This window comes from Frigoribacterium sp. Leaf186 (genome assembly GCF_001423905.1).
Classification (GTDB): Bacteria; Actinomycetota; Actinomycetes; order Actinomycetales; family Microbacteriaceae; genus Frigoribacterium.
Genome location: NZ_LMPQ01000001.1, coordinates 443,093 through 488,594 on the forward strand (window position 1 = coordinate 443,093; position 45,502 = coordinate 488,594).

Consider the following 45,502-nt stretch of genomic DNA (forward strand, 5'->3'; position numbering starts at 1 on the left):
GCCCGCAGGTGGGCGTCGGCAAGCGCCTCTTCGTCTACTCGTGGACCGACGACGACGGCGAGCTCTGGCGGGGCGTGGCCATCAACCCGACGCTCTGGCAGAGCCCCCTGTCGATCGAGCCCCTCGACGACGAGTCCGAGTCCGAGGGGTGCCTGTCGGTGCCCGGCGAGAGGTTCCCGCTGCGACGGGCCGACGGCGTCGTGCTGCGCGCCACCGACCTCGACGGCCACGAGGTCGAGATCGAGGCGTGGGGCTGGCTCGCCCGCGTCTTCCAGCACGAGTACGACCACCTCGACGGCGTGCTCTACGCCGACCGGCTCGAGCACCCCTTCCACAAGGCGGCGGCCAAGGCCGTCCGCAAGAAGGGCTGGGGTCAGCCGGGCGGCACCTGGCTGCCGGGCGTCGACCACCTCGAGGACTGACGGCCCCCGAGCCGACCCCGAGACGACGGAGGCGCGTCCTGCGAACCGCAGGACGCGCCTCCGTCGTTCTCATCCCCGCTGCGGGCCGCACGGCACCGACGGCAGGAAAGAGAAAAGGCCCAGAGGGTGGAGCCTCTGGGCCTTCGCTCCCCGAGTTGGACTCGAACCAACAACCTGCCGGTTAACAGCCGGCTGCTCTGCCAATTGAGCTATCGAGGAATGGCAACCGCCTCGGACCTTCGTCCGTGACAGCGGAGACAACTCTAGCAAAGATCTGAGGGCCCGACGGACCACGGTGGCGACCCGGCGCGTCGGACCGTCGTGGGCCGGGCCTCAGTACCCGACGTGCGGGTCGACGACGCCGACGAACTCGCCTCCGTCGACGAAGGCGCGCACGTTGTGGCGGATGCGTTCGGCGAGCAGGGGCGCCGTCATCTCGGGGGTGTCCGCCTGGTGCGGGGTCACGATGACGCGCGGTTCGTCGAACAGCGGGTGGCCGTCGGGCAGCGGCTCGGGCGTGGTGACGTCGACGCCGGCACCCCAGAGCCGTTCGGCCCGGACGGCGTCGACGAGGGCGTCGGTGTCGACCAGGCTGCCGCGGGCGACGTTGACCAGCACGGCCGTCGGGCGGAGCAGCGCGAGCCGACGCGCGTCGACGAGACGGGCGGTGCCGGGCGTCGCGGCCGCAGCGAGCACGACGACGTCGGCGCCCGGTAACACCTCGTCGAGGTGGTCGACGGCGACCGTCCGATCGGCACCCGCGACGGGGTCGGCCGATCGTCGGACGATCGTGACCCGCACGTCGAAGGGTGCGAGCAGGCGCATCAGCTCGACCGCGATGCCCCCGGCGCCGACGATGACGACGTGGGCCCCGTAGAGCGAGCGGCCCTGCTGCTCGGTCGCCCACGACGTCGCCCGGACGCGCTGCGGGACGACCCGCAGCAGCGACAGCACGAGCATCAGCGCGTGCTCGGCCACGGGCTCGGCGAACGCCCCCTTGGCACTGGTCCAGAGGGGCAGGGCCCGGTCGGCCCGTGCGGCGATCACCTCGGCGAAGGCGTCGACGCCGGCGTAGGGCAGCTGCACCCACTCGATGCCGGGGTGGTCGTCCAGGGCGCGGGCGAGGCCCGCAGGGTCGCGGTACGAGAGCCAGACCAGGCCACGCGTGTCGGGGCCCAGCGGCACGACCTCGGCTCCCCCGGCACGGACCGCCTCGACGAAGACCGGGGTCTCGCGAGGGGCCACCGAGACGGGGCCGGGGGTCGGGCGTCGCCCGGGCGTGAGGACGGGGCCCGCGGTGACGACCGCGCGGTGGCCGCGCGCGCCTCCCGGGCCGGCCGGCTGAGCGGCGTCCCCGGCGCCGCCGGCGTCGGTCGACCCGGCGGTCACGGTGCCTCGGGGCCCGTGCGGTCGGCGCGGCCGTCGGCGTGGGCGTCCGCGTCGGCGGCCCGTCGGGACGCCTCGCGCTCCTCCGGCCGGATGATGTCGATCGGGGTCGTCTGCGAGAGCACCTTGACGTAGGGGTCGATGCCGGTGCGCAGCACGTCGTCGATGTCGCCGAGACCCACCAGGCGACCGCCGCGCATGACGGCGACGCGGTCGGTGATGGCGCGGGCCTCGGCCACGGACGACGTCACGACGAGTGCCGAGAACTGACGCCCCTCGTGCAGGTTCTTGATCACGTCGAGCACGGCCTGGCGCACCAGCACGTCGACCCCTCGCGCGGGCTCGTCGGCGATGAGCAGCGGGGGCTCGAGGACGAGGCTGCGGGCGAGCGCGACGCGCTGGCGTTGGCCCGAGCTGAGCTCCCAGGTCTGCTTGAGCATCGTGCCGAGCGGCAGGTGGACGCCGTCGACCAGCGTCGCGACGATGCGCCCGGCCTCGGTGCGGTCGAACTTCCGGTCGCGCAGGTAGATCGGCTCGGCGATGGCCTCGCCGACGGTGAGGTCGGGGCTGAGGCGTTCGCCGTCGTCCTGGGCCAGGTAGCCGACCATGGTCGAGAGCCGGTCGCGTCGTCGGGCCGACAGCTTGCCGACGTCCTGCCCGAACACGCGGGCCGTGCCCCCGACCAGGCGGGGCCGCCCCTCGTCGACGCGCCCGGTGCCGGTGAGCCCGGCCAGGGCCATCGCGAGCGTGGACTTGCCCGACCCGCTCTCGCCGAGGACGGCGACGATCTCGCCCGGCTCGACCCGCAGGGTCACGCCGTCGACGGCCCGCACGGCCGGGTGACCCGCCCGCGCGGGGTAGAGCAGCGAGAGGTCGTCGGTGGCGATCGGCTGGTCGAGGTCGAGCTCGCGGGAGGCCACCGTCAGGCCGCCCCACCAACGTGGGGGGCGTCACCGGCCGGGCGGGCCTCGTCCGCCGCCGCCTCGCGGTCCAGCCGGGCCAGCTGCTCTCGCCGCGACGCCTGCTCGATCGGGTCGGGGACCGGCAGGGACGCGAGCAGCCGCTGCGTGTACGGGTGCTCGGGAGCGCCGAGCACCTGGTCGTTCGGACCGCTCTCGATCAGGTCGCCGTGGAACAGCACGCCGATGCGGTCGGCCAGCATGTTGACGACCGCGAGGTCGTGGCTGATGAACAGGGCCGCGAAGCCCAGCTGCGACTGGAGCTCGGTGAACAGCTCGAGCACGCGGGCCTGGACCGACACGTCGAGCGCGCTGGTGGGCTCGTCGGCGATCAGCAGCGTCGGGTCGAGGGCGAGCGAGCGGGCGAGGCTCGCCCGCTGACGCTGGCCGCCGCTCAACTCGTGCGGGTAGCGGTCCGCGAACGACTTCGGCAGCTGGACCGCCTCGAGCAGCTCGTCGACGCGGGGGCGGGCGGCCCGGGCGTCCTTGGCCCGGCCGTGCACGATGAGCGGCTCGGCGACGCACTCGGCGATCGTGAGCAGCGGGTTGAAGCTCGACGCGGGGTCCTGGAAGACGAAGCCGATGTCGGCGCGCTTCGGCTTGAAGTCCCGCTCGTGCACGCCGTTCATCTCGATGCCCAGCACCTCGAGCGAGCCGCCCGTGACCTTGGTCAGCCCGGCGATGGCCCGCCCGATGGTGGTCTTGCCCGAACCGCTCTCGCCGACCAGCCCGAGCACCTCGCCGCGGGCGATCGTGAAGTCGACGCCCTTGACGGCCCGGAACCCGCCGCGACCGAGGCGCCCCGGGTACTCGATCTCGAGACCGCGGGCGCGCACGACGACCTCGCTGTCGGCCGGTTGTGCCTGCTGGGTGTGACCGCGGGCCTCGAGCTTCGGCACCGAACCGAGCAGCCGCTTCGTGTAGTCGTCCTGCGGGTTCGCGAAGAGCTCGACGGCCGGGGCCTGCTCGACCACCTTGCCGAGGTACATCACGGCGACCCGGTCGGCGAGGTCGGCGACGACGCCCATGTTGTGCGTGATCAGCACGATGGCCGTGCCGAACTCGTCGCGGCAGCGGCGCAGCAGGTCGAGGATCTCGGCCTGCACCGTCACGTCGAGGGCCGTGGTCGGTTCGTCGGCCACGATCACCGACGGGTCGAGCACGAGCGCCATGGCGATCACCACGCGCTGCTTCTGCCCGCCCGAGAACTGGTGCGGGTAGTAGTCGACGCGGGTCTCGGGGTCGGGGATGCCCACGCGACGCAGGATGTCGATCGCCTTGACCCGCGCCTCCTTGCGTCCGACCTTGCCGTGGGCCCGCAGGCCCTCGGCGATCTGCCAGCCGACCGTGTAGACGGGGTTGAGCGCTGTCGAGGGCTCTTGGAAGACCATGGCGACGTCGGTGCCGCGCAGTTCGCGCACCTTCTTCGCACCGACCTCGAGCACGTTCTGCCCCGAGAGCAGCACGGCTCCCGTCGCGACGGCGGTCTCGGGCAGCAGGCCGAGGATCGTCTTCGCGGTCACCGTCTTGCCGCTGCCGGACTCGCCGACGATCGCCAGCACCTCGCCGGCACGGACGTCGAGGGTCACGCCCTGGACGGCGGCCACGTCACCGCCGTCGGTCGCGAAGGTCACCTCGAGGTCGGTGATGCCGACGGCGACGGGGCGCTCGTCGCGAGGGGTGGCCGCTCGGCCCGTCGTGGTCGTGTCGGCGCTCATGCGGTCACCTCGTCGTTCGTCGTGGTCGGTGCCTGCTCGGTGGCGCGGGGGGCCCCCGTCTTGCGCTTCGCGCGACGGCGGGTCCGGAGGCGCGGGTCGGCCAGGTCGTTCATGCTCTCGCCCATCAGCGTGATGCCGAGCACCATGAGCACGATCGCCGCACCCGGGAAGACGCCGGTCCACCAGATGCCGCTCGCCGTGTCGGAGAGGGCCCGGTTGAGGTCGTAGCCCCACTCGGCCGCCGCGGTCGGGCCGATGCCGAAGCCGAGGAACCCCAGGGCCGCCAGGGTGAGGATCGCCTCGGACGCATTGAGCGTCAGGATGAGCGGCAGGCTGCGGGTCGCGTTGCGCAGGACGTGCTTGAACATGATGCGACCGGTGCTGCTGCCGTTGACCTTCGCGGACTCGACGAAGGCCTCGGCCTTCAGCCGGGTGGCCTCGGCCCGCACGACCCGGAAGTACTGCGGCACGTAGACCACGGTGATCGAGATGCCGGCCGAGACGATGCCGCCCCAGAGGCTCGACTGGCCGCCGCTGATGACGATCGAGACGACGATGGCGAGCAGCAGCGACGGGAACGCGTAGACGGCGTCGGCGATGACGACGAGCACGCGGTCGAGCCAGCCGCCGAGGTAGCCCGAGATCAGGCCGAGGGTGACGCCGATGGTGATCGAGAGCACGACGGCCACGATGACGACGGCCACCGCGGTGCGGGTGCCCCACATGACGCGGCTGAACACGTCGTAGCCGCCGACCGTGGTGCCCCACAGGTGCTCGGCCGACGGGGGCGCCTGGCGCGGGAAGGCCTCGGTGGCACCACGCAGCTGGCCGAAGCCGTAGGGGGCGATGAGCGGGGCGAAGACCGCCAGCAGCACGAAGACCGCGACGATGACGACGCCGGTGAGCAGCATGCCGCGCTGCAGCCCGACCGAGCGACGGATCTGGGCCACGACGGGGAGGCGCCGGAAGAAGGGTTCGCGGCGGTCGGCCGCGACGGTTGCGTCGGTCATGGTCAGTACCTCACCCGGGGGTCGATCAGCGCGGCGATCACGTCGACCACGAAGTTGGTCACGGCGACGATGACGGCGAGCACGGCGACGATGCCCTGCACGGCGACGAAGTCGCGGGCGGACAGGTACTGCTGCAGCTGGAAGCCCAGCCCCCGCCAGCCGAAGGTCGTCTCGGTCAGCACCGAGCCGCCCAGCAGCATTGCGATCTGCAGGCCCATCACGGTGATGATCGGGATGAGTGCCGGCTTGAGTGCGTGGGCCCGCACGAGGCGGAACTCGCTCACGCCACGCGAGCGCGCCGCGTCGACGTACTCGGAGCCGAGGGTGCCGATCACGTTGGTGCGCACCAGTCGCAGGAAGATGCCGGCGGTCAGGACGCCGAGCGCCAGGGCCGGCAGGACCGCGTGCGACAGGACGTCGGTGATGATCGTCGAGTTGCCCGTCCGCAGGGCGTCGACGATGTAGATGCCCGTCGGGTTGTCGATCCGTCCGAGCGCGATGGCCACGCGCGTGCTGGCGCGGCCGCCGAGGGGCAGCCAGCCGAGCCAGACCGAGAAGGTCAGCTTGAGCAGCAGGCCGGCGAAGAAGACCGGGGTCGCGTAGGCGAGGATCGCCAGGACGCGCAGGATGGCGTCGGGCCAGCGGTCGCGCACGTAGGCGGCGAGCATGCCGAGCGGGATGCCCAGCACGAGCGCGACGATCAGCGCGTAGAAGACCAGCTCGATGGTGGCGCTGCCGTACTGCAGCAGGATGTCGCTGATGGCGCGGTTGTCGGTCGCGGTCGTGCCGAAGTCGCCGCGGACGATCTGGCCGAGGTACTCGAGGTACTGCACGATGACCGGTCGGTCGTAACCGGCCGCGGCGAGGCGCTCCTGCAGCTGAGCCTCGGTGAGGCGACCGCCGACGGAGGCGGTGATCGGGTTGCCGACCACGCGCATCAGGAAGAACACGAGCGTGACGAGGATGAACACGGTCGGCACGATGAGGATCGCGCGGACCACGATGTAGCGTCCGAGGCCGCCGCCGCCGGAACCCCGGGACTTCCCGGGGGTCGAGGTGGGCGGCGCCGTGAGGGAGCCGTCGGTGATCAGGGTCACGTCGTTGGGCCTTTCGATGGTGTGGTGCCGGTCGCAGGCCGGAGGGGGCGCCCCGCGGTGTCGCGGGTCGCCCCCTCGGCGTACGGCCGTGGTGCGGAGTCCCCCGGCCCCCGAGCCCGGCCGGCGGACCGGCGGGGCTCAGGGGACGAGGAGGCGCGTCAGCGGCTCAGCGCACCGTAACGGAACTTGAACGACGCGTCGAGCGTGTCGTCCACGCCCTTGACGTCGGACTGCGAGACGACGACCTGCGTGCCCTGCAGCAGCGGCAGCGTGGGCAGGTCGGCTGCGACGGCGTCCTGGATCTGACCGATGACGGCCTCACGCGCCGAGGCGTCCTGCTCGCCGATCTCCTGCGTCAGCAGACCCTGGACGGTCGGGCTGTCGTAGTGGTTGCCGACGAAGTTGTCCGCGCTGAAGAACGGCGTCAGGTAGTTGTCGGCGTCCGAGAAGTCGGGGAACCAACCCAGCTGGTACACGGGGTAGGCGTCCTCGCGGCGCTCGGTGCTGTAGGTGTCCCACAGGGTCGACTGCAGGTTGACGGTGAACAGGCCGCTCGCCTCGAGCTGCGACTTGATCAGCGCGTACTCCTCGTCGCTCGACGCACCGTAGTGGTCGGGGCTGTACTGCAGGTCGATCGACACCGGGGTGCTGACGCCGGCAGCCGACAGGGCCTCGGCGGCCTTGTCGACGTCGGGGCCGCCCTGACCGTCGCCGTACAGGCCCTCGAGGGGCTTGGTCGCACCGGTCAGGCCGTCGGGGACGACCGAGTAGAGCGGCGTGTAGGTGTCGTTGTAGACGTCCTTCGCGAGGGCCTCGCGGTCGACCGTGTCGGCGACCGACTGGCGGACGGCCAGCGCCTTCGCCGCGTCGGCGTCGGGCTGCGTGGCACCGAAGGGCATGGTGTCGAGGTTGAACACCAGGTAACGGATCTCGCCACCGGGGCCGTTGTGCACCGTCAGCGAGTCGTCCTTGGCCAGGTCGGCCAGGTCGGTGGGGCTGAGGCTGCGGTTCGCGACGTCGACGTCGCCGTTCTGGACGGCGAGCTTCAGGTCGGTCTCTTCGGTGTAGTACGTCGCCGTGACCGAGTCGGTCTTCGGGGCGCCGAGGACGCCGTCGTAGGCGTCGTTGGCCTCGTAGGCGATCGTCTCGTTCTGCGAGTAGTCGGTGATCTTGTACTGACCCGAGAAGGCGTCGCCCGAGACGATGTCGTCGGCGTCGGTCAGCGCGGTCGCCGAGAAGACGTCCTCGTCGACGATCGGGCCGGCGGGGCTCGAGAGCACCTGCGGCCAGGTCTGGTCGGCCGACTTCAGCGTGAAGACGACGGTGGTGTCGTCGGGCGCGTCGGTGCTGGCCAGGTTGCCGAGCAGCGACGACGGGCCGTTGGGGTCGGCGATCGCCAGCTGGCGGTCGAAGCTGAACTTGACGTCGCTCGAGGTCAGCGCGTTGCCGTTCGAGAAGGTCAGGCCGTCCTTGAGCGTGACCGTGTACTCGGTCGGGCTCGTGAACTCGGCGGACTCGGCCAGGTCGGGCTCGACGTCGGGGCTGCCGTACGGGGCGTTCGTCAAGAAGCCGAACACCTGGTTCTGGACGGCGAACGAGCCGTTGTCGTACGAGCCGGCCGGGTCGAGCGACGTGATGACGTCGGTCGTGCCGATGCTGAGACCGTCGAGGGCGTCGGTCGCGTCACCACCGGAGGCGCAGCCCGAGAGGACGAGCGCGGTGGCAGCGGCGCCACCGACGACGGCCAGGGCGCGTCGGGCGAGCGTGGAGTCGGATGTCATATCCGGTTACCTCTTTCTCTGTGTGCAAGGGGTCCCGGGCCGTGCTGTGGACGCGGCCGTTTCGGGGAACGTCCATTGGTAACACACACCCGAGCGTGCAACGGGCTCATCGCGCAACTGTTTACAGGCTCGCAACGAACCCTTGCCAACTGGTCAGGTCGTCGAGGAGGGCGCCGGCCATCGATGCGTGGGCGTCCCGACGCGGCCCCCGGGCGTCGCCTCGGGCCCCGTGGCGGACGCGCTGGAGACCCGGCGCCCGGGCCTGGGCCTGGGCACCGGCCTCTACTCTTGCCGGATCGCCCGCCGGTCGGCTTCGACCGCCGCGATGCGGACCTGGATCTCGCGCCACCGCTCGGGCTCGGCCTTGACGTCGGTGCGGAACGACTGGCCCAGCAGCTCGGACTTCTCGCGGATCAGGTCGCGTTCGACGATCGACACCACGATGCCGCGGCAGTACGTCGTGATCTCTCGCCCCTCGCGCTCGGGGATCGGGGCGATCGCGAGTTCTTTCGCCAACGAGTCGAACGGCGACGGCGTCTGACCGAGCACCACGTCGAGCCAGTCCGACGAGTCGAACCGGTCGAGGCTGGCCCCGATCGCGTCACGCACGACCGCCAGCGCGCTGTTCTCGATGCGAGCCCGGGCCGCGCGCTGCATCAGGTCGAAGCCCACCGTCGCGGGGTGCTGCAGCATCGCCATGAGGGCGTCGCGTTCGGTGCGGGTGGTGAGGTCTCCCGGCAACGTCAGCAGGCTCGGGCCCGCCGGTTCGTCGGGCACGGGCGGCAGGCTGGTGATGGACTGTCGGCCGTCGGACACGCTCTTCGGTTGCGACCGCTCGAGCGCGTGCTGGGCCGAGGAGGCGCGGCGGGCGTCGTCGACGCTCGTCGCGACGTCGGCCGGGTCGAGCCCCAGCCAACCCGCCAGCGACCGCACGTAGCCCTGGGTCATCGACCGGTCTCGGATGCCTGCGACGACGGGAGCGGCCGCCCGGAGCGCCGACACGCGCCCCTCGACCGTCTCGAGGTCGTGCCCGTCGATCAGCCGCCGGATCATGAACTCGAACATCGGACGCTTGGTCGAGACGAGTCGCCGCACGGCGTCGTCACCCCGGTTCAGCCGGAGGTCGCAGGGGTCGAGGCCGTCCGGGGCCACCGCGACGAAGGTCTGGGCGGCGAAGCGCTGCTCTTCGGCGAAGGCGCGGGACGCGGCCCGCTGCCCCGCCTCGTCGGGGTCGAAGGTGAACACGACCTCGCCGCCGGTCGACGTGTCGGCCCCGCCGACGTCGCCGAGCATGGGGCGCAGCAGCTTGATGTGGTCGACGCCGAACGACGTGCCGCAGGTCGCCACGGCCGTCGTGACCCCGGCGAGGTGGCAGGCCATGACGTCGGTGTAGCCCTCGACGATGACGACCTGCTTGCCCTTCGAGATGTCGCGTCGAGCCAGGTCGAGCCCGTAGAGCACCTGGGACTTGTGGTAGATCGGCGTCTCGGGGGTGTTGAGGTACTTCGGGCCCTTGTCGTCGTCGAGCAGGCGTCGGGCACCGAAGCCGATGGTCGACCCGGTGACGTCTCGGATCGGCCAGACCAGCCGACCCCGGAACCGGTCGTACGGGCTGCGGTCGCCCTGGCTGAGCAGCCCTGCCGTGACGAGCTCGTCGTCGCGGTAGCCGAGGCCCGTGAGGTGCGAACGGAGGGCGTCGAACGACTTCGGCGCGAAGCCGACGCCGAACCGCTCGGCCGCCGCCGGGTCGAAGCCCCGCTCACCGAGGAACCGCCGCGCCGGCTCGGCGTCGGCGGCGGTCAGCCGACCCACGAAGAACTCGCGCGCCGCCTCGTTCGCCGAGATGAGCCGCGCCCGGTTGCCGTGGTCGCTGGCCTGCCCGCCGTCTTCGTAGTGCAGCTCGAAGCCGATGCGCGCGGCCATGCGCTCGACGGCCTCTTGGAAGGTCGTGTGGTCGGTCTTCATCACGAAGCTGAAGACGTCGCCGTCTTCGCCGCAGCCGAAGCAGTGGTACCGGCCCACCTGGGGCCGCACGTGGAAGCTCGGGCTGCGCTCGTCGTGGAAGGGGCACAGGCCCTTCAGCGAACCGACGCCCGCGCCCTTCAGCGTGACGTGGTCGCCGACGATGTCGGCGATGTTGGTGCGCGACCGGACCTCGTCGATGTCGTTGCGTTTGATCAGGCCGGGCACGTGTCGATTGTAGGTCGCGCCACCGACGACGCCGACCCGAGGAGCCCACCGCGGGAGGACGAGGAGGCGCGGAGGGGCTGGTGGGGACCCGCGCCTCCTCGGCGGCTCGCGCTAGCGACCGGCGGTGAGCCGGTCGTGCCAGGCCGTGGCGCTCTGGTCGGTCAGCGACGCGACCTGGTCGACGACCACGCGTCGCCTGCCGGCGTCGTCGTCGGCCGAGCCCCAGTCGGCGGCGAAGCCGCGGTCGAGCTCGGACGGACCCGCCTGCCACAGGGCGTCGGCGAGGCTGGTCAACACCTCGCGCTGCCGCAGGTAGATCGGCTGCCGGTTGTCGCGGGTCATGACGAACGCGGCGACGATGCCCTTGAGCACGGCGATCTCGCCGATCACGTCGGGCGAGACGACGACCGACGCCCCGAAGCGCATCAGGGCGTCACCCGGGTACGACTCGCGCGTGGCCTGCGTCGCCGACCCCGCGAAGCGGCCGATCAGCTGGCTCGTGAGGTTCTTCAGGCGTGCCTGGGCGAAGCGGCTGCCGTCGTACGACTCGAGCCAGAACGGCGACGCCTGCAACCGGTCGAAGGCCTCGGTCAACTCGTCGCGGCTGAGTTCTCCACCGACCCACTCGTGCATGGCCGTGACGAGCGAGTCGTGGTCGACCCGCGCGCCGAGGCTCGCGACGTCGACGTAGCCGTTGACCACGGCGTCCTCGAAGTCGTGGACCGAGTACGCGATGTCGTCGCTGAGGTCCATCACCTGGGCCTCGACGCAGCGGCGACGACGGGGAGCGCCCCGCCGGAGCCAGTCGAAGGCGGCCGTGTCGTCGTCGTAGAAGCCGAACTTCATGCGTCCGCCGGGGTCGGGGATGCCCTGGGCGGCAGGCCACGGGTACTTGCAGCTCGCGTCGAGGCTGGCGCGGGTCAGGTTCAGTCCGAAGCTGCGACCGGTGGCGTCGACGACCTTGGGCTCGATGCGGGTCAACAGCCGCAGGGTCTGCGCGTTGCCCTCGAAGCCGCCGATGTCCGCCGACCACTCGTTCAGCGCCCGCTCGCCGTTGTGCCCGAAGGGCGGGTGGCCGAGGTCGTGTGCGAGGCAGGCCGTGTCGACGACGTCGGGGTCGAGGCCGAGGCTGGTCGCGAGCTCGCGCCCGACCTGGGCGACCTCGAGCGAGTGCGTCAGGCGGTTGCGCGCGAAGTCGAGACCCGCCGTCGGGCTGAGCACCTGCGTCTTCGCCGCAAGGCGACGCAGCGCGCTCGAGTGCAACAGACGGGCCCGGTCGCGGGCGAAGTCGCTGCGGCGGTTCGAGTGCTGCTCGGGCAACCAGCGTTCGGAGTCGGCGGGGTCGTAGCCGGGGGCGGCACTCGGCAGGGCTTCGGTGGACACCGGGGCCTCTCGGTCAGGAACGGACGGGATCGAGCGGACGGTCGTGCCTAGCCGCCGCTGTGGTGCAGCTCGGCCGCGGCGAGCTCGGCCTTGAACGCCTCGTCGAGGTCGCGGCTCTCGAGCCAGCGGTCGGGCAGTGCGGGCCGCTTCGGGCTGCCGGCACGACCCCGCGGCCCCTCGGCCGCCTCGCCGGGGTACTGCTCGTCGGGGTCCATCGTGGCCAGGAGGTCGTCGATCTGCTGCAGCGAGTCGGCGAGGGCCAGGGCGGCACGCACCTCGCCGCCCACGGGGTAGCCCTTGAAGTACCAGGCGACGTGCTTGCGCATGTCGCGGCAGGCCCGCCCCTCGTCGCCCGACCAGAACTCGACCATCAACTCGGCGTGACGGCGGAAGGCCCGGCCCACCTCGCCGAGGGTCGGCTCGGCCTTGAGGTCTTCGCCGCGGAAGGCCGCGGCCAGGTCGCCGAACAACCACGGTCGACCGAGGCAGCCCCGACCGACCACGACGCCGTCGCAACCGGTCTCGTCGACCATGCGCAGCGCGTCGGCCGCCGACCAGATGTCGCCGTTGCCGAGGACGGGCACGTCGGTGATCGCCTCTTTGAGCGTCGCGATGGCCGACCAGTCGGCCGTGCCCGAGTAGAAGTCGGCGGCCGTCCGGGCGTGCAGGGCGATGCTCGCGACGCCGGCGCCCTGGGCGGCACGGCCGGCCTCGAGGTACGTGAGGTGGTCGGAGTCGATGCCCTTGCGCATCTTGACCGTCACCGGGATGTCACCTGCGGCTCTGACGGCCCCCTCGACGATCTCGCGGAACAGGCCGATCTTCCAGGGCAGGGCCGAACCGCCGCCCTTGCGCGTCACCTTGGGGACGGGGCAGCCGAAGTTCAGGTCGACGTGGTCGGCGCGGTCTTCGGCCACGAGCATGGTGACCGCCTCGGCCACCGTGTTCGGTTCGACGCCGTAGAGCTGGATGCTGCGCGGCGTCTCGGACTCGTGGTGCTGGATCAGGCGCATCGACTCGGGCGTGCGCTCGACCAGCGCCCGGCTCGTGATCATCTCGCTGACGTAGAGGCCGGCGCCGTACTCGCGGCAGAGACGGCGGTAGGCCGTGTTGGTGATGCCCGCCATCGGGGCGAGCACGACCGGCGAGGCCACGTCGATCGGACCGATCGAGAGGCCGCGCGAGGGCAGGGTGGTGGTGGACATCGTTACGATTCTCCCATGAGCGACGGCGGGCTGACGAGTGGTGTGGACGACGCGGTCGCTGGGGGCGACAGTGGGGGCGACGCCGGGCACGACGACGACCGGCCCGAGGGCACCGACCGGGTCCGCGCCGACGCCGCCGGCCGCGGCCTCGCAGTCGAGATCGTGGCCCGGCCCGCGGCCGACTCGCTCGAGGCCGCGGCCGCCCTGCTGGGGCTCGAACCCTCCGACATCGTGAAGAGCCTCGTGGTGAAGCGCCACGACGGGTCGTTCGTGTTCGCGCTCGTCCCGGGCGACCGCCAGATCTCGTGGGCCAAGCTGCGGTCCGTCGTCGGCGTCAACAAGCTCTCGATGCCGAGCGCGGACGTCGCCCTCGAGGCCACGGGGTACGAGCGGGGCACCATCACCCCGATGGGCAGCTCGACGGCGTGGCCGGTCGTCGCGGACTCCCGCGTCACCGGTCGACGCGTCGCCCTCGGCGCGGGCGCACACGGCTTCAGCGCCTTCGTCGAGGCGGACGAGTTGGTCGCGGCGTACGACGCGACGGTGGCCGACATCAGCGACTGACGCCGCGCCTCCCGGGCTCGTCGCCCGCTGTCGCGGCGTCGGGGGCGACCGGGGGGCTCGGCGGGACGCTCGCCGGGCCGACGAGGCAGGCGTCGCCTTCGCAGGCCAGGGCGTCGGCCGCTCCGAGCATGGCCAAGGGGCTGGACGGCAGGGCGGCTCGCGAGCCGGCCGCCGCGCTCATCGAGTCGCCTCGGAGGCGACCTGCTCGAGGGCCTGGACGAACGCCTCGGGTGCCTGGGCACCCGAGATGCCGTACTTTCCGTCGAGGACGAAGAACGGGACGCCCGAGATGCCGAAGGCCTGCGCCTGGGCCTGGTCGGCACGCACGTCGTCGAGGTGACGACCCGACTCGAGCGCCTCACGGGCGGCCGACTCGTCGAGGCCCACGTCGCCGGCGAGCTGCACGAGGTCGTCGACGCGACCCACGTGGCGGCCCTCTTCGAAGTAGGCGCGCAGGAGGCGCTCCTTCAGTTCGACCTGACGGCCGTTCGCCTTGGCGAAGTGCAGCAGCTCGTGCGCCTTCACGGTGTTCGTGTGCCGGAGGTGCTCGAAGTCGTACGCGAGGCCGACCTCGGACGCGATGCCCGCCACGGTGTCGAGCATGCCGCGGACCTGCTCAGCGGGCATGCCCTTGTGCGTCGAGAGGAAGTCCACCTCGTCGCCCTCGAAGTCGACCGGGGTGTCGGGCGACAGCTCGAACGAGTGGTACTCGACCTCGACGGGGCCACCGAAGCGACGCACGGCCTCCTCGAACTTGCGCTTGCCGATGAAGCACCACGGGCAGGCGATGTCGGACCAGATGTCGACCTTCACGGTCGCGGACGGGGTGGTGGGATCTGAGCTCACGGCAGGCCCAACTCGGCCCCGGGCGCGGCCATTCCCGCTCGGCGTCCCGAAGCGTCGGCCACCGCCGGCCCGGCAGCGCGTGCCCGGCAGCGCTGCTCCGCCCCGCCCGCGTGCCAGGCGTTCCCTCACCCGCCACCCCCTGTCGGCTCCGACCGCCCGAGTACCGGGACCTCCCTCATCCGCCACCCCCCGTCGGCTCCGACCTACCGGATGCCGCGGGCCCCCTCACCCGCCACCCCCTGTCGGCAACTCCTGACCCTTGCAACGCCTCGGCACGGCCAGCCGCCAGGCCCTGCGCCCCCGCGGCCCGAGCACGCGCGGGAGTCCGGAGTTGCCGACACGCGACTCCGGCCTCGCGCCTCCCGCCGTCGTGACGAGCGCGTCGATCGCGGCAGATGTCCGGGCCCACCGGTCGCGGACCATCGTCGTCCCGGCCCGGAACGGCACCCGCCCGTCGAGGGCGATGTCCGCGTCCTTCGCACGGTCCTGGTCGAACCGGTTCTCGTGGTGTTCGCGACCGTCGGTCTCGAAGCCCACGATCCCGTCGACGAGCATGTCGAGGATCTTGCCCGTGCCACCCACCGGTACCTGCCGCTCGACGTGGTGGCCGGCTCGGCGCAGCCGCGTCCCGGCTGCCGACTCGAGGATGCTCTCGGCGCCCCCGTCGCTCCAGGCCACCAGCCCGGCGGCGTCGGCTCGTCTCCGACCCAGGACCTCGGCGGCGTCGTCGTCGTCCGTCACGATGCCGACGCGGCGGGCCCAGTCCACCAGGATCACGGCGTCCTCGAGGGACCGGGACTCGACGACGGCTCGGGCGAGGGCGTCCCGGGGGTCGACCGACCAGGTCGTCCCGCGCGCGCCGAGCTCGACCGGGTCCCAGACGACCCGGACCCCGCGACGACGTCTCAGCCGGGACGCGGTCGCAGGCACGGACACCGTGATCGGCGGACGGCGCCACGACCACGCACCGAGCTGGTGCAGGGCAGCGGCCCCGGTGAGGCGGCCACCCACCGCCACGGCCACGAACCGCGGGTCGTGTCGCGGCCAGGTCGAGTACCAGCCGCGGCGGGGTCGGCTCACCGACCGTGAACGGACGGCGACGGTGAGCTGGCGGTCGGTGGCGCCCTGCGCCACCAGGTCGTGCTTGTGCAGCAGTCCCCCGGCGTGCGAGACGAGTTCGGCGATCGTGGTCATGTCGACAGGCTGCCGAGCTCGGCCGGGCCGTCGCGGCTGACCTCGACCCGCCTGGGGACGGTCACACGCCCACGCGCATTGGGGACGAGGACTCGCGCGGCAGGTCACGATTGACGCCTCCGGCAATTCCTGCCTCGTGCCGCATTGACGGCCGACACGCCCACCGGTCGACGTGCACTGCGACAAGAAGCAGGAATTGCCGAAACGGAGAGGGGCCGGAGGCGCGAGCGCGGGTGCGGGGGCAGGCGCGAGTCCGGAGGCGCGAGCGCGGGCGCGGGGGACGGCGGGCGCGGCCCGGAGTCGCGACGGCGGGGGCGGCCCCGGACGGGCCGCACCCGACCGCGGCTACGCGCCGAGCAGCTGCTCGGCCAGGTACGCCCGCAACCCGGCCAGCGGGATGCGCTGCTGGGCCATCGTGTCGCGTTCGCGCACGGTCACGGCGTCGTCGTCGAGCGAGTCGAAGTCGACGGTGACGCAGAACGGCGTGCCGATCTCGTCCTGGCGGCGGTAACGCCGGCCGATGGCCCCGGCGTCGTCGAAGTCGATGTTCCAGTACTTGCGGAGGTCGGCCGCGAGCCCGCGCGCCATGGGCGACAACTGCTCGTTGCGACTCAGCGGCAGCACGGCGACCTTGATCGGCGCGAGACGGCGGTCGAGCTTGAGCACGGTGCGCTTGTCGACGCCCCCCTTGGCGTTGGGCGCCTCGTCCTCGGTGTAGGCGTCGACCAGGAAGGCCATCAGCGAGCGGGTCAGACCGGCCGCGGGCTCGATGACGTACGGAGTCCAGCGTTCGTTCTTGGCCTGGTCGAAGTAGGTGAGGTCTTTGCCTGAGGCGGCAGCGTGGGTCTTGAGGTCGTAGTCGGTGCGGTTCGCGACGCCCTCGAGCTCGCCGAACTCGCCGCCGGCGAACCGGAAGCGGTACTCGATGTCGACGGTGCGCTTCGAGTAGTGCGAGAGCTTCTCGGCGGCGTGTTCGTACAGGCGGAGGTTCTCGGGGTCGATGCCGAGGTCGACGTACCACTGGAACCGCTGGTCGATCCAGTACTGGTGCCACTCTTCGTCGGTGCCGGGTTCGACGAAGAACTCCATCTCCATCTGCTCGAACTCGCGGGTGCGGAAGATGAAGTTGCCGGGCGTGATCTCGTTGCGGAAGCTCTTGCCGATCTGGCCGATGCCGAAGGGCGGCTTGATGCGCGAGGACTGCAGGATGTTGTCGAAGTTGGTGAAGATGCCCTGGGCGGTCTCGGGACGCAGGTAGGCCATGCCCTGCTCGTTGTCGACCGGGCCGAGGAACGTCTTGAGCAGGCCCGAGAAGTTCTGCGGCTCGGTCCACGAGCCGGGCTGGCCCGTGTCGGGGTCGCGGACGTCTGCGAGGCCGTTCTCGGGCGGGTGGCCGTGCTTGGCCTCGTACGCCTCGATCAGGTGGTCGGCCCGGTAGCGCTTGTGGGTGTGCAGCGACTCGACGAGCGGGTCGCTGAAGACCTCGACGTGGCCGGAGGCCTCCCACACCTGACGGGGCAGGATGACCGCGGAGTCCAGGCCGACGACGTCGTCACGACCCTGCACCATGGTCTGCCACCACTGGCGCTTGATGTTCTCCTTGAGAGCCACGCCGAGGGGCCCGTAGTCCCAGGCCGACCGCGAACCGCCGTAGATCTCTCCCGACTGGAAGACGAAGCCTCGGCGCTTGGCCAGGGCGATGACGGAATCGAGACGGTTGGGTGCTGCCACGTGTGATGCTCCGATGAGTTGAGGCCCGAGCTGGGTGCCCGGTCGGTCGAGGTACCCGGCAACTCTAGCGGCGGAGCGTCACCGGCCGAGCGCGGCGGCGACCGCCTCGACGTCGTCCTCGTCGTTCCAGAGGTGGAACGCCACGCGCACCCGACCGGCCCGCCCCGAGACGACCAGTCCGGCGTCGCCGAGGAGGCGCTGGTCGCGTCCGTCGGGGTCGGCCCAGGTCACGATCGCGCGGCCCTGTGCCTCGATCCCGAGCCGCGAGCAGAGCGCGTCGCCCGTCCCGACGGCGTGTGCCCAGGTCTCGTCGGCGTCGAGCCCGGCGAACGCGTCCAGCGCGGGGAGCGCTCCCGCCCAGGCCTGCCAGGCGGGCGAGACGTCGAACGACCGGGCGTCCGGGGCGAGCCGCATCTCCGGGCCGTAGCACGAGCCCCACACGTCGTCCCCGGCGTACCAGCCGGCCTGGGCGGGCAGCATGGCCCCTCGAAGGCGCTCCCCCACGGTGAGGAACGCCACCCCCCGCGGGCAGCACAGCCACTTGTAGGCGTGCGTCACGGTGGCGTCGTACCGCGAGGAGTCGACGGGTCGCACGCCGGCGGCCTGCGTCAGGTCGCACAGCGTCAGGGCCCCGTGCCGGGCGGCCGCCTCGACGACGGCCGCGTCGTCGGCCACCTGGCCCGTCGCCGACTGGACGGCAGACCACGCCACGAGGTGCGTGTCGGGCCCGATCGACGCGGCCAGCTCGTCGAGGGGAACGCTCCGCACCCGGACGCCCCGCGCCTCCTGGACCACGAAGGGGTAGACGATCGAGCTGAAGTCGCCCGTCGGCACGAGCACCTCGGCACCGTCGGGCACCGATGCCGCGACCACGGCCACCATCGACGAGGTCTGGGACGCGATGGCGACGCGACCGACGTCGACCCGGACGAGCCGGGCGAAGGCCGCGCGCGCCTCCTCGACGACGGCGCCGTAGGCCGCCGGCCCGGCCTGCCCGGACGCCCAGTCGTCGAGGTCGGCACGGAGGGCCGCGACCGTGGCCCGCATCGGCAGGCCCATGGTGCAGGCCGCGAGGTAGCCCGGCGCGGGGGCGAAGAGGTCGGCGTACGGCGAGGTCATGCACCCCAGGGTCGAGGCTGGGATGCCGCAGGACAACCACCAGTGTCTGAGGTCACCCATCACGAGCACTTATGCTTCGCGCATGACCACCGACCTCGACCTGGCCTCGCTGCGCGTCGTCCGTGCCGTCGCCGACACGGGCACGATCACGGCCGCCGCCGCCCTGCTCGGCTACAGCCAGCCCGCCGTCAGTCAGCAACTGCGCCGTGCCGAACGCCAGGTGGGCCAGCCACTGGTGCTGCGGGCCGGTCGCGGGGTCGCCCTGACCGAGGCCGGGCAGCGGCTGGCCGCCCACGCCGTCCACGTGCAGGCCGCCCTCGACGCCGCACGTCAAGACCTCGACGACCTCGGCGGCGTCGCCACGGGCCGTGTCACCCTCGCCGGGTTCCCGAGCGCGTCCTCGACGATCGTGCCCGACGTGCTCTCGCGACTCCGCGACCGGCATCCCGGCCTGACGGTCGACTACGTCGAGGCCGAACCCCCGGAGGCGCTGGCACGACTGCGGGACGGCTCGGCGGACGTCGCGGTCACCTTCAGTCACGGGGGTGCCCCCGCGGCGGAACGCGACCTCGACGGGCTGCTGCACCGCGCCTCCTTCGTCGACCGCACGGTGCTCGCCGTGCCGGCCGCGCACCCGTTCGCCCGCGGCGACGCCTTCGCGAGCCTTGCGCACGAGCGATGGATCGGCGGCTGCCCGCGGTGCCGCGGGCACCTGCTCGCGACCTGCGCCGCGGCGGGCTTCGAGCCCGAGATCGTCCTCGAGACCGACAACGCGCTCGCCGTGCTCGGGCTCGTCGCGGCCGGCCTCGGCGTCGCCCTGCTGCCGGGCCTCTCGCTCGTGTCGGCGGCCGTGCCCCCCGGGGTGCGCGTCGTCGAGCTCGACCACGGTCTCGCCCGGATCGTCCACGTCGTCCACGGGCGCGGTGGTGACCGGGTGCCGAGCGTGCGGGCCGTCCTCGACGCCCTCGGGCAGGTCGACGGCGGCGCGCTGGGACTCGTGGCCGCCGGGCCGGAGGTGCCGACCGGGACGCCGGGTTAGGCTGGCCCGACGAACCAGGAGAGGTGCAGGTCGTGCGCAGAAGAGTGTCCGTCGGCATCGCCGTCTCGGTGTTGGCCCTCGTCGGGTTGACTGGGTGCTTCCCGAGCCTCGACGACCTCACGCCGGTCGGCGCGGGCGGGTCCGGCGGATCGGCCGCCACGCCCGGCACCGGGGCCAGCGGCGTCCCGCAGCCCCAGGTCACCGGAGCCCCCGGCACCGGCGGCGGCACGGGATCGCAGCCCGACGCCCTCGCACCCGGCGGCACCCTGCTCGGCCAGGTCAACTACAAAGACCTCACCATCTACGTCTACGGCGTCGGCGAGCTGACCACCACGGCCCCCTCGATCTACGCCCGTCCCGACGGCACCGACCCTTACCCGGCGGGCACCGACGTCGAGGTCACCGCCTACGTGCTGACCAACAACTCGCAGCGTCGGCTCGACCTGACCGACCTCAGCGCCGACTACTCGTCGTACGGCAACGACCTCGCCACCCAGGATGTCTTCGCCGGGCAGGACCTCTTGACCCGGCTGGGTTACGAGACCTCGCTCGACTCGAAGTTCCCCGCCGACAGCGCGACCTGGTACCTGCTGCCCGGCGAGTCGACCGTGTTCGCCAACGCCTGGTTCCACCGCGCGAGCGACGGCCCGTTGACCCTGCAGTTCTTGTGGCCGGCGGAGCGGATCTTCTTGGGCGCGAACATCCAGTTCTGACGGGTCACGGCCACGGCCGCGGGCGGGGTCGAACCCGGGGCGCCGACAGGGTCGGGCCCGGGCCGCGGAGCGGGCCCTCACCCGGGCCCGGTCAGGCCGGGGTAGGCGCGTCCACCGCTCCCCCGAACCGCCGGGTGCGCGAGGCGTAGGTCTCGACCGCCTGCCACAGGTCGGTGCGGGTGAAGTCGGGCCACAACCGGTCGAGGAACACCATCTCGGCGTAGGCGGACTGCCAGAGCATGAAGTTGCTCGTGCGCTGTTCGCCCGAGCTGCGGACGAACAGGTCGACGTCGGGCAGCTCGGGCGCGTACAGGCGCTTCTGGATCAACTTCTCGCTGACGGCCGAGGGCTTGAGCCGGCCTCCGGCGACGTCGTCCGCGATCGAGCGCACGGCGTCGGCGATCTCGGTGCGTCCGCCGTAGTTGACGCACATCGTCAGCGTGAGGACGTCGTTGCCCTTCGTCAGCTCTTCGGCGAACTGCAGTTCGTTGATCACCGACCCCCACAGCCGCGGCTTCCGTCCGGCCCAGCGCACCCGCACGCCCCAGGCGTTCAGCTGGTCGCGTCGGCGGTGCAGCACGTCGCGGTTGAAGCCCATCAAGAAGCGCACCTCGTCGGGCGAGCGCTTCCAGTTCTCGGTCGAGAACGCATAGACGCTGAGGTGCTTCACGCCGATCTGGATCGCCCCGGCGACCACGTCGAGCAGTGACATCTCGCCGGCCTTGTGGCCCTCGACGCGGGTGAGGCCGCGCCCGTTGGCCCACCGGCCGTTGCCGTCCATCACGATCGCCACGTGCTCGGGCACCGCACCCCGCGGCATCACCGGCGGGTGCACGCCCGTCCAGTCCAGCGGGCGGTAGTCGGCGGCGTCACGGTGGGTCTTCTTCACGGTCTCTCTCCTCCGTGCACGCGGTCGACGTGCTGCAGCGATCGCAGTCCCCGTTCGAGGTGCCACTGGGTGTACGCGGCGACGACGCCGCTGGCCTGGTTGCGGGTCGCGTCGGGGGCGTCCTCGGCGTGGCCCCAGTCCCCGGTGAGCAGCGCGCCCAACAGGGCCAGCGCCTCCTGCGTCAACCGCGGAGCGCCGGGAGGCGCGTGCGAGTCGGCCACCACGCCACCGAGCTGGACGACGAAGGCCGAGTGCGGCCCGGGTGCACCCGTCACGGCGCAGTCGCCGAAGCTGGGCGACCAGCCCGCGATGCTGAGCGCTCGCAGCAGGTACGAGTCGAGCGTGAGCTGGGGGGCGTGCTCGTGACGCGCGAGCGAGCGGAGGGCCCCGACGAGCAGGAGGTACTGCTGCAGGCCCGCCTCGGCCTCGGTCAGCTTGTCGGCCGTCTCGACCATGACGCTGCCGGCCGTGTAGCTCTCGTAGTCGGCGGCGATCACCGCACCGTACGAGCCGAGCGACTCGGCCTGCTGCACGATGTCGAGCGACCGGCCCTCGTAGAGCTGCAAGTCGGCGACCATCATCGGCTCGAGTCGCGCCCCGAACTTCGACGCCGTCCGCCGGACGCCCTTCGCCACGGCCCGGATCTTGCCGTGGTTGCGGCTCAGCATCGTGAGGATGCGATCGGCCTCACCCAGCTTGTGGGTGCGCAGCACGACGCATTCATCACGGTAGACGGGCACCGACCAAGCATCGCACGCGTGGTACAAACGTCAGGTGCACGCCACAGCCTTCGCCGTACCCCTGTGGGTGGACCTCCTTGCCGTCGGCATCGGCAGCCTGCAGGGGGCCATGTTCGCCTCCGAGTACAAGGACCGGCGGCTCGACCTGCTCGGCATCGCCATCATCGGCACCGCCACCGGCCTCGGCGGCGGCGTCCTGCGCGACGTGCTGCTGGGTGAGGTCCCCCGCGCCATGACGAGCAACTGGTACCTGCTCGTCGCCGTGGCGGCCGCCATCGTGGGCATGGCCCTGCAACGGGTCTTCACGCGGCTGGCCGGGGTGATCACCGTGCTCGATGCCCTGACGATCGGGCTGCTCGGGGCGATCGGGTCGACCAAGGCGCTCTCGCTCGGGCTGCCCGAGATCCCCGCGGTGTTCGTCGGGGTCATCGCAGCCGTCGGCGGATCGGTGCTGCGCGACCTGCTGATGAACCTGACGATCGCGATGATGCACGTCGGATCGCTCTACGCCGTGGCCGCCGCGGGTGGGACCGTCGTCCTCGTGGTCGCCGTGTCGCTCGGCGCCCCGGTCGCCGTGGCGGCGGTGGCGGGCACCTCGATCACCTTCGCGATCCGCATGCTGGCCGTGCGCTTCGGCTGGACCCTGCCCGAGCAGCGCGCCCTCAGCCGGCTGCCGCGCTGGCGTCGCCCGCGCTGACCCCGAGGCACGACCGAGTCGGGGTGGGACGCCACACGCGCGCAGCCGGTCGGCGACTCCCCCCTGGTGCACCCCCGCACCCCGCCACGCCTCACCGCCGCGCCCGCCCGCGGCAGCGAGCAGGAGTTGCTCGCACCGGCCGGCCGGCGCCTGCACCCGCCGGCAACTCCTCCCTGGTGCGCCCGCGCACGCCGCCACGCCGCACCGCCGGGCCCGCCCACGGCAGCGAGGGGGAATTACCCGCACCCGCACCCGCACCGGCACCGGCACCGGCAACCGCACCGGCGCCGGCACGCGCACGCACAGGAGCAGGTGCAAGCCGCCGCCGCCGGACCGCCCGGTCGACCGAACGACGACGCCCCCGGCACCGACGGCACCGGGGGCGGATCGGTCGTGATCAGACCGAGGCGAGCTCGCGGACGTCGCTCGCCGTGCGGATCGCCCGGTTGACCGCCGAGACGATGGCCTTGAGCGACGCCGTCGAGATGTCGGCGTCGATGCCGACGCCCCAGAGCCGGGTGCCGTCGACGTCGAGCTCGACGTAGGCCGCGGCCTGGGCGTCGCCCGAGGCGCTCAGCGTGTGCTCGACGTAGTCGTAGAGCTTGACCTGGACGCCCTGGTCGGCCAGCACCGCGATGAATGCGGCGATCGGGCCGGTGCCACGGGCCGAGGTCGACTCGACGGTCTCGCCCACCCGCAGGTCGACGTCGAGCGTGGTCTCGCCGCTCATGTCGCTCGACGTGCTCGTGCGTGTCAGTTCGAAGCGACCCCACTTGTCGTCGGCGTCGTCCGCGGGCAGGTACTCGTCCTGGAAGATCGACCAGATGTGGGCGCTCGTCATCTCGCCGCCCTCGCTGTCCGTGCGCGACTGGACGACGCCGCTGAACTCGATCTGCAGCTTGCGGGGCAGGTCGATGGCGTGGTCTGCCTTCAGCAGGTAGGCGACGCCCCCCTTGCCCGACTGCGAGTTGACCCGGATCACGGCCTCGTAGCTGCGACCCAGGTCTTTCGGGTCGACCGGCAGGTAGGGCACGGCCCACTCGAGCTCGTCGACGTCGACGCCGCGGGACGCCGCGGTGGCCGCCATGGCCTCGAAGCCCTTCTTGATGGCGTCCTGGTGCGAGCCCGAGAAGGCCGTGTAGACGAGGTCGCCGGCCCACGGGCTGCGCTCGTGGACGGGCAGCTGGTTGCAGTGCTCGGCGGTGCGCTTGACCATGTCGAGGTCGCTGAAGTCGATCTGCGGGTCGATGCCCTGCGTGAAGAGGTTGATGCCCAGGGCGACCAGGTCGACGTTGCCGGTCCGCTCACCGTTGCCGAAGAGGCAGCCCTCGATCCGGTCGGCGCCCGCCAGGTAGCCCAGCTCGGCCGCGGCGATGCCGGTGCCCCGGTCGTTGTGCGGGTGCAGCGACAGGATGACGCTGTCGCGACGGGCCAGGCGACGGTGCATCCACTCGATCGAGTCCGCGTAGACGTTGGGGGTCGCCATCTCGACGGTGGCCGGCAGGTTGATGATCACGGGACGCTCGGGGGTCGCGTCGAAGGACTCGATCACCTGGTTGCAGATCTCGAGGGCGAAGTCGAGTTCGGTGCCCGTGTAGCTCTCGGGCGAGTACTCGTAGAAGACGGCCGTCTCGGGGATGGTCTTCTCGGCCTCGAGGCACAGTCGCACGCCCTCGAGCGCGATGTCGACGATGCCCTGGCGGTCGGTGCGGAACACCACGTCGCGTTGCAGGACGCTCGTCGAGTTGTACAGGTGGACGATGGCCTGCTTCGCACCGGCGATCGACTCGTAGGTGCGGGCGATGAGGTGCTCGCGCGCCTGGGTCAGCACCTGGATCGTCACGTCGTCGGGGATGGCCCCCTCGTCGATCAGGCTGCGCACGAAGTCGAAGTCGGTCTGCGACGCGCTCGGGAACCCGACCTCGATCTCTTTGTAGCCCATGCCGACCAGCAGGTCGAACATGATGCGCTTGCGCTCGGGGCTCATCGGGTCGATCAGCGCCTGGTTGCCGTCGCGCAGGTCGACGGCGCACCAGCGGGGCGCCTCGGTGATGCGCTTCGACGGCCAGGTGCGGTCGGGCAGGTCGACGGTGATCTGCTCGTGGAACGGCCGGTACTTGTGGATCGGCATGGCCGACGGTTGCTGTGCGTTCTTCATGTCCTGTGGTCTCTCTCGCCCTCGAGGGGCTGCTCTTCGCGGGGGTGTCGGCCGACGACGGACTCCGCGACGAGTGGGGCCTGGGTCAGGACTCGCCGCGGCAGCTAAGGAGGAGCAGGCCGGTGAACACGTGACGAGGCTAGCACCGACCGAGGAGGCGCGGGTCGTCGCCCGCTGGCACCGCGCCTCCTCCGCTCGCCCCGTCGGTCAGACGACGGTGCGGACGAGCCGCACGACGGCGCCGACCGAGAGGTCGGGCAGGTAGGCGCGGCCGAGGGCCGTGCCGATGGCCGGCAGCTGGACGGGGTCGGGGAAGGCCATGACGAGCGGCACGAACTCGGGCTGGAACTTCTTCTTGAACGTCAGCAGCGTCTGGAACCCGTAGGCGGGCTCGAGCACCCGCCCGAGGAAGGTCAGGACGCGCTCGGTCTGCGTCGCCGGGCCGTCCGCCGGGCCGGTGGTGGCGAGTGGCGCCGCCGACAGGCTGAGGAACTCCACGCCCTGCTCTTTCATGGCCAGCGCCGACGAGGCGATGACGAACTCCATCACGCCGTTCATGCTGTCGGGTCGCCGGCGCATGAAGTCGAGCGTCCACCCGACCACCTCGCCGTCACGCCAGGTCGGCAGCCAGCTGGTCACGGCGAGGACGGTGTCGTCCGCGTCGAGCGCGAGCATCAGCGCGACGTCGGGGTCGCGGAGCTCGTCGAGACCGCCGAGCGTGAAGCCCATCTCGGGCAGGTTCTTCTCGGCGACCCAGAGCTCGCTGATCTCGGTGATCTGCCGGGCGACCGCCGGGCGCAGGTCGGCGTGGCGGGTCCACTCGGCGCGGACGCCGTTCTTGGTCGCGCGGTTCAGGCTCGAGCGGACGTCCTGCCACTTCTTGCCGGTCATGCTGAAGGTCGCCGGGTGCAGCACCGTCTCTTCGCCCACGGGCAGGGTCGTCCAGCCCAGGTCGTCGAAGAACGGCGAGAGCTCACCCCTCACGCTGTAGAAGACGGGGGCGAGGCCCTGGTCGTCGCACCAGCGGGCGAACTCGAGGGTGACCTCGCGCAACCGCTCGGGCGGGCAGAGCGGTTCGGCGGTCGTCAACGCGATGCCCGACACCACGCGGTAGGCCACCGCCGACCGACCATCGGCGGTGAACCACCAGCTGTTGCCCGACCACAGCGCCATGTGCGACAGCGTGCCGGGCGCCCCGCGGTGCACGAGCTCGCGGACGCGGGCCCGCTCGGCGTCGGGTCGGAGGTCTCCCGGCCGCACGGCTCCGGCCACGAGCGCCACCAGGACGACGAGCCACCAGAGCGGCCCCGTCCACTCGAACGCCACGCGCACGACGCCGCCGACCGGGACGGGCCCCAGCCCGGCGAGGCCGACGAAGCCGACGGGCACGAAGCGTTCGGGGACGTCGGCCGCGAGGGCCGCCGCGTCGATCGACGGCACGAAGGAGGCGCGACCCACCCACCCGACGACGGCGAACGCCGCCGCGAGCACGGCCCCCGACCCCAGCACGACCGTGGCGACGAGACGCCGCCGTACGCCCGCCCCCACGCCGAAGTGGTGCCGGAGGACGAACAACGAGACGGCCGTGCCCGCCGGCACCGCGACCGCCACGACGGTGAGCAGGACGTGCGCGACGAGGTGGCGACGGGGGTCGCCGTCCGACGTGCCCGTGACGGGCATGACCACGTAGTAGAGCACGGCGAAGAGGGCGAGCAGGCCGTTGACGGCGACGGCCACGTCGAGGGCGACCCGGCGCCCCCGCCGCAGGAACCACGCGGCGACGAGCAGGACCACGAGCGGCAACAGGCTGAGCGCGACGGTCGGGACGGCGTCGATGCTGCCGAGCACCGCGGCGCGGGCGCAGAGGTCGGCCCGCTCGACCTGCCGGTCGAGCGGCGTGTGGAGGGCGATGGCGCAGAGGTCGGCCGGTGACCGCCCGGACAGGACGTCGCCGAACAGCAGGCCGAAGGGTGACAGGGGCCCCACGGGGCTGCGGGCCAGCAGGGTCAGGATCGGCCCGGCCGCCGTGACGGCCACGACCGTCGAGGCGAGTCGACGCACCTCGTGGTGCGAACTGCGCAACCAGCCGCGACGTGCGGGCGGTCCGGCGAGGACGCGACCGAAGCCGAGCCCGACCACGGCACCGACGAGGGCGTAGAGACCCGACGGATGGCCGTCGTACAGCACGAAGGCGAGCAGGGCCGAGAAGCCGAGCAGCCGGATGCGACGACGCCAGAGCGGACCGACGAAGCCGCTGACGGTCATGATCGTGCCGAGCGCCGGGGTGAACGGGTGCAGCGTCGACTCGGCCGCGACCTCGAGGGCCCAGGGCTGGCCCACGGCGCGTCCGACGGCCTGCACGGCCACCCCGACCCCGGTGGCCGCGACCGCCGTCACGACGTAGGCCGCGAGGGCCCGGCGGCTGCCGATGCGGCGCTCGGCGACGCCCACGAGCACGAGGACGGCGACGACGGCCAGGACGAGCTCGCGACGATCCGAGGCGAAGAGCACCGAGCCGAGGGTCAGGGGCCAGAAGCCGCGGTCGTCGAAGGGGTCGAGCCCAGCGCCCACGGCCTCGCGCAGGCGTTCGCCCGGCCCGTGCACGAAGCTGCCCGAGACGACCGCCAGCACGACGAGCAGGGCGGCGAGGACGACGCTGACCGGCTGCGCCCTGACGAACGCGACCGTCGAGCGGACGGCCCCGCCGAGACGATCGCGGGCGGTGGCAGCGTCCACGGCGGTCACGGCTGCTGCACCGAGTCGGCGAGCCCGAGGCGTGGGTAGAGCGCACCGATGCCGTGCGCGAAGCCGTTGGTCGCCGTCGTCCAGTCGTGGGCGCTGCCGGGCGAGACGTAACGGGTCACGGACATGCCGGCCCGCTCGGCCGCGGCGGAGTTCTCGGTCATGATCCGACCATAACGGGTGTCGTTCTGACCCACGGCGAAGAACGCCGTGGTGTCGGCGTAGGGCGCCCCCTCGGCCATGATCGCCTGCGGCTGGGCTGCCTCGTAGGCGGCTTCGCTGCCCGCGAAACCCCCGTCGACGGTCGCCTGACGCGTGCCGATCGAGGGGCCGAGCTCGCCCGAGACGTCGATGAACGAGCCGAACAGGTCGGGCCGCGACGACGCGAACTGGATCGAGCAGGTGCCGCCCTGCGAGAACCCGCCGACGGTCCAGGCCCGGGGGCCGGTCGCGACGTGGAAGTGGCTGGTCACGTAATCGACCACGTCGGTGGTGATGTAGGTGGCGCTGTCGCCGAGCGGGCCGTCGACGCACATCGGGTTGTCGGCGTCGGCACCGAGCTGGTCGGGCACGACGACGATCGGGGCCAGGCCGTGGTTGCGCGCGGCGAAGGCGTCGAGGGTCTCGACGAGGTGCCCGGGGCCCACGACCGACTCGGGGCTGGCCGGCTGCCCCGACATCATCACCATCACCGGCAGGGCCGGGGCGTCGGCCACCAGCGCCGCCGGGGGCAGGTAGACGATCGCGTCGCGGGCCGCGAAGTTCGAGACCGTGCCCGGGATGTGCACGGTGCCGTACCGACCCGTGGTCGGCATGTCGGCCGGCGCGTGCCAGCTCGACCAGAGCGTCGGGTCGAACGCCGTCGAGGTCGAGGTCGAGGTCGCAGGAGGCGCGGTGCCGGCATCCGCCAGGGCCGGCACCGTCTCGCGGCCGAGGGCCTGGGCGAGGTCCTGATAGACCCCACCGTCCCGGTTGACCGCCAGGCCCGTGGCCAGGACGAAGACGACCGCGGCGACCAGGGCCACCGCCTTGCGCCACCACCGCGTGCGGACCAGGCCGACCACGACGAGGCCCAGGCCTGCCCCCAGGGCGGCGATCCAGACCCGGTCGACGAGCGTGGGCGCGACCCCGACGACGTCCTGGACGTCGCCGAACCACCAGGTGGCGAGCAGCGCCGCTCCCCCGCCGACGACGACGCCGAGCCCGACCCCGCGCCACCACGTCCGACGCGTCCGCGGCCGGACGAGCAGCCACGCGACGGCGAGACCGGCCGTCACGTCGACGGGCACCAGCACGGCCGGGGACAGCAGGGGAAGCGACAGCGGGTCGATCATGGGGGCACTCCGTTCCGGCGGCGGTGGCTCGACGGCGACCGCCCGGACGACACTCTGCCCGCACCGACCGCGCGGACACCCGGTCGACAGGGTGCTCTCAGCAGGCTCATCATCGACGTCCAGCGGACAGGCGACCACGGCCGGCTGCGGGGTCGTCCCGTGCCGACGTCGTCGGCTGCCGACCGCGGCGGACGGCGGGCTGCGGACGGGCGCGCGGGCTAGTCGGTCAGACCGTGCTCGTACGCGTACACGACCAACTGCACACGGTCACGGAGCGAGAGCTTCGAGAGCACGCGACTGATGTGGGTCTTGACCGTCGCCTCGCTGAGGAACTCCCTCGACGCGATCTCGGCGTTGCTCAGCCCGCGTGCCGCGAGGTCGAAGATGTCGCGCTCCCGCGTGGTGAGGGTGCCGAACGACTCGGGCACGGCCCGGGCGCGCGAGGCCCGGCCGTCGAAGTGCTCGAACAACTCGCGGGTCGCCGACGCGGCGATCACGGCGTTGCCCGAGTGCACCGTGCGGATCGCGGCGAGCAGGAACTCGGGGTCGGCGTCCTTCAGGACGAAACCGCTCGCGCCTCCTCGGATCGCCCGCGTGGCGGCCTCGTCGAGGTCGAACGTGGTGAGCACGATGATGCGGGGCGGCCGGCGGGAGGCCGCCTCAGCCTGGGCCAGGACGGCGGTGGTCGCGGCGATGCCGTCCATGACCGGCATGCGGATGTCCATCAGGACGACGTCGGGGGCGGTGCGGGCGACCATCGCGACGCCCTCGTCGCCGTTGCTGGCCTCACCCACGAACTGGAGGTCGGCCTGCGACCCGACGAGCATCTTGATGCCGGCCCGGAACAGGGCCTGGTCGTCGACCAGCGCGACTCGGATGGGCGCCGCGGAACGGCCGGGCATGTCGATCATCGGATGCGTACCTCTTGGGTCAGTGCCAGGGTCGGCACGATGGCGTGGACGACGAAGCGTCCGTCGGCGTTCTGGGTGGTGAGCGAACCGCCCGCCAGGGTCGCCCGTTCGCGCATGCCGTCGAGGCCGTGGCCCCCGCGGCGTTCGTCGCCGCTCGTGTCGACGGGACGCGTGGGCGGTCGCACGACGTTCGAGATCAGCAGGTGCAGGGCCTCGTACCGCCAGTCGAAGTGCAGGTCGACGGGTTGGTCGACGGCGCCGTGGCGGAGGACGTTCGTCAGGCTCTCTTGCACGATGCGGAAGACCGCGAGCTGGCGGTTCGTCCCGAGCACCTGGGGTTCGCCCGACACCCGGAGGTCGACGTGCAACCCCGAGCCGCGCATCTGCTCGAGCAGGCGGTCGAGGTCGCCGAGGGCGGGCTGGGGCGCCTCGCCCTGGCTGTGCCGCAACTGGCCGAGCAGCACGCGGACGTCGCCGAGCGCCTCACGTGCCGTCGTGGCGATGGTGGTCAGCGCCCCGTCGACGGAGGTCGGGTCGACCCGCGCGGCGTACCGCGCCCCGTCGGCCTGGGCGATGACGACGGCCAGCGAGTGCGCGACGACGTCGTGCATGTCGCGGGCGATGCGGTTGCGCTCTTGTTCGACGGCGATGTCGCGCTCGGCGCGGGCCGCCTCGCGCTCGGCCCGGGCGGCGTCGTTCTCGGCCCGTGCGGTCTCACGTTCGGCGATGAGGCGCGCCTCGCGGCTGAGCCGCTCCGACCACCGCTGGCGGGCGAGCAGTCCGCCCGCCCAGGGCAGCCCGAGCAGCGCGAGGAACCCCAACAACGTGATGCCCACCTGCAGCAGGAGGCGGACCACGTCGGTCACCGCGTAGATGTCGTAGTCGACCCCGAAGAGGCTCTGCTGCACGTACGACAGGTAGAACGTGCCCAGCAGGGCACCCGCACCGACCGAGACGAGCCCCGTCCACTTCACCCGGTCGCTGCCGTAGGCGGCGGTCGAGTAGAGCACGGCGCAGATCGCGAGGTTCGTGACGCCGGGCGCGGCACCGGTCGCCATCTGGGACGCCGCGACGAGCCAGGCGAGGGTCAGTGCCGACCCCGGCGACAGGCGCCGCAGCGCGAAGGTGACCGTCATCCCCAACACGACGAAGGGGGTCGAGACGACTCCGTCGGACAGGAGCAGCCCGACCACCCCCAGCGCGAACGCCGCCGACAGGTCGACGGCGACCTGGTACGGGGCGAGACGGCGGAAGATCACCCGACAACCGTACGACCTGCCGCGGCCGGCCGGGGCAGGCTGTGGCGGGCGCGCGACCTGGGGACGAGCACGATCATCCGCAGGGACGACGGCCGATCGGGCTTCCCGAGCCGACCCGCCCGCCCGCGTCGGAGGTCAGAAGCCGAGGCGCCCGAGCTGCTTGGGGTCGCGCTGCCAGTCCTTCGCCACCTTCACCCGGATCGACAGGAAGACCTGCTTGCCGACGAGCGGCTCGATCTGCGCCCTGGCCCGCTCGCCGACCTCGCGGAGGCGCTGGCCGCCCCTGCCGATGACGATGGCCTTCTGGCTGTCGCGTTCGACGAAGAGGTTGGCGTAGATCTCGAGGAGGTCCTTGTCGTCACGTTCGACCATGTCGTCGATGGTCACCGCGAGCGAGTGCGGCAACTCGTCTTGCACGCCCTCGAGCGCGGCCTCGCGCACGTACTCGGCCACCCGGTCGGTCAGGCCCTCTTCGGTGACCGCGTCGGACGGGTACAGCGGCTGTGACACCGGCATGAGCTTGATCAGCTCGGCCGTGAGCACGTCGAGCTGCACGTCGCTGACCGCGGACAACGGGATGATGGCCTCCCAGTCGCGGAGGCGGCTGACCGCCAGCAGTTGTTCGGCGACGGCCGGGCGCGACGTCGCGTCGGTCTTGGTGACGATCGCGACCTTCTTGGCCCGCGGGTAGGCGTCGAGCTGCTCGTTGATGAACTTGTCGCCCGGGCCGATCTTCTCGTCGGCGGGCACGCAGAACCCGATCACGTCGACGTCGCCGAGCGTGGTCTGGACGATGTCGTTGAGCCGCTCGCCGAGCAGCGTGCGGGGACGGTGCATGCCCGGGGTGTCGACGAGCACGAGCTGCCCCGTCGCCTGGTGCACGATGCCGCGGATCGCCCGGCGGGTCGTCTGCGGCTTCGACGACGTGATGGCGACCTTCTGGCCGACGAGCGCGTTCGTCAGCGTCGACTTGCCGACGTTGGGCCGACCCACGAACGAGACGAAGCCCGCGCGGTAGGTCGAACCCCGAGGAGGCGCGGCCGAGGGGGTGGGGTCGTCTCCGGTGGTCGACATGGGGGCCTTTCGTTGACGGGGTGGGGCGGGCGGGAGGGACGGGGCGTGCGACCCGGGGTCAGCTGTCGCGCGAGCCCTCGACGAACGCGGCCTGCGCGTCGGCGAGGTCGGCATCACGCTCGACCAGCACGGTCTGCAGGTCGTGACGACGACCCTCGGTGCGGTCGGCGGTGAGGACGAGGCCCGAGACGCGGGCGACGGAGCCCTGCTCGGGCAGGCGCCCGAGGACCTTCGTGAGCAGTCCGCCGACCGAGTCGACGTCGTCGTCGTCGAGTTCGAGGCCGAAGAGGTCGCCGAGCTCGTCGACGGGCAGGCGGGCGCTCACCCGGAAGACCCCGGCCGAGACCTCGCGGTGCGGAGCGACCTCGCGGTCGTACTCGTCGCTGATGTCGCCGACGAGCTCTTCGATCAGGTCTTCGAGGGTCACGAGCCCCGCGATGCCGCCGTACTCGTCGACGACCATGGCCAGGTGGTTCTTGTCGAGCTGCATCTGACGCAGCGCGTCGTCGGCCTTCTTCGACTCGGGCACGAACACGGCCGGGCGGGCCAGGGTCGTGACGGGAGCCGAGTCGTCACCGCTGTGCTCGTGCAGCCGGCGGGCGAGGTCGCGCAGGTACACGATGCCGACGACGTCGTCGGAGTCACGCCCGACGACCGGCACGCGCGACACGCCCCGCCCGAGGAAGAGGCTCATCGCCGACCCGACCGACGCGGTCGCGTCGAGGGTCACCATGTCGGTGCGCGGCACCATGACCTCTCGGACCACGGTGTCGCTGAACTCGAAGATCGAGTGGATGAGCTCGCGGTCGTCCTCTTCGAGGACGTCGAGCTCGGTCGCCTCGTCGACCATGCTGAGCAGCTGCTCCTCGGAGGAGAACGACGCGCTGCGCGGTCGACCCGGGGTGACCCGGTTGCCGATCGCCACGAGGGCGTCGGCCAGCGGCCCCAGGACGACGCGGACGAAGCGCACGAGGCCGGAGGTCAGGCGTGCGAGCCCCCGGGCGTGCGCCCGGCCGACGCTGCGCGGACTCGAACCCACCAGCACGAACGACACGACGGTCATGATGAGGGCGGAGAGCAGCAGGGCCAGCCACCACGGCTCGACCGAGAAGGCGAACGACAGCGACACCAGGACCGCCGCCGAGGTCTCGGCGAGGATGCGGACGAAGTTGACGGCGTTGACGTGTGCCCCGACGTCGGCCGCGATCGCGGTCAACGCCGCGGCGTGACGCGGGTCGTCGTCGGCCTCGTCGAGCAGGTCTTGACGGCTGAGGACGCCCAACGCCGAGTCGGCGGCGGCCAGCAGCCCGCCGAACACGACCAGGAACACCGCCACGACGACGAAGACCGTGACCATCACGGCGTCACCGGCTCGTGTCGGCCGCGGCGAAGGCCGCGAGGATCTCGCGCTGCAGACCGAACATCTCGCGTTCGTCGTCGGGCTCGGCGTGGTCGAACCCGAGGAGGTGCAGGATGCCGTGGCAGGTGAGCAAGAGCATCTCGTCGAGGGGGCTGTGCCCCGCGGTGGCGGCCTGTGCCACGGCGACCTGCGGGCAGACCACGATGTCGCCGAGCAACCCGGCGGGCGTCGGCTCGTCTTCGGTGCCCGGACGCAGTTCGTCCATCGGGAAGCTCAGGACGTCGGTGGGGCCGGGCTCGTCCATCCACTGCACGTGGAGTTGCTCCATCGCCGCTTCGTCCACGAACACCACGGCCAACTCGGCCTCGGGGTGCACGTGCATCTGGTCGAGGGCGAACGTGGCCAGACGCTGGATCGCGGCCTCGTCGACCTCGACGGCGGATTCGTTGGCGACCTCGATGCTCACCGGGTTCCTCTCTCGGGCAGGCGGTCGCGGGGCGCACCGGCCCGACGTTCGGCACGGTCGGTGCCCTCGGAGGTGGCCTGGGCCGCCTCGTGGCGCCGGTGCTGCTGGGCCTGACGCTCGGCGTCGTAGGTCGTGTAGGCGTCGACGATGCGACCGACGAGCGTGTGTCGCACCACGTCGTCGCTGGTGAGCCGGGCGAAGTGGATGTCGTCGATGTCGCCGAGGACGGTCGTCACGAGTTGCAGGCCGCTCGCGCCGGTCGGCAGGTCGACCTGCGTGACGTCACCGGTGACGACCATGCGCGAACCGAACCCGAGACGGGTCAAGAACATCTTCATCTGCTCGGGCGTCGTGTTCTGCGCCTCGTCGAGGACGACGAAGGCGTCGTTCAGCGTGCGTCCACGCATGTACGCCAGCGGAGCGACCTCGACCGTGCCCGCCGCGAGCAGCTTCGGGACGATCTCGGGGTCCATCATCTCGTTGAGCGCGTCGTACAGCGGTCGGAGGTAGGGATCGATCTTGTCGGTCAGCGTCCCCGGCAGGAAGCCGAGCCGCTCACCGGCCTCGACCGCGGGCCGGGTCAGGATGATGCGCTGCACCTCACGCCGCTGGAGGGCCTGGACCGCCTTGGCCATCGCCAGGTAGGTCTTGCCCGTGCCGGCTGGGCCGATGCCGAAGGTGATGGTGTGCTGGTCGATGGCGTCGACGTACTGCTTCTGGCCGGCCGTCTTCGCACGGACGCCCTTGCCCCGGCTCGTGACGATGGGCTGGCCGAAGACCTCGGACGGACTGCCCTGGCCGGAGTCGAGCAGGCGTGCCGACGTCGCGACCTCGGCCGGACCCAGGTCGTGGCCGCCCCGGACCATCGAGACGAGCTCGGCGACGAGCCCCTCGGCACGGTGGACCTCGCCCGAGGGACCCTCGAGCGTGACCTCGTTGCCCCGGACGAGGACGCGCACCCCGGGGTACTGCTTCTCGACCGCACGCAGCAGCCGGTCTTGCGGGCCCAGCAGCTGGACCATGGCGACGCCGTCGACGGTGACGTCGACGCGTCGGACGTCGTCGCCCGACGACGTCGTCGAGGGGCCGGTGGCGTTCGTGTCGCTAGTGGGCAAGGGTGCCTTCCTGGAGGGGTCCGCCGAGCACGTGGGCGTGCACGTGGAACACGGTCTGGCCGGCGGATGCGCCGGTGTTGAAGATCAAACGGAAGTCGTCCCCGGAGTGTTCCCCGAAGACGGCCGGGTCGCCGGCGAGCCGCGAGGCGACGGCGACCATCTCGGCCAGGAGCGCGGGGTCGCCGGCGGCCAGCTCGACGACGTCGCGGTAGGCCTGGGTCGTGGGGACCACCAGCAGGTGCACGGGCGCCTGCGGTGCGATGTCGCGGAACGCCACGACCGTGTCGCTCTCGAACACGATGTCGGCGGGGATCTCGTGCGCGACGATGCGGCTGAAGACGGTGCGCGCGTCGACGGTCTCGTCGGGTGTCTCGGACATGCTGCCCATCGTAGCGACGACCTCCGACAGCGACCCCAGGGCCACCTCGGGCCGAGGGTCGGTCGGATCGTGGATCACCATCGGCCCAGTCGTGCGCTCAGCACCGACAGGGCGGCCGGGCCGGCCGTGGAGGTGCGCAGCACGGCGTCCCCGAGGCGCACGGCGCGAGCACCCGCCTCGGCGAGCAGCAGCAGTTCGGCCGGCGACACGCCGCCCTCGGGGCCGACGACCACGACGACGCGGTCGGGCACCGCGCCTCCTGCGGTCAGGTCGACGGCCGTCAGCGCCTCGTCGGCCGAGGGCTCGAGCACGAGGACGAGATCGCGGGAGGCGCGCGCGGCCAGCTCTTTCGTCGTCGCGAGCCCGGTCACCTCGGGTGCCCACGGGCGGATGGACTGCTTCGTCGCCTCGCGGACGATCGACGACCACCGGGTGAGCCCCTTGGCGATCTTCGGCCCCTCCCACCGGGAGACGCTGCGCGCGGCCGCCCACGGGACGATCTCGTCGACGCCGAGCTCGGTCGCCGCCTGCACGGCGAGCTCGTCACGGTCGCCCTTGGCCAGGGCCTGGGCGAGGACGAGCCGGGTCGACGGCCGCTCGTGGCGGAGCACGCGCGTGGCGAGCAGCACGAGTCGGTCGGGGGCCGCCTCGGTCACCTCGCCGTGCACCACCAGCCCCCGGGCGTTGCCGAGGGTGAGCGTCTCGCCCACCCGGACGCGGCTGACCGTGACCGCGTGCCGCGCCTCGGAACCGGTCACCTCGACGGTGGACCCCGCCTCGGCGTCGGTCAGCCCGTCGACCAGGTAGAAGTGCGCCACGGTCAGAAGTTCAGGAAGCGATCGCGCAGCTTGCCGAACAGCCCCTGCTGGAAGTGCGAGAGCTCGGGTGCCGGCGAGCGTCGACCCGAGGCGAACTTCTCGATGAGTTCGCGCTCCTTGTGGCTGAGCTTCGTCGGGGTGACGACCTGGACGCCGATCTTGAGGTCGCCGCGCCCGGTGCCGCGAAGCCGCGTGATGCCCCGATCTTTCACGGTGATGACGTCGGCGCTCTGCGTGCCGGGCTTGATCTCGACCTCGATCTCGCCGTCGAGGCCCGTGAGCGTGGTCGACGTGCCGAGGATGGCGTCGGCCATCTGCACCTCGAGCGTCGCCAGCAGGTCGTCGCCGTTCCGGCTGTAGGTGTCGTGGTGGCGGACCTTGACCTCGAGGTACAGGTCGCCGTTCGGGCCGCCGGCCTGACCGACCTCGCCCTGACCGGGCAGTTGCAGCCGCAGGCCGGTGTCGACGCCCGCGGGGATGTCGATCGGGATGGACCGACGGGCACGCACGCGACCCTGACCCTGGCAGGTCGGGCAGGGGTTCGGGATGACCGTGCCGTAGCCGCGGCAGGTGCCGCAGGGGCTCGAGGTCATGACGTTGCCCAGCAGCGAGCGCACGGTGCGCTGGATCTGGCCCGATCCGCCGCAGATGTCGCAGGTCTGGGGCGACGTGCCCGGCGCGCAGCACGAGCCGCTGCAGGTGTCGCAGAGGACGGCCGTGTCGACCTCGATGTCGCGCTGCGTGCCGAAGACGATGTCGTCGAGGTCGACCTCGAGCCGCAGCAGGGCGTCCTGACCACGCTCGCGGCGCGACCGGGGCCCCTGGCGCTGCCCCTGGCCGCCGCCGCCGAAGAACGCGTCGAAGATGTCGCCGAAGCCGGCCGCACCTCCGCCGCCCCCGCCTCCGAAGCCGGGCTGGGGGCCGAGGTCGTACCGCTCGCGCTGCTGGGGGTCGCTGAGGACGTCGTAGGCGTGCGTGACGTCCTTGAAGCGCTCGGACGCCTCGGGGCTCGGGTTGACGTCGGGGTGCAGCTCGCGGGCGAGCTTGCGGTAAGCCTTCTTGATCTCTTCCGGGGTCGCCTGACGGTCGACTCCGAGGACGTCGTAATGATCTGCCACTGGTTCTCGTCTGCCTCTGGTGTGGTGTGGTGGTGTCCCGGCGGGGCCGGGCCCGGCGAACCGGGACGGGGTGGGGTCGTGGGGCGGCCGGGGCCGCGATCGTGGTCTACCGCTCGGCGAGCAGCGACGACAGGTAGCGGGCGACGGCCCGGACGGCCGCCATGTTGGTCGAGTAGTCCATGCGCATGGGGCCGAGGACGCCGAGCCTGGCGACCTCGCTGCCCTGCGTCGAGTAGCCGCTGGCCAGCACCGACGCCTGCGACAACCCGAACGAGGCGTTCTCGCGGCCGATGCTCGCCGCCACGTCGACCGCGTCGAGCTGCATCTCGCCGAAGAGCCGCAGCAACGCCACCTGCTCTTCGATCGCCTCGAGCACCGGGTAGAGGTCACCGCTGAAGTCGTCGCCCGTGCGCACGAGGTTCGCGGCACCGGCCATCACGAGACGGTCCTGGCGCCCGGCGGCGATCTGTTCGGTCAGGCTGGCGACCACCACGCCGACGATCGCGGCGAGGTCGGGCCGGAACCGGGCGGGCAAGTCGGCCAGGGCGGCGGACGCCTCGCCGAGGGGACGACCGCCGATCGCGGCGTTGATCGCCGCCCGCAGCTCGGACAGGAACGACTCGTCGACGGCGGAGCGGGTGTCGACCACCCGCTGCTCGACCTGGCCGCTGTCGGTGATCAGCACGGTCATGACGCGGCCGTCGCCCAGGCTGACCAGCTCGACGTGGCGCACGCGGGCACGGGAGAAGGTGGGGTACTGCACGAGAGCCACCTGGTTGGTCAGCTGCGACAGGAGCCGGACCGTCCGACCGAGCACCTCGTCGAGGTCGGTGGAGTCGCCGAGGAAGGTCTCGATGGCCTGGCGTTGGGCGGCGCTCAACGGCCTCAGGTCGGCGAGCTGGTTGACGAAGAGGCGGTAGCCCTTGTCGGTCGGCACGCGCCCCGACGAGGTGTGCGGTGCCGCGATCAGCTCTTCTTCTTCGAGCAGCGCCATGTCGTTGCGGATGGTCGCGGCCGAGACGCCGAACTGGTGACGCTCGACGATCGACTTCGACCCCACCGGCTCACGAGAGGCGACGTAGTCGTGCACGATGACGCGCAGCACTTCGAGACCACGTTCGGAGACCATGCCGCACCTCTCTTCGCTCGACGCCCCCCTGGTCGTCCGCCTCCGGGCGACCGGGCCTGGCACTCGTCGTGCCGGACTGCCAATCGTACGACACCTCCGTCGCGCGGCCTACTCGCGTCGCACACCCCTGCCTTAGGGTGGCGGGGACGATCCGCACGACACTCACGGAACAGGTGCAGCCATGACCGACACCCCTCCCGCCCAGCCGAACGGCCCCCAGCCCGGTCAGGGCTACGGCCAACAGGGCGGCTACGGCCAGCAGGGCGGCCAGCAGCCGCAGCCCGTCCAGCCGATGCGCCCCGAGGACGAGAAGCTCTGGGCGACCCTCATCCACCTCGGCGGCATCCTCTTCGCGTTCGTCCCGGCGCTCGTGGGCTACCTCGTGCTCAAGGACCGCGGGCCGTTCGTCCGCGAACACACCAGGACGGCACTGAACTTCCAGATCACGATGGCGATCGTCTACGTCGTCTCGGCGATCCTCTCGGTGATCGTCATCGGGGGCCTGCTCGCACTGGTCGCCGCGATCCTCGTCGTCATCTTCTCGATCATCGCCGCCGTCGCCGCGAACAAGGGCCAGTGGTACAAGTACCCGCTGACCATCGAGTTCGTCAAGTAGCCGGTCGACCGGCCCGGACGGGCACGACGCGAGGCGCGACTCCCCCGGGAGCCGCGCCTCCTGCGTTCCGGGCCCGCGCCTCCTGGGCTCGCGACTCCCCCCGCGTGCGCCTCGGGACAGGCGGCGTCCCGACGCGGCGTGCCGGTCAGTCGGGCAGCAACCGCCGCACGACGGCGTCGGCCATGAGGCGGCCCTCGCGGGTCAGCACCACGCGACCCTGCAGGGCGGGGCGGCCCTCGACCCAGCCGTCGGCGATGAGCCCCGCGACGGCCCGACGACCCTCGTCGTCGAGCTCGGCGGTCGGCAGCCCCTCGCGGATGCGCACCCCGAGCAGGACGCGCTCGACCCGGCGCGTCTCGTCGTCGAGGGTCTCGCGTCCGGCGGCGGGTGACTCGCCCGCGGCCATGCGCTGCTGGTACGCGGCCGGGTGCTTGACGTTCCACCACCGCACGCCGCCGACGTGGCTGTGCGCCCCCGGGCCGACGCCCCACCAGTCGTGCCCCTGCCAGTAAGCCAGGTTGTGGCGGGACCGGTGCTCGGCACCCCGCGACCAGTTGCTCACCTCGTACCAGTCGTAACCGGCCTCGGCGAGTCGTGCGTCGGCGATCTCGTACATGTCGGCGGCGGTGTCGTCGTCGGGCGTCGCCACCTCGCCGCGCTTGATCTGGCGGGCGAGCTTGGTGCCCTCCTCGACGATCAGCGAGTAGGCGGACAGGTGGTCGGGCTGCTGCTCGAGGGCGACGTCGAGCGAACGACGCCAGTCGTCGAGGGTCTCGCCCGGCGTGCCGTAGATGAGGTCGAGGCTCACGTCGAGCCCGGCGTCCCGCGCCCAGCGGACGACGAACGGGATGCGCTCGGGGTCGTGCGTCCGCTCGAGGGTGGCCAGCACGCTCGGGACCGCCGACTGCATGCCGAAGCTGACGCGCGTGAACCCGGCGTCGGCGAGTTGCTGCAGGTACGCGGCGTCGACCGAGTCGGGGTTCGCCTCGGTCGTCACCTCGGCGCCCGGTTCGAGCCCCCAGGTGTCGACCATCGCGTGAAGCATCGACGTGAGGTCGCCTGAGGGCAGCATCGTCGGGGTGCCTCCGCCGAAGAACACCGAGGAGGCGCGGCGAGGCGGCAGCCCTGCCTCGCGCAGCACCCGGCCCCCGAGTTCGATCTCGGCGACGGCCTGCCCGGCGTAGTCGTCGCGGCGGGCGCCCCGCAGCTCGTCGCCGGTGTAGGTGTTGAAGTCGCAGTAGCCGCAGCGCACGCGGCAGAACGGGACGTGCAGGTACACGCCGAAGTGACGGGAGTCGGCACCGAGGGCGACGCTCTCGGGCAGACGGCCGTCGACGGGCGCGGGGTCGCCGAGGGGAAGGGCTCCGGGCACCTTCAGGCGCCGGTTCCGGCGGCGTCGCCGCGCGGCCCGGTCGGGGGCCGCTCGTCGCCGCGCGGGTCGCCGATGCCGGCCTCGGTGTCTTCGACCACGACGACCTCGTCGGTCTGCTCGCCCTTCTCGTTCAGGCTGAGCGCCCGCAGGTACCGCTTCGTGTACTGCGCCTGGGTGCGACGGAGGAAGGGTGCCACGAGTCGCCACTTCGCGCTCGACGGCTTGGAGAACGACCTGATCGACAGCCAGACCGAGCCGTCGTCGGTCTGGTCGACGATCCAGGACTCCTCGCCGCTCTCGGGGTGGCCCTCGAGCGTGCCGTACGCGAAACCCTTGCGCTTCGGCTCGTCGATCACGTAGACGACGCGCACCGGGGCCTCGACCGTGCGACCGTAGGCCGCGATGCTGAGGGTCGCGGTCGTGCCCGCCGTGAGGAAGGCCGTGCCGTCCGGGGCGTAGCGCGACTCGTCGCGGGCGGCCGCCCACTCGGCCGCGTCGACCGGCTGGCCGTGTTCGTCGAACTGGACGGGCGTGTACTCGCTCTCGTCGGCCGGCGGCACGCTGTCGACCCGCACGCCGATGCCGCTGCGCTCCTGGATCTGCCAGGTCATGGTCGCGATCCACGCCGCGGCGAACCGGGCGTCGCCGTGACCGACGCGCGCCCGGTACTCGGCCGGGGTGAAACCCTTCGGCGGGTACTGCATGAGGTCGGGGGCCTGGGTGGCCCCGACCTCGCCGTAGGTCGTGCGGGTCTCGGTGTGGGTGGCTCGGCGCATGACCCTACTTCTTGTCTTTCTTCTCGACGTCACCGCTCAGCGCGGCGATGAAGGCCTCTTGGGGCACGTCGACCCGGCCGATGGTCTTCATGCGCTTCTTGCCCTCTTTCTGCTTCTCGAGCAGCTTGCGCTTGCGCGAGATGTCGCCGCCGTAGCACTTCGCGAGGACGTCCTTGCGCATGGCGCGGATGCTCTCGCGGGCGATGATGCGCGCGCCGATGGCCGCCTGGATCGGCACCTCGAACTGTTGCCTGGGGATGAGCTCGCGCAGTCGGCCGGTCATGAGGACCCCGTAGGCGTAGGCCTTGTCGCGGTGCACGATCGCGCTGAACGCGTCGACCTGCTCGCCCTGCAACAGGATGTCGACCTTCACCAGGTCGGCCTCCTGGTCGCCGATGGGCTCGTAGTCGAGGCTGGCGTAGCCCGCGGTCTTCGACTTGAGGCTGTCGAAGAAGTCGAAGACGATCTCGCCGAGCGGCATGGCGTAGCGGATCTCGACCCGGTCCTCGCCGAGGTACTCCATGCCGAGCAGGGTGCCGCGGCGCTGCTGGCAGAGCTCCATGATGACCCCGACGTAGTCCTTCGGCGCGAGGATGCCCGCCTTGACCATGGGCTCGCTGACGCTGGCGATCTTGCCGCCCGGGAACTCGCTCGGGTTGGTGACCGTGACGGTCTTCTTGTCTTCGGTCGTGACCTCGTAGATGACGCTCGGCGCCGTCGTGATGAGGTCGAGGCCGAATTCGCGCTCGAGTCGCTCGGTGACGATCTCGAGGTGCAGCAGGCCGAGGAACCCGCAACGGAACCCGAAGCCCAGGGCGACCGACGTCTCGGGCTCGTAGACCAGCGCGGCGTCGGAGAGCTTCAGCTTGTCGAGGGCCTCTCGCAGGTCGGGGTAGTCGCTGCCGTCGATCGGGTACAGACCCGAGAAGACCATCGGCAGGGGTTCGGTGTAGCCGCTGAGGGCCTCGGTCGCCGGCTTGGCCGACGTCGTGACGGTGTCGCCGACCTTCGACAGGCGCACGTCTTTCACGCCGGTGATCAGGTAGCCGACCTCGCCGACCGACAGGCCCTGGCTGGGGACGGGCTCGGGCGACGAGACGCCGATCTCGAGGATGTCGTGCGTCGACTTGGTCGACATCATCTGCACCTTCTCGCGGGGGTGCAGGGTGCCGTCGATCATGCGGATGTACGTGACGACGCCGCGGTAGCTGTCGTAGACCGAGTCGAAGATCATCGCGCGGGGCGGGGCGTCCTTGACGCCGACGGGCGACGGGATGCGGTCGACCACCCGGTCGAGGAGTTCTTCGACGCCCATGCCGGTCTTGCCGCTGACCCGCAGCACGTCGGCGGGGTCACCGCCGATCAGGCCGGCCAGCTCGGCGGCGTACTTGTCGGGGTCGGCCGCGGGCAGGTCGATCTTGTTGAGCACCGGGATGATCTCGAGGTCGTTCTCGAGCGCCAGGTAGAGGTTCGCGAGCGTCTGGGCCTCGATGCCCTGGGCCGCGTCGACCAGGAGGATCGCCCCCTCGCACGCGGCGAGCGAGCGGGAGACCTCGTAGCTGAAGTCGACGTGGCCGGGGGTGTCGATCATGTTGAGGGCGAACGTCTCGCCGTTGCGCTCCCACGGCATGCGGACGGCCTGGCTCTTGATCGTGATGCCGCGCTCGCGCTCGATGTCCATGCGGTCGAGGTACTGCGCCCGCATCGCCCGCGACTCGACGACGCCGGTGATGCCGAGCATGCGGTCGGCGAGGGTCGACTTGCCGTGGTCGATGTGCGCGATGATGCAGAAGTTGCGGAGGGACTCGGGCTCGGTCGACGCCGGCTCGAGTGCGCGGGTTGCTTGGGGACTCACACGATCCTCTGGGGTGGTGGGCGGGGGTACCGCTCGATTCTCCCATGCCGGGGCGCGGGATCGGACGTCGCGCCGCGCGGGGTGGGGCATCGGCAACTCCTGGCGGGTGTCACCACCGGCACCGCGCCTCCTCGTCCTCACGCGCCCGTCGCGACGCCGAGGGGGAAATGCCGACGCACCGTGCGCCGGATCGGCGAGGTCGCGAGGCACTGCGCAGGCGGGAGGCGCGGCGCAGGCGGGAGGCGCGGTGCAGGCGGGAGGTGCGGCGCAGGCGGGAGGCGCGGGTCGGCCTCGCGTGTCAGCCGGCGGTGCCGGGGAGCAGCGCGAGCAGGCCCGCACCACCGACGACGGCGACGCCGATCGCGAGGGCGACGAGGGTGCCGGCGAGCATGACGACGGACGAGATGATGCCGACCAGGGCCATGGTGCGTCCCTCGGGCTCGCGACGTCGGGACAGGATGCCGAGGACGAGGCCGGCGATCGGGACGACGAAGGTGAAGCCGAAGCCGATCGAGGCGAGGCCGAGCACGAGGCTCCAGACGGCGAGGGGCGAGCGGACGCCGCTGGTCGGGGTCTGGGCGGTGGTCTGTACGGGCTGGTTCGTCATGTGTCGAGCCTACGAACGGCCCGACGGGCGGCCCAGGGGGCTGACCCCCGGATCTCAGCGGGGGTCGCCCGGAGCCGGCAGCTTGCCGAGCCCCCGGGTGATCACCTCGGGCGACGAGGCGAGGCAGACCCGGATCCACCCCTCGCCGCTGCGGCCGAACGCGCTGCCCGGTGCGACCGCGACCCGCTGCGAGAGCAGGAACCGCTCGGCCCAGCCGGCGACGTCGCCCTGGGTGGCGTGGCCCATGTCGATCCAGAGGTAGAAGGCGCCCGTGGGCTCGAGGTAGCGGATGCCACGCTCGTCGAGCAGGGCCGTCGCGAGCTCGAGGTTGCGACGGTAGTGCTCGCGGGCGTCGGCCACGGGCTGGTGGTCGCCCACGATCGCGGCCAGGGCGGCGTGCTGGTCGGGCTCGGCGACGCAGCTGATCGCGGCCTCCTGCACGGTGCGCATCGTCTCGGAGAGCCCCTTCGGGGTCACGAGGTAGCCGACCCGCACGCCGGTCATCGCGTAGGTCTTGCTCAACGAGAAGACGCTGAACACCCGGTCGTCGTCGTCGAGCGAGGCCAGGCTGACGTGCTTCGGCCCGTAGGTGAAGTACTCGTAGACCTCGTCGCTGATCACCCAGAGGTCGTGGCGGCGCGCGAAGTCGAGCAGCCGGCGCAACGTGTCTTCGGGGTAGACGACGCCCAGCGGGTTCGACGGGCTGTTGACGACGAGGGCGCGCGTGCGATCACCGACGAGGCGCTCGAGTTCGTCGAGGTCGGGGTGGAACCCCTGGGCCGGCGTCAGCGTGTAGGGCACGGGCACCGCGTCGAGCATGTGCGCGTTCATCGTGAACGTCGTGTAGCCGGGGTCGGGCACGAGGACCTCGTCTCCCGACGCGAGCAGCAGCCCCATTGTCTGGTGCAGGGCCTGCGTGCCGCCCACGGTGACCCAGACCTGTTCGAGGTCGACGTGCACGTCGTTCTCGCGGGCGAGCTTCGCCACGAGCGCCTCGCGCAACGCCGGGATGCCGCCGTTCGGCGTGTAGTCGGTGCGGTCGTCGGCCCAGGCGCGACGGGCGGCGTCGGCGATGTGCCGGGCGACGGGGACGTCGGGCTCGCCCACGACGAGCATGTCGACGTCGTCCAGCTGGGCCGCGATCTCGAAGACGCGACGGATGCCCGACGCGGGAACGGTGGTCATGTGGGGCGCGAGCTGGGGCATGACGGCACGGTACTACGGGCGACACGGCACGCCGTCGGTGCGCCGCTCGTTGAGAGTGCGGCCTGCTGCTGGTAACGTTGCCTGTTGGCTTGCGCGTTACGTCTGCAGTGGCGGAACGCGATCGCAGCCGAGAGCCGCTCCGGTGGCCATCACCGGCGGCAGCACCGGGTCGATCGATTCACGTCGGTCGGACGCTCGGCTGGCGCACATCCGTCCGAGACACGAATCCAGAAAGTAGTTCACGTGGCAAACATCAAGTCGCAGATCAAGCGCATCGGCACCAACAAGAAGGCCCAGGACCGCAACCGCGCCGTCAAGAGCGAGCTCAAGACCGCCGTCCGCGCCACCCGCGAGGCCATCGCCGCCGGCGACAAGGACAAGGCCACCTCGGCCCTGCTCCTCGCCTCGAAGAAGCTCGACAAGGCTGCCAGCAAGGGTGTCATCCACCAGAACCAGGCCGCCAACCGCAAGTCGTCCATCGCGAAGCAGGTCGGTGCCCTCTAGGCCCCTCCCCCGGGCCTTCG

Annotated in this window: 40 protein-coding genes and 1 tRNA gene (1 of these 41 only partly in view); 7 read left to right on the forward strand and 34 right to left on the reverse strand. The window is 71.8% G+C overall.

All coding sequences use genetic code 11. The features are described 5' to 3' along the window. Positions 1–422, forward strand: the 3' portion of a protein-coding gene (def, locus tag ASG05_RS02070) for a peptide deformylase (protein WP_056256752.1). Its footprint begins 145 nt before the window's first position; the window shows 422 of its 567 coding nt (coding positions 146–567); its start codon lies beyond the left edge, outside the window; it ends in the stop codon at positions 420–422. Between the two features lie 146 nt (positions 423–568). Here the strand turns inward: def and ASG05_RS02075 are convergent. The 10 genes from ASG05_RS02075 to dusB all read right to left on the reverse strand — a co-directional run bounded on the left by ASG05_RS02075 (position 569) and on the right by dusB (position 13,151). After that, positions 569–641, reverse strand: a tRNA-Asn gene (locus ASG05_RS02075). A 114-nt stretch (positions 642–755) separates the two neighbouring features. Continuing rightward, positions 756–1,811, reverse strand: a complete 1,056-nt coding sequence (locus tag ASG05_RS02080) for a D-isomer specific 2-hydroxyacid dehydrogenase family protein (protein ID WP_082486217.1) — start codon at positions 1,809–1,811, stop codon at positions 756–758. Beyond that, positions 1,808–2,728 (reverse strand): ATP-binding cassette domain-containing protein, encoded by a 921-nt coding sequence (locus ASG05_RS02085; protein ID WP_235491358.1) that lies wholly within the window; start codon positions 2,726–2,728, stop codon positions 1,808–1,810. Before ASG05_RS02085 ends, ASG05_RS02080 begins: the two co-directional genes overlap by 4 nt. 2 nt (positions 2,729–2,730) lie before the next feature. Continuing rightward, positions 2,731–4,485: an ABC transporter ATP-binding protein gene (locus ASG05_RS02090; protein WP_082486218.1), complete on the reverse strand. Its 1,755-nt coding sequence runs from the start codon at positions 4,483–4,485 to the stop codon at positions 2,731–2,733. Next, positions 4,482–5,495, reverse strand: a complete 1,014-nt coding sequence (locus ASG05_RS02095; RefSeq protein ID WP_056256755.1) for an ABC transporter permease — start codon at positions 5,493–5,495, stop codon at positions 4,482–4,484. The genes ASG05_RS02090 and ASG05_RS02095 overlap by 4 nt, the downstream gene beginning before the upstream one ends. 2 nt (positions 5,496–5,497) lie before the next feature. Next, the gene (locus tag ASG05_RS02100; protein ID WP_056256758.1) at positions 5,498–6,592 is read right to left on the reverse strand and encodes an ABC transporter permease; all 1,095 of its coding nucleotides are present in this window, start codon (positions 6,590–6,592) and stop codon (positions 5,498–5,500) included. Between the two features lie 158 nt (positions 6,593–6,750). Continuing rightward, a complete protein-coding gene (locus ASG05_RS02105; RefSeq protein ID WP_056256761.1) occupies positions 6,751–8,373 on the reverse strand; it encodes an ABC transporter substrate-binding protein in 1,623 nt (540 codons plus the stop codon). A gap of 282 nt (positions 8,374–8,655) precedes the next feature. Continuing rightward, positions 8,656–10,563 (reverse strand): DNA primase, encoded by a 1,908-nt coding sequence (gene dnaG, locus ASG05_RS02110; RefSeq protein ID WP_056256763.1) that lies wholly within the window; start codon positions 10,561–10,563, stop codon positions 8,656–8,658. 111 nt (positions 10,564–10,674) lie between these two features. Continuing rightward, the gene (locus tag ASG05_RS02115) at positions 10,675–11,946 is read right to left on the reverse strand and encodes a deoxyguanosinetriphosphate triphosphohydrolase (protein WP_082486219.1); all 1,272 of its coding nucleotides are present in this window, start codon (positions 11,944–11,946) and stop codon (positions 10,675–10,677) included. A 47-nt stretch (positions 11,947–11,993) separates the two neighbouring features. Further along, positions 11,994–13,151 carry a tRNA dihydrouridine synthase DusB gene (gene dusB / locus ASG05_RS02120; RefSeq protein WP_056256766.1) on the reverse strand — a complete coding sequence of 386 codons (1,158 nt, stop codon included), beginning with the start codon at positions 13,149–13,151 and terminating at the stop codon, positions 11,994–11,996. Positions 13,152–13,166: 15 nt separating this feature from the next. Between dusB and ASG05_RS02125 the strand changes: the two genes are divergently transcribed. Continuing rightward, entirely contained in the window at positions 13,167–13,715 is a 549-nt protein-coding gene (locus ASG05_RS02125; protein ID WP_082486220.1) for an aminoacyl-tRNA deacylase, read from the forward strand. A 177-nt stretch (positions 13,716–13,892) separates the two neighbouring features. Here the strand turns inward: ASG05_RS02125 and ASG05_RS02135 are convergent, their stop codons facing one another. From ASG05_RS02135 to ASG05_RS02150, 4 genes are all read right to left on the reverse strand, one after another. Further along, the gene (locus tag ASG05_RS02135) at positions 13,893–14,561 is read right to left on the reverse strand and encodes a DsbA family protein (protein ID WP_056256772.1); all 669 of its coding nucleotides are present in this window, start codon (positions 14,559–14,561) and stop codon (positions 13,893–13,895) included. 225 nt (positions 14,562–14,786) lie between these two features. Continuing rightward, positions 14,787–15,755 carry a hypothetical protein gene (locus ASG05_RS02140; protein ID WP_056256774.1) on the reverse strand — a complete coding sequence of 323 codons (969 nt, stop codon included), beginning with the start codon at positions 15,753–15,755 and terminating at the stop codon, positions 14,787–14,789. Positions 15,756–16,100: 345 nt separating this feature from the next. Next, a complete protein-coding gene (locus ASG05_RS02145; protein WP_056256776.1) occupies positions 16,101–17,486 on the reverse strand; it encodes a glycine--tRNA ligase in 1,386 nt (461 codons plus the stop codon). A 78-nt stretch (positions 17,487–17,564) separates the two neighbouring features. Further along, complete coding sequence (locus tag ASG05_RS02150) at positions 17,565–18,605, reverse strand: aminotransferase class V-fold PLP-dependent enzyme (RefSeq protein WP_056256779.1); 1,041 nt, start codon at positions 18,603–18,605, stop codon at positions 17,565–17,567. An 82-nt stretch (positions 18,606–18,687) separates the two neighbouring features. On the opposite strand from ASG05_RS02150, the gene ASG05_RS02155 reads away from it, so the two are divergent. Together ASG05_RS02155 and ASG05_RS02160 are read left to right on the forward strand one after the other, a co-directional pair. Further along, positions 18,688–19,644, forward strand: a complete 957-nt coding sequence (locus tag ASG05_RS02155) for a LysR family transcriptional regulator (protein ID WP_056256781.1) — start codon at positions 18,688–18,690, stop codon at positions 19,642–19,644. Positions 19,645–19,676: 32 nt separating this feature from the next. Beyond that, positions 19,677–20,357, forward strand: coding sequence for a hypothetical protein (locus ASG05_RS02160; protein WP_157490020.1), 681 nt, complete (start codon positions 19,677–19,679; stop codon positions 20,355–20,357). Between the two features lie 91 nt (positions 20,358–20,448). Here the strand turns inward: ASG05_RS02160 and ASG05_RS02165 are convergent, their stop codons facing one another. Together ASG05_RS02165 and recO are read right to left on the reverse strand one after the other, a co-directional pair. Further along, positions 20,449–21,246: an isoprenyl transferase gene (locus tag ASG05_RS02165; protein ID WP_056256787.1), complete on the reverse strand. Its 798-nt coding sequence runs from the start codon at positions 21,244–21,246 to the stop codon at positions 20,449–20,451. Further along, a complete protein-coding gene (gene recO / locus ASG05_RS02170; RefSeq protein ID WP_056256790.1) occupies positions 21,243–21,986 on the reverse strand; it encodes a DNA repair protein RecO in 744 nt (247 codons plus the stop codon). The genes ASG05_RS02165 and recO overlap by 4 nt, the downstream gene beginning before the upstream one ends. Positions 21,987–22,020: 34 nt before the next feature. Here recO and ASG05_RS02175 point away from each other — a divergent pair, with 34 nt between their 5' ends. Beyond that, positions 22,021–22,683 carry a trimeric intracellular cation channel family protein gene (locus tag ASG05_RS02175; RefSeq protein WP_056256792.1) on the forward strand — a complete coding sequence of 221 codons (663 nt, stop codon included), beginning with the start codon at positions 22,021–22,023 and terminating at the stop codon, positions 22,681–22,683. Positions 22,684–23,080: 397 nt separating this feature from the next. Here the strand turns inward: ASG05_RS02175 and leuA are convergent, their stop codons facing one another. From leuA to hrcA, 13 genes are all read right to left on the reverse strand, one after another. After that, positions 23,081–24,841, reverse strand: a complete 1,761-nt coding sequence (gene leuA, locus ASG05_RS02180; RefSeq protein WP_056256795.1) for a 2-isopropylmalate synthase — start codon at positions 24,839–24,841, stop codon at positions 23,081–23,083. A gap of 207 nt (positions 24,842–25,048) precedes the next feature. After that, positions 25,049–27,586: a bifunctional lysylphosphatidylglycerol flippase/synthetase MprF gene (locus tag ASG05_RS02185; RefSeq protein ID WP_056256798.1), complete on the reverse strand. Its 2,538-nt coding sequence runs from the start codon at positions 27,584–27,586 to the stop codon at positions 25,049–25,051. Further along, positions 27,583–28,917 (reverse strand): esterase family protein, encoded by a 1,335-nt coding sequence (locus ASG05_RS02190; RefSeq protein WP_056256800.1) that lies wholly within the window; start codon positions 28,915–28,917, stop codon positions 27,583–27,585. The genes ASG05_RS02185 and ASG05_RS02190 overlap by 4 nt, the downstream gene beginning before the upstream one ends. Before the next feature lie 218 nt (positions 28,918–29,135). Then, positions 29,136–29,828, reverse strand: a complete 693-nt coding sequence (locus ASG05_RS02195) for a response regulator (protein WP_369814026.1) — start codon at positions 29,826–29,828, stop codon at positions 29,136–29,138. Beyond that, positions 29,825–31,087, reverse strand: a complete 1,263-nt coding sequence (locus tag ASG05_RS02200; RefSeq protein WP_056256803.1) for a sensor histidine kinase — start codon at positions 31,085–31,087, stop codon at positions 29,825–29,827. The genes ASG05_RS02195 and ASG05_RS02200 overlap by 4 nt, the downstream gene beginning before the upstream one ends. Positions 31,088–31,222: 135 nt before the next feature. After that, on the reverse strand, positions 31,223–32,161 hold the full coding sequence (gene era / locus ASG05_RS02205) for a GTPase Era (RefSeq protein ID WP_056256806.1): 939 nt from the start codon (positions 32,159–32,161) through the stop codon (positions 31,223–31,225). A 58-nt stretch (positions 32,162–32,219) separates the two neighbouring features. Further along, a complete protein-coding gene (locus tag ASG05_RS02210; protein ID WP_056256809.1) occupies positions 32,220–33,518 on the reverse strand; it encodes a hemolysin family protein in 1,299 nt (432 codons plus the stop codon). 7 nt (positions 33,519–33,525) lie between these two features. Beyond that, the gene (gene ybeY / locus ASG05_RS02215) at positions 33,526–33,987 is read right to left on the reverse strand and encodes an rRNA maturation RNase YbeY (RefSeq protein WP_056256811.1); all 462 of its coding nucleotides are present in this window, start codon (positions 33,985–33,987) and stop codon (positions 33,526–33,528) included. Beyond that, positions 33,984–35,009 (reverse strand): PhoH family protein, encoded by a 1,026-nt coding sequence (locus tag ASG05_RS02220; RefSeq protein WP_157490064.1) that lies wholly within the window; start codon positions 35,007–35,009, stop codon positions 33,984–33,986. Before ASG05_RS02220 ends, ybeY begins: the two co-directional genes overlap by 4 nt. Positions 35,010–35,091: 82 nt before the next feature. Next, the gene (locus tag ASG05_RS02225) at positions 35,092–35,481 is read right to left on the reverse strand and encodes a histidine triad nucleotide-binding protein (RefSeq protein ID WP_056258274.1); all 390 of its coding nucleotides are present in this window, start codon (positions 35,479–35,481) and stop codon (positions 35,092–35,094) included. Positions 35,482–35,555: 74 nt separating this feature from the next. After that, positions 35,556–36,299, reverse strand: coding sequence for a 16S rRNA (uracil(1498)-N(3))-methyltransferase (locus ASG05_RS02230; protein WP_056256814.1), 744 nt, complete (start codon positions 36,297–36,299; stop codon positions 35,556–35,558). Between the two features lie 2 nt (positions 36,300–36,301). Next, positions 36,302–37,417: a molecular chaperone DnaJ gene (gene dnaJ / locus ASG05_RS02235; protein WP_056256817.1), complete on the reverse strand. Its 1,116-nt coding sequence runs from the start codon at positions 37,415–37,417 to the stop codon at positions 36,302–36,304. A gap of 106 nt (positions 37,418–37,523) precedes the next feature. Continuing rightward, positions 37,524–38,546, reverse strand: coding sequence for a heat-inducible transcriptional repressor HrcA (gene hrcA / locus ASG05_RS02240; RefSeq protein ID WP_056256818.1), 1,023 nt, complete (start codon positions 38,544–38,546; stop codon positions 37,524–37,526). Between the two features lie 181 nt (positions 38,547–38,727). On the opposite strand from hrcA, the gene ASG05_RS02245 reads away from it, so the two are divergent. After that, positions 38,728–39,162: a DUF4870 domain-containing protein gene (locus ASG05_RS02245; protein ID WP_235491359.1), complete on the forward strand. Its 435-nt coding sequence runs from the start codon at positions 38,728–38,730 to the stop codon at positions 39,160–39,162. A 145-nt stretch (positions 39,163–39,307) separates the two neighbouring features. Here the strand turns inward: ASG05_RS02245 and hemW are convergent, their stop codons facing one another. The 5 genes from hemW to ASG05_RS02270 all read right to left on the reverse strand — a co-directional run bounded on the left by hemW (position 39,308) and on the right by ASG05_RS02270 (position 44,978). Next, entirely contained in the window at positions 39,308–40,534 is a 1,227-nt protein-coding gene (hemW, locus tag ASG05_RS02250) for a radical SAM family heme chaperone HemW (RefSeq protein WP_056256821.1), read from the reverse strand. Positions 40,535–40,536: 2 nt separating this feature from the next. Further along, positions 40,537–41,310: a DUF1990 family protein gene (locus ASG05_RS02255; protein WP_082486223.1), complete on the reverse strand. Its 774-nt coding sequence runs from the start codon at positions 41,308–41,310 to the stop codon at positions 40,537–40,539. A gap of 4 nt (positions 41,311–41,314) precedes the next feature. Further along, positions 41,315–43,165 carry a translation elongation factor 4 gene (lepA, locus tag ASG05_RS02260; RefSeq protein ID WP_056256824.1) on the reverse strand — a complete coding sequence of 617 codons (1,851 nt, stop codon included), beginning with the start codon at positions 43,163–43,165 and terminating at the stop codon, positions 41,315–41,317. Between the two features lie 298 nt (positions 43,166–43,463). Then, a complete protein-coding gene (locus tag ASG05_RS02265; RefSeq protein ID WP_056256828.1) occupies positions 43,464–43,772 on the reverse strand; it encodes a DUF4190 domain-containing protein in 309 nt (102 codons plus the stop codon). 54 nt (positions 43,773–43,826) lie between these two features. Continuing rightward, positions 43,827–44,978, reverse strand: coding sequence for a pyridoxal phosphate-dependent aminotransferase (locus ASG05_RS02270; protein ID WP_056256830.1), 1,152 nt, complete (start codon positions 44,976–44,978; stop codon positions 43,827–43,829). Between the two features lie 243 nt (positions 44,979–45,221). Between ASG05_RS02270 and rpsT the strand changes: the two genes are divergently transcribed. Then, positions 45,222–45,482 (forward strand): 30S ribosomal protein S20, encoded by a 261-nt coding sequence (rpsT, locus tag ASG05_RS02275; protein WP_043596189.1) that lies wholly within the window; start codon positions 45,222–45,224, stop codon positions 45,480–45,482. The last annotated feature ends 20 nt before the right edge of the window (positions 45,483–45,502 follow it).

Bases quoted from the DNA above. Each gene is read 5' to 3' on its own strand.
- ASG05_RS02090 (WP_082486218.1), bottom strand. From the start codon at position 4,485: ATGAGCGCCGACACGACCACGACGGGCCGAGCGGCCACCCCTCGCGAC.
- ASG05_RS02095 (WP_056256755.1), bottom strand. From the start codon at position 5,495: ATGACCGACGCAACCGTCGCGGCCGACCGCCGCGAACCCTTCTTCCGG.
- ASG05_RS02105 (WP_056256761.1), bottom strand. From the start codon at position 8,373: ATGACATCCGACTCCACGCTCGCCCGACGCGCCCTGGCCGTCGTCGGT.
- dusB (WP_056256766.1), bottom strand. From the start codon at position 13,151: ATGTCCACCACCACCCTGCCCTCGCGCGGCCTCTCGATCGGTCCGATC.
- ASG05_RS02125 (WP_082486220.1), top strand. From the start codon at position 13,167: ATGAGCGACGGCGGGCTGACGAGTGGTGTGGACGACGCGGTCGCTGGG.
- ASG05_RS02140 (WP_056256774.1), bottom strand. From the start codon at position 15,755: ATGACCACGATCGCCGAACTCGTCTCGCACGCCGGGGGACTGCTGCAC.
- ASG05_RS02150 (WP_056256779.1), bottom strand. From the start codon at position 18,605: ATGACCTCGCCGTACGCCGACCTCTTCGCCCCCGCGCCGGGCTACCTC.
- ASG05_RS02155 (WP_056256781.1), top strand. From the start codon at position 18,688: ATGACCACCGACCTCGACCTGGCCTCGCTGCGCGTCGTCCGTGCCGTC.
- leuA (WP_056256795.1), bottom strand. From the start codon at position 24,841: ATGAAGAACGCACAGCAACCGTCGGCCATGCCGATCCACAAGTACCGG.
- ASG05_RS02190 (WP_056256800.1), bottom strand. From the start codon at position 28,917: ATGATCGACCCGCTGTCGCTTCCCCTGCTGTCCCCGGCCGTGCTGGTG.
- ASG05_RS02195 (WP_369814026.1), bottom strand. From the start codon at position 29,828: ATGATCGACATGCCCGGCCGTTCCGCGGCGCCCATCCGAGTCGCGCTG.
- era (WP_056256806.1), bottom strand. From the start codon at position 32,161: ATGTCGACCACCGGAGACGACCCCACCCCCTCGGCCGCGCCTCCTCGG.
- ASG05_RS02210 (WP_056256809.1), bottom strand. From the start codon at position 33,518: ATGGTCACGGTCTTCGTCGTCGTGGCGGTGTTCCTGGTCGTGTTCGGC.
- ASG05_RS02220 (WP_157490064.1), bottom strand. From the start codon at position 35,009: ATGGTCCAGCTGCTGGGCCCGCAAGACCGGCTGCTGCGTGCGGTCGAG.
- ASG05_RS02225 (WP_056258274.1), bottom strand. From the start codon at position 35,481: ATGTCCGAGACACCCGACGAGACCGTCGACGCGCGCACCGTCTTCAGC.
- hrcA (WP_056256818.1), bottom strand. From the start codon at position 38,546: ATGGTCTCCGAACGTGGTCTCGAAGTGCTGCGCGTCATCGTGCACGAC.
- ASG05_RS02245 (WP_235491359.1), top strand. From the start codon at position 38,728: ATGACCGACACCCCTCCCGCCCAGCCGAACGGCCCCCAGCCCGGTCAG.
- ASG05_RS02255 (WP_082486223.1), bottom strand. From the start codon at position 41,310: ATGCGCCGAGCCACCCACACCGAGACCCGCACGACCTACGGCGAGGTC.
- ASG05_RS02265 (WP_056256828.1), bottom strand. From the start codon at position 43,772: ATGACGAACCAGCCCGTACAGACCACCGCCCAGACCCCGACCAGCGGC.
- ASG05_RS02270 (WP_056256830.1), bottom strand. From the start codon at position 44,978: ATGCCCCAGCTCGCGCCCCACATGACCACCGTTCCCGCGTCGGGCATC.